Below are 57,671 nucleotides of genomic sequence, written 5' to 3'. Positions count from 1 at the left end.
GCCTGTACGGCGTGACGGGCGCCGCGAACATCCGCAACGCGCATGTGCTGGTCGTCGGCATCGGCGGCGTGGGCTCGTGGGCGGTCGAGGCGCTTGCGCGCAGCGGGGTGGGGCGGCTGACGCTGGTCGACCTCGACCACGTGTCGGAGTCGAACATCAATCGCCAGATCCATGCGCTCGATGCGACCGTGGGCCAGGCCAAGGTCGAGGCCATGCGCGAGCGCATTGCGCAGATCAACGCGCAGTGCAAGGTGCTCGCGGTCGACGAGTTCGTCGAACCCGGCAACTGGACGGCGGTGCTCGACGCGGCGCAAGCGGCCAACGGCCCGGTAACGGCCGTCATCGACGCCTGCGACCAGGTGAAGGCCAAGCTGACCATGGCCGCATGGGCACGCGCGTCGCGCGCCGCCTTCGTGACCGTGGGTGCGGCGGGCGGCAAGCGGCAGGCGCACAAGGTCGATATCGACGACCTGTCGCTCGTCACGCACGACCCGCTGCTGGCCCAGCTGCGGCAGCGCCTGCGCAAGGAACACGGCGCCCCGCGCGAAGGCCGCAAGATCGGCGTGACCTGTGTTTTCAGCAGGGAAAGCGTGGCGCCGCCCGATGCGTCGTGCGCGATCGAAGGCGACGGTTCGCTCAACTGCCACGGCTACGGATCGGTCGTCAGCGTGACCGCGACTTTCGGTCAATGTGCGGCAGGTTGGGTTCTCGACAAAATAGCGTCCAACGGCACGCTATAATCTTAGGCTTTGCTGGATTCAACGCCGGCAAGAAGCGAAAAATGGTTCCGGGACGTTAGCTCAGTTGGTAGAGCAGCGGACTTTTAATCCGTTGGTCACTGGTTCGAATCCAGTACGTCCTACCACCGAACCGCACGACATTTGAAAAGCCGGCCATCGATTCGATGGCCGGCTTTTTTGCTTCCTGCGCCGCGCATGAAAATGCCCGCATGGACACAGAAAAATTCCCGCACGCGCTGATGCAGACCATCGGCTTCTCGCAACTGCTGCACACCGATGCAGAAAGGGGCACCGCTCGTGTGCGCTTTGTCGCGCGGCCCGAGTTCGCCCACAGCGACGGGACCGCCGTGCAGGGCGGACTCATCACCGCATGGCTCGACTGCGCGATGGCCTTCGCGGTGCATGCCAAGGACGCCACGGCCAGCCTCGCCAGCCTGGAACTCAAGGTCTCGTTTCTCGACCGGGCGCCGGTGACGTCCTTCGAAGCCGAGGCGCGCATCCTGCGTTGGGGCGGAAGCGTGGTCTTCCTCGAGGCGGACCTGTTCGAGCCCGAGGGCCGATTGGTCGCGCGGGCTTCGTCCACGGGCAAGCTCATCAGGAAGCGTTGAGCGGCGTCAAAAGGCCGTCAAAGCGAAAGGTCGAAAATTTCGATCATTGACGGTGAAAAGTTTCGCCAACAAGGGGCGCCGCGGCCCCGATGATTCAGTCCATGCCAAGGAGATGTTCTTCGAGGCGCATTGTGAATTCAGTCGAATTCAAACACTGTCAAGGACGCAATCATGTTGGAAATTCGCAGCGCCACCGACCGCGGAATCGCAGACTTCGGCTGGCTCAAGTCCCGCCACACCTTCTCATTCGGCCACTACCGCGACCCGCAGCAGGAAGGCTTCTCCGACCTGCTGGTGATCAACGACGACCGGGTGACCCCCGGCCGCGGCTTCGGCACCCATCCGCACCGCGACATGGAGATCTTCTCGTACGTGCTCGACGGCGCGCTCGAGCACAAGGACTCGATGGGCACCGGCTCGGTCATCCGCCCCGGCGACGTGCAGATGATGAGCGCCGGCACCGGCGTGCGCCACAGCGAGTTCAACTCGTCGGCCACCGACCCGCTGCACTTCCTGCAGATCTGGATCATGCCGGGCAAGAAGGGCGTGGCACCGCGCTACCAGCAGGTGCACTTCACGCAGGAAGAAAAGCGCGGCCGCCTGCGCTTGATCATTTCGCCCGAAGGCACCGACGGCTCGCTCGCGGTGCACCAGGACGCCCGCGTCTACGCCGGCCTGTTCGACGGCGACGAGACCGCCTCGCTGGCCTTCGGCCCCCACCGCAACGCCTATGTGCATGTGGCGCGCGGCAGCGTCGAGGTCAACGGGCAGCGCATGTCCGAGGGCGACGGCGCACGGGTGCGCAATGCGCACCAGCTCGACCTGGCGCGAGGCGAGGGCGCCGAGGTGCTGGTGTTCGACCTGCGCCCCAATGAGCTGCCCGCGTTCTGAGCTTCATCGTTTCTTTTTCCCCCTTTCACTCCGCTCCACTTCATTTCATTTCACAGGAATCATCATGACCACTCTCACCCTGCGCGACGGCACCGAGCTCTACTACAAGGACTGGGGTTCGGGCCAGCCCATTCTGTTCAGCCACGGCTGGCCGCTGAACGCCGACATGTGGGACGCGCAGATGCTGTTCTTCGCGGAACGCGGCTACCGCGCCATCGCTTTCGACCGCCGCGGTTTCGGCCGCTCGAGCCAGCCCTGGACCGGCTACGACTACGACACCTTCGCGGACGACATCTCGGAGCTGATCGAGAAGCTCGACCTGAAGGACGTGATCCTGGTGGGCTTCTCGATGGGCGGCGGCGACGTCACGCGCTACATCGCACGCAAGGGCTCGTCGCGCATCGCCAAGCTTGCGCTCGTCAGCGCCGTGACGCCGCTGTTCGTGAAGACGCCCGACCACCCCGTGGGCCCCGACGCCTCGCTGTTCGCAGGCATTCGCGCCGGCCTGGCCGCCGACCGCCCGCAGTTCCTCGATGACTTCAGCACGCTGTTCTACGGCACGAACCGGCCGGGCGCCAAGGTGTCGCAGGGCGTGTTCAAGCAGACGCTGCAGATTGCGCTGCAGGCCTCCATCAAGGCCACCATCGACTGCGTGACCGCGTTCTCGGAAACCGACTTCCGCCCCGACATGGCGAAGATCGACGTGCCCACGCTCGTGATCCACGGCGACGACGACCAGGTGGTGCCGATCGAAGCCACCGGCAAGCTCGCGGCCGAGATGATCAAGAGCAGCCAGTTCAAGGTCTATGCCGGTGCGCCGCACGCCACCTGCAACACGCACGCCGACCAGGTCAACGCCGACCTGCTGGCGTTCATCAAGGGCTGAGTCGTGACCACTGCAGCGCCTTCTCCTGCGTCGGTCCAGGACAACCCCGCCAAGCACCGCTTCGAATACGCGTCGCAAGGCGAACGCGCGGTTGCCATCTACTCGCTGGACGGTGATGTCATCACCTTCATCCACACGCTGGTGCCCGAAGCGCTGCAAGGCCAGGGCATTGCCAGGCAGCTGGTGCTGGCGGGCCTGGCCTCGGCACGCGAGCGCGGGCTGCGCGTCATTCCGCAGTGCCCCGTGTTCGCCGCCTACATGCGTTCGCACCCGGATACGCATGACCTGCTGGCCGACGAAGGCCGTAAGCTGCTCGGTCTTTGAAGAAGAAAAGGCTCCGCACATGACCGCCGACGATCGCCAACCCGGCTTGCGCACCGCCACGCTCGACGAAATTGCCGGGCGGGCGCTGCCCGGTGGCGAGACTGTCACCGCCGTCATCCAGCAGACGGTCAAGCGCGAGTCCGTGGCCGCCTACGAGCAATGGCTGAAGAAGGTGGTGCCCATTGCCGCGCGCTTTCCGGGGCGCCGAGGCGTGAACGTCATCCACCCGGTGGCGGGCGGTCTGCAGTACACCATCACCATCCGCTTCGACTCGCTCGCGCACGCGCAGGACTGGTTCGCCTCGGGCGCGCGCCGCCAGCTGGTCGAAGAGGCGGCGTCGTTTCTCGAAGCCGACGAAAAGGTGGAAACGCGCACCGGGCTCGAGTTCTGGTTTCACCCGACGGCGGGGCAACCGCCGGCCAGGCGCTACAAGCAGTTCCTGCTGACCCTGTCGGTGATCTACCCGCTGACCATGCTGGTGCCGGCCGTGGTGCACTGGCTGGTGGCGTCGGTGCCCGTGTTGTCGAGCTATGGGGTCGAGCACCTGATCGCCTCGGCCGCCATCGTCGGGCTGATGGTGTATCTCGTCATGCCGAGGTACACGCGCCTGATGGCGCGCTGGCTCTACAAGTAACGCCTCGGTTGCGGCCCGTGTGAGGCAAGGGCGATGCAGGAACAGGCAACGACCGCGGAGGAACGGCACTGCACCTTTTGGTGCGTCGCTGCCTCGACGTCAACATCAAGGGCGTGCTCCATGGCTAGACGATCAGCATCTCGCTCGCCGTGTCGAAGAACACGATCTTCGACAGGTCGATCGAGAAATGCATCGCCGAGCCGACCAGCAGCGCCACGTCGGGCGGCAGGCGCGCCGTGAAGTCGTGGCCGCCCAGGTCGAGCAGCACCAGCGTGTCGGCACCCGTGGGCTCCACCACCTGCACGCGTGCGCGCACCACGCATTGCGAGGCGCTCGTGCCCGTGCCCGCGTTCGTGGTATCGGCAAGCCCCACGGCTTCCGCGCGCAGCCCGGCAATCACTTCACCGCCGACGCGCGCACGCAGGCCCTCGGGCACCAGCGCGGCGGGCAGCTCGATCTCCTCGGCTTCGTCGCTGCCGGTGGTGGCGATGCACAGGTTGCCCCGGTGCCCATCCGTCACCCGCATGCGCAGCAGGTTCATGCGCGGCGAGCCCATGAAGCTCGCCACGAACGTGTTCGCGGGCCGGTTGTAGACCTCGTGTGGCGTGCCCAGCTGCTGCAGCACGCCGCCCTTCATGACCGCGATGCGCGTGGCCAGCGTCATGGCCTCGATCTGGTCGTGCGTGACGTAGACGATGGTCGCATTCAGCCGCTGGTGCAGCTTCTTGATCTCGGTGCGCATGTCCAGCCGCAACTGCGCATCGAGGTTCGACAGCGGCTCGTCGAACAGGTAGAGCTGCGGCTCGCGCGCCAGCGCACGCCCGATGGCCACGCGCTGGCGCTGGCCGCCCGAGAGCTGGCGCGGCTTGCGGTCCATCAGGTGGCCGATCTGCAGCAGCTCGCCGACCTTCTTCACGCGGTCGGCGCGCGTGGCCTTGTCGACCTTGCGCATCTCCAGCGGAAACTCGATGTTCTTGGCCACCGTCATGTTGGGGTAGAGCGCATAAGACTGGAACACCATCGAGATGTTGCGCTCCGCCGGCGCCACCGCCGTGATGTCCTTGCCGTTGAGCCGCAGGTGCCCGTCGCTGGGCTCCTCCAGCCCCGCGATGATGTTCATGAGCGTGCTCTTGCCGCAGCCCGAAGGGCCGACGAGCACCAGGAACTCGCCGTCGTTCAACGCGATGGAAATGTCGTGCAGGATGTGTACGGGACCGAAACTCTTGCGGATGCCAACCAAGTCCAGAGATGCCATTGACCTAACCTTTGACCGAGCCGGCCATCAGGCCGCGCACGAAATACTTGCCGGAAACCAGGTACACGACCAGCGTGGGAAGCGCCGCGATGAACGCGCCCGCGAAATGCACGTTGTATTCCTTGACCCCCGTGGAGCTGTTGACGAGGTTGTTCAGTGCCACGGTGATCGGGAAAGAGCTGTAGTCGCTGAACGAGGCACCGAAGAGAAACTCGTTCCAGATGTTGGTGAACTGCCAGATCACCGTCACCACGATGATGGGCGTGCTGTTGGGCAGCAAGATGCGCCACAGCACGCCGAAGAAGCCCGCGCCGTCCATGCGCGCCGAGCGCACCAGCTCCTGCGGAAACGCCGCGTAGTAGTTGCGAAAGAACAGCGTGGTGAAGCCGATGCCGTACACCACGTTCACGAACACCAGCCCCGTCACCGTGCCCGCGATGCCCAGCATGCCCAGCGTCTTGGCCATGGGTATCAGCACGATCTGGAACGGAATGAACACCGAGAACAGCATGGCCGCGAACAGCAGGTGCGCGCCGCGGATCCTGAACTGCGTGAGGATGTAGCCGTTCACCGCGCCGATGAGCGTGGACAGCACCACGCCCGGCACCACCAGCAGGAACGAGTTGATGAAGTAGGGCTTCAGGCCCGTGGGCTGCACGCCGATCTGCGCGGTGCTCCAGGCCGAATGCCAGGGCGCGAGCGTCCACGCGACGGGCAGCGCCATCAGGTGGCCGTTGCGGATTTCTTCCAGCGGCTTCAGCGAGTTGACGACCATCACGTACACCGGCATCAGGAACACCAGCGCCAGCACGGCCAGCACCGCGTACAGCAGCAGGCGCGCGGCATGGGCGCCCGGCGTGCGATGTCGAAGCGCCTGTTCAGCCATGTTGGGCACCCCGCATCTCGCGCAGCAGGTAGGCACCACGACGATGCCGACGGCCACGAGCATCAGCACCGAGCTTGCGGCGCCCACGGCCATCTCGTTGCGGGTGAAGGTGTACTGGTACATGAAGACGGAAGGCAGCCAGGTCGAGCGCCCGGGCCCGCCGTTGGTCAGCGCGATCACCAGGTCGTACGACTTGATGGCCATGTGCGCCAGGATCACGAAGGCCGAGACGAACACCGGCCCCAGTTGCGGGATGACGATGCGCGTGTAGATCTGCCAGGTGCGCGCGCCGTCGACGCGCGCGGCGCTGATCTGCTCGCCGTCGACGCCGCGCAGGCCGGCCAGGAACATCGCCATCACGAAGCCCGAGGTCTGCCAGACGGCGGCGATGACCACGCAGTAGATGGCCATGTCGCCGTCCTTGATCCAGTCGAACGCGAAGCTGCTCCAGCCCAGGCTGCGCATCGTGTGCTCGATGCCCACGCCGGGGTCGAGCAGCCATTTCCAGGCCGTGCCGGTGACGATCAGCGAGAGCGCCATCGGGTAGAGGAAGATCGAGCGCAGCACGCCCTCGGCGCGGATCTTCTGGTCGATCAGGATCGCCAGCGTGAGCCCCAGCACCATCGCGATGGCGATGTACAGGCCCGCGAACACCGCCAGGTTGTGCAGCGACACCGACCAGTTCTCCAGCCCCAGCAGCCGCTCGTAGTTCGCCGTGCCCGCCCACTCTGCGTTGGGCAGCATGGTCGACGTCGTGAACGACAGGCCGACCGTGAACATGATGTAGCCGTAGACACAGACCAGCACGAGCAGTGCGCTGGGGCTCAGCAGGAGCTTGGGAAGCAGGTTGGCTTTCAAGGGGCGTGTCGTCCTCGGGCGCTGTCAGTTCCTGGCGGCGGACGCCAGCGCCGCAACCGCTTTCTTGTCGTCGATCTGGCCGTTGAAGTGGCGCGTGATCACGTCGTAGAACGCGTTCTTGATCGACGCCGGCACCGCGTGGCCATGCGCCATCGAGCCCACCAGCGTGTGGGCCTGGCTGGCCTCGGCCACGTCCTTGATGGCCTTCTTGCCGCAGGCGTCGAAGGCGGTGTCGGGCACGTCGGTGCGCGCGGGCGCCGAGCCCTTGACCACGTTGAAGGCCGACTGGAAGCCCGGCTCCAGGATGGCGTTGGCGAGCTTCTGCTGCGCGGCTTCCTTGTCGGCGTCCTTCAGCTTGAACATCACGAACTGGTCGGCGTTGAAGGTGACGATGCCCTGCGTGCCCGGAAAGCGGAAGCAGGCGAAGTCCTTGCCCGGCACCTGCCTGGCGTTGACGAACTCGCCCTTGGCCCAGTCGCCCATGACCTGGAAGCCGGCCTTGCCGCCGATCACCATGCCCGAGGCCACGTTCCAGTCGCGGCCCGAGAAGTCCTTGTCGACGAGCTTGCGCAATTGGCCCATGCGCTGGAACACTTTCTCGGTGGTCGGCGAGGCCAGGGTCTTGCCGTCGAGCTCGATGAAGGCCTTGCGGTAGTAGTCGACACCGCCGGTGGCCACGGCCACGTTCTCGAACAGCGTGGCGTCCTGCCACGGCTGGCCGCCGTGGGCGATGGCGATGAAGCCGGCCTTCTGCACCTTGTCGGCGGCGGCGATGAACTCGTCCCAGTTCTTCGGCTCCGCCGTGACGCCGGCCTTGGCCAGCACGACCTGGTTGGCCCAGACCCAGTTGGTGGAGTGGATGTTGACCGGTGCAGCGATCCACTTGCCGTTGTATTTGGAGAACTTCTGCAGCGCGGGCGGCACGACCTTGTCCCAGCCGCCTTTCTGCGCGAGCGTGTTCAGGTCGGCCACCAGGCCCTGCTTGCCCCAGTCGAGGATGTCGAAGCCCTGCATCTGCGACGCGGTGGGCGGGTTGCCCGAAGTCACGCGCGCCCGCAGCGCCGTCATGGCGGCTTCGCCGCTGCCGCCGGCCACGGGCATGTCGTTCCACTTGACGCCTTGCTTCTCCAGGTTGCCCTTGAGCACGTTGAGCGCGGCGGCCTCGCCACCGGCGGTCCACCAGTGCAGGACCTCGACGCTTTGCTGGGCCATGGCCGCGCCGGTGCCCAGCGCGAGGCAGACGGCGGTGATGGCACTGACGGCGAATTTCTGGGTGAGGTTTTTCATGTGCGTGTCTCCCGAGTCGAGTGTTGAAACCGGCGGCAGTTTAGGCAGCGCCCACCGGGTCGCACGCTGTGATTTCCCGGACGAAACACAGCGTTGCGAGCGCAACAAATGCGCCGCTGCCCAGAGGTGTTCCGTTATTCCCACCAGGCTTCCATCTGCACGCCGAAGATGGTCGCGCTGCGCCGGCCGTTGGCGCCGAAGCTGTCGACGTTGGCGTCGCCCGCGGCCTTGTTCCAGCTCGCGCGCGTGACGTACAGGCGGAACTCGGGGCGCGTCCAGAAGTCGGTGTTGGGCGAGAAGGCCACCGCGAAGGTGCCCTTGTTGAGCGTCTGCCTGGGCTGTGCGCTGATGCTGCGGCGCGTGCTGCCGACTTCGGCCAGCAGCTTGGTGTACTTGGCAATGCCGTACGACACGCGTCCGCCGAGGGAGAAGTCCTTGGTCTCGGGCCCGTTGTCGGGGCGCACGGTCTGGTAGCCCACCAGCGCCTGGCCGCCGAAGCGCCCGATCTGGAAGTCCACCGAATCCAGGATGCGCCGCTGCTTGGCGCCCGGCTGCGGCGTGAACGTGGTGCGCGTCACCAGCGGCGCGAAAAGGAAGCCGCCGGGGCCCGCCTGCAGGTCGGGCCCGAACAGCAGTCCCGTGCTGGTGGTGCTGTTGTCCAGGTTGTAGAACTTGCCGTTGACCGACGCGTGCCCGCTCGATGCCTGCAGGAACAGCGTGTTGTTCAGCCCCGGCACCAGGAAGTTCTTCTGGATGTGCATCAGCCCGAGCGCGCCGCCGTCGCGGCCCTTGGCGAAGTCGCCCGAGATCAGCGCGCCCGTCAGCGTGAGCTTGCCGTCGGGGTTGGTCGGAATGTCGCGCCACTGCACGTTCAGGCGCTTGGCGTTGTTGGGGTTGCCGCTGTGGTTGTCGATGGAGTCGGCCGTGTAGCCCGCCACGTTGAGCCGGCCCAGGCCGCCCAGCGGAATGTCGTCGATACCGGCGCCGTAGTTGTCGCCGTCTTCGACCACCCACTTGTCCAGGATGTGAACGTCCTGGATGCGGTGGTAGCGCTGGCCGGCCCACACGCTGGCGGCGTTGCCGAAGATGCCGCTGAGCGAGAAGTACGCCTGCGCCGTGCCGCTCTTGCCGTTGTAGACCGTGGGCATGTAGAACACGCCCCACTTCACGCCGTCGCCCAGGTCGAAGCGCTTGCCGATGCCGAACTCCAGGTAGTTGTCGCCCTCGTTGCCCAGGCGGTACTTCTGCAGGTCGCCGCCGAGCGAGTAGCCGCCCTTGGGCGCGCCCTTCGGTGCGCTGTAGAAGCCGCCGCGGCCGTAGCCCCAGAACTCCAGGCCCGTGGCTTCGTTGACCTTCTTCACGAAGTCCTTGGTCGGGTCGGACTTGACCTCGGCCTCGGGCGGTGCGTCGGACGACTGCGCATGGGCCAGGCTCTGGATGCCTGCGAGCAGCACGATGGCGGCGGTGTAGCGGTTCAGTTGGAATCTCACGGTTGTCTCCTCGGTGGTGAAGTGGGTTGTTGTGGAGGGGTCAAGGGCGTGCGCGGGCCCGTCCGAAGGCTTCGGACGTGCGTCGTCCCTCACCGGCCGCGGGCGGCGGTGATGCGTGCGAACGAAGGGGGAGGGGGTGCGCTACCGCTTCATCGAGCGATGCGCTGCAGACAGGAGAAGAAGCCGCTCGTGGCGGCGGCACGCGTGTGCTTGCAAGGGTTCGGCATGTCGTCTTCTCCTCTGTTCTCCACAGGTGCCTGTATGTGACGGCCCGCAGTGTAGGAGCGCGATTCGCGGTGCCAGCGTGTGATTTCCCGGACGAAACACGGCGTTGCCAGCGCAAAAAGCGTTGGCGCTTTCACGGCAATCCAGAGTGGGAAGAAGCGGTGCCGATGGCGTTGGCCATCGGTCTTCAAAAGGGTGTGTCAGCCCTGCGTGCTGGCCCGCACGATGAGCTTCACGGGCAGCGTGTTGAGCCGGGGCATCGACGAGCCTTGCATCACCAGCTCCACGCCGAGGCGGCCGAGCTCTTGCCGGTCGACGCGCAGTGTCGTCAGCGGCGGGTTGGCCTGCGCGGCGGCCAGCGTGTCGTCGAAGCCCACGATGGCGATGTCCTTCGGCACCGTGAGCCCCGCCTGGCGGCAGGTCTGCAGCGCGGCGAGCGCGGCCGCGTCGTTGTAGGCGAACACGGCATCGGGTGGCCGGCGCAGCCGCAGCAGCTGCTGCATGGCGGCCGATGCGCCCCGGTCGTGCAACTGCCCCGGCGGCGCCACCACCTCGAGCTCGGGATCCGCGAGGATGCCCGCCTCGAACAGCGCCCGCCGATAGCCTTGCGCGCGCTCCAGGATGCTCACGTGCGCCAGCGAGCCCGCGATGTATGCGATGCGCTGACGGCCGATGTCCAGCAGGTGGCGCGTGGCCAGGTAGCCGCCCACGGCGTTGTCGGGGTTCACCGAGGGCAGGTCGCGCAGCGAGCAGTCGATGAGCGCGATCGGCAGGTCGAGCCCGGCCACCATGTCGAGCACCTCGCTCTCGAAGTAGCCCGCCGCCAGCACCATGTCGGGCTCGTGCATGCGCAACTGCTCGCGGATCGGGTCGGTCGGCCCGCAGGTCAAAAGCGTGGGCACGATGGCGAACTTGCGGCACGCCTCCTCGACCCCGTGCAGCACGTCGGAGAAGAACGGGTTGGTCGAGAAGTGGCTGTGCTGCCTGTGCACCATGAAGGCCAGTTGCTTGGCCTTGGCGCCGCGCAGGCGCGCCGGGTTGTAGCCGATCTGGCGGGCTGTCTGGCGGATCATGCGGCGCGTGTCGTCGGACAGGCCGCGCTGGTTTTTCAGGGCACGCGATACGGTGCTGATGGAAACGCCGGAGGCTCGGCCACGTCGCGGATGGTTACGGGCATGGATCCCTTTGGGGTGTTGTTGTCGCTCGGAAAGTCATTGTTGCCGCGCGCACCGTGGATTGTCGAGACCGTGTTGGCGCGCGCCCGTGCACGGCGTGAACGAGGTCCGCCAAGCGTATGTTTGTTGCGCTTTCAACGCTCTGTTTCGTCGGGGAAATCACAAGCACCGAAGGGCGCGAGCCGTTCATACACTGCGGCCGACCGGCGTTCCGACCTGCGGGCGCGGGCTTGAAAACAGGGAGACAACGTGATGATGAAGAACGCTTGCAGAAGCCTGGCGGTGGGGGTGGTTGCCTCTGCTTTGTTGTGGGGGTGTGGCGGGGGCAGTGGAGGCGATGGCTTCTCTTTTCCGTCGCCCGCGGCCACGGTGGCCGATACGCCACCTGCCACTGAACGCACGCCGGTCCCCGGCACCCCACCCGAACTGGCATTGACCAAGTACGTCAACGCCTTCCTGGGCACCGCCTCCCAGCCGGGCAGCACGCACCCCGGCAACACGAGCCCTGCCGCGACGCTGCCCTTCGGCATGGTGTCCTTCGGGCCCGACACGGACATCGACCACGAGTACTTCTCCAGCGGCTCGGGCTATCACTACCCCAGTAACAAGATCAACTGGTTCAGCATGGCCCGCATCAGCGGACCGGGCTGCCGCAGCGGCGGCACCGTGCCGATGATGCCCAGCGTGAACGACGAGCAACTCGAAAGCGACAAGAACCTCGTGATGAGGGGCGCGGGCCCCACCTTCGATCACGCCAACGAAGCGGCCTCGCCGGGCTACTACAAGGTCAGGACCGACGACAACATCACGACCGAGATCACGGCCACCACGCGCTCCGGCTTCATGCGCCTGACCTATCCGGATGCCACCAAGGCCATCCTGGTGGTGGACGGCACGCAGACCAATTCCATGGATGGCATCGCCGCGACAATCTCGCAAGACCCGGCCGACGCGAACGGCTTCTTCGGCAAGACGCGCAACAAGTTCAATTGCGGTGGCGAGTACGACGCGTACTTCTATATCAAGGTGGGCACGCCCTATGCGAGCGCGCCGCGCATCATCGCCAACGGCGGCGTGCTGGTGCTCAATTTCGACTTGTCGAAGGCAGCTGGCGGCAAGGCGCTCGTCAAGATCGGCCTGTCTTACGTGGACGCCGAGAACGCGCGCAAGAACCTCGAGGCCGAGAACCCGGGCTTCGACTTCGACGGCACGCGCAAGAAGGCCGACGCCGAATGGAACACCCAGCTCAACCTGATCCAGGTCGAGGACACGGCGGCCACCACCGACGCGCTGAAGCAGTTCTATTCGGCCTTCTATCGCGTGATGTCGGGTCCATCGGTTTTCAGCGACGTCGACGGCAGCTACATGGGCATGGACAAGCTGCGCCACCAGACCGACAGCTACACCAACGCGGCCGGCAAGCTCGTGCAGCGCGAGCAGTACACGACCTTCTCGATCTGGGACACCTACCGGTCGCTCGGGTCGATGCACGCCTGGCTGTTCCGTGACCGCGCGGCCGACATGGCGCAGTCGCTGGTGAACGACGCAGCGCAATGCGGCGCCTTCCCGCACTGGTCCGACGCGAACGTGGACGACGTGCCCATGGAAGGCGACCACGCGCCGATGCTGCTGGCCAGCCTGCAGGCCTTCGGTGCGACGCGCTACGACACGGCGGCCGCGCTGGGCTTCATGCGCCGCGCGGCTTTCGGGCCGACATCCGACCGGCCCGAATGGCCGGCATGCAACGGCAACCCCGCCTTCGGCCGCAACCAGGCCGGGACTGCGCAGGGCAACCTGCCCGACTACCTGCGCCTGGGCTACGTGCCGGAAGGCGGCGACATCCAGGGCATTCACACCGGTTCGTTGACCATCGAGGGCGCGAACCGCGACTTCGCCATCGGCAGCTACATCACGGCCATCGGCAGCATCGCGACGGACGAAGACCGCAAGAACGCGAGCGTGCTGCTCAAGCGCGGCGAGAACTGGAGCAAGCTCTTCAACACGGGCACGAAGGTGCTCGGCGTGAAGGACGATGCCGGCAACTGGGCCTCGCCGTCGCAGGACGACGGCTACCACGAAGGCACGGCCGCGCAGTACCTTTGGGCCATTCCGCACGACCTCGCACGCATCTCCGATGCACTGGGCGGCAGCGCGGCGGCGGTGCAGCGGCTCGACAAGCTCTTCACCGTCACGTCCACCACGAACGCGGCGAGGAAGTCGCCCGCCGGCCTGGCCCTGAACGCGAGCCGGCTCAACAGCGGCGAGAACGGCGCGACCTTCTACATGGGCAACGAGCCGGCCTTTGCCGCGCCCTGGGCCTACAACTGGGCGGGCCGCCCGTCGCGCACGCAGTTCGTGCTGCCGCAGATCATGTCCGCCACCTTCTCGAGCAAGCCCGAAGGCCTGCCCGGCAACGACGACGTGGGCGCGACCTCGGGCTGGTACGTGTGGGCGTCGATGGGGCTGTATCCCATGATCCCGGGCGTGCCGGGCCTCACGCTCTCGACCCCGCAGTTCTCGAAGATCACCGTGCAACTGGCCGAAGGCAAGCGGCTGGTCATCAGCCGCGACAAGGCCGCGCCCTTCGTCAAGGCGCTCAAGGTCAACGGCGCGGACTGGGGCAGCACGTGGCTGCCGCTGGCCAGCGTGCAAGGCGGCGGCACGCTCGACTTCGACGTGACCGATGCGCCCACGACGTGGGGCGAAGGCAGCGCGCCGCCGTCCGGCGCGGGCGCCGATTTCTCGAAGACACCCTGAGCGCGTCGCGCGCCGGTGATTCACAACAAATCGAAAAATGGGATGGCTCTATGAACACGAGATGGAAAGGGGCGCTTGCGGGCGCCGCATACCTGGCATGTGCCGCGCTGGTGGTCGGTTGCGGCGGCGGTGGCTCCAGCGGACCGTACATCGGCTTCGCGGGCGGAGGTGAGGGCGCAGGCGGGAGCGGGAGCGGCACGGCAGACCCGGCCGCCGTTCCTGACGGCGCGGTGGTTCCACCGGGACTCGTCAAGCCCTTGCTCACGCACTACGTGAACCCCTTCGTCGGCACGGCGGACGCGACGAAGCCGGCCTCCGACCCCGTGCCGGCCGGCGCGCGGGGCGGCACATTTCCCGGGGCGACCACACCCTTCGGCATGGTGCAGTGGACACCGATGACGCCGAGCAACGGCGGCACCGACCGCCCGGTGGGCTACATCTACAAGGAGAACACCATCACGGGCTTTCCGCTCACGCAGATGAGCGGCTCCGGCTGCGACGGCAACGAGGGCGAGCTGCCGATCATGCCGACCTTCGACCCCGCGTCGGTCGGCCCCGGCGCCGAGGAAAACTTCGATCACGACAACGAACAGGCCGCTCCGGGCTACTACAAGGTGACGCTGAACGACGGCATCACGACCGAACTGACGGCCACCACGCGCACCGGCTTCGGCCGCTTCACCTTTCCTGCAGAGTCCGCGCTGGCCGATGGTGGCAAGACCTCGTACCTGGTGTTCGACCCCACCCGCACCAACACCCTGGCGTCCACCACGGGCAGCGTGCAGGCTGAAGGAAAAGACGGCATCTCGGGTTCCACCGTGGGTGGCAATTTCTGCGGGGCGCGCCAGTACACGCTGTATTTCTACGCGAAGTTCGATCGCGCGATCACGGTCGCCATGGACGACGGCAAGGCCAACGTGAGCTTCGCCACGAGCGGCAAGCCGGCGGTGCTGATGAAGATCGGCCTGTCTTACGTCAGCACCGAAAACGCGCGCAAGAACCTCGAAAAGGAAAACGGCGGCTGGGACTTCGACGCCGTGCGCTCCGCCGCATCGGACGCATGGAACAACCGGCTGGGCGCCATCCAGGTGAGCGGCGGCACCGAGACCGAGAAGCGCAAGTTCTACACGGCGCTGTATCACTCGCTGCTGTCCCCGAACATCAACAGCGACGTGACGGGCGACTACCTCGGCTTCGACCAGACGGTGCACCAGGTGGCGGCCGATCGCACCCACTACGCCAACTTCTCCAACTGGGACATCTACCGCAGCCTGATGCCGCTCACGGCCATGCTGTTCCCGCGCGAAGCCGGCGACATGATGCAGTCGCTGGTCGACGACGCCGACCAATGCGGCGCCATTCCCCGCTGGTCGCCGATCAACGCCGACGCGGGCATCATGCCGGGCGACTCCGGCGTGCCGACGGTTGCCGGCGCGTACGCCTTCGGCGCCACGAACTTCGACGCGAAGAAGGCGCTCGGCTACATGACGCTGGTCGGCAGCAAGGCGGATCTGCAGTGCACCGGCCAGGGCCTGCGCGACAGTGCCGACCGCATGAACGACTACCTGACGCGCGGCTATGCGGCCATGGACAACGGTTGGTGGGCCGGCTCGCTGACCTTCGAGTTCGCGACGGCCGACTTCGCGACTTCGCGGCTGGCCAAGGCCCTGGGGGACACCACCAACGAGCGCCTGTTCCTGAGCCGTTCCGCCAACTGGAAGAACCAGTTCAATGCCACCCGCAAGCAGCTCCTGCCGCGCTACCGCAGCGGCGATTGGATGAACTACCCGACGCCCAATGCCGACATGGTCGAGGGCAACGCCGAGCAATACACCTGGATGTCGGCCTACGACGTGCGCGGCCTGATCGACCTGGTGGGCGGCAACGCCGCGGTCGTCTCGCGGCTCGACACCTTCTTCGAAGACCTGACGCCGGCATGAACAAGCCGAACTTCTACGTGGGCAACGAGCCGAGCTTTGCCACGCCGTGGCTCTACAACTGGACGGGCACGCCGTGGCGCACCCAGAAGGTCGTGCGCGACGTGATCAACACCGTGTTCTCCGACGACCCGGGCGGCCTGCCGGGCAATGACGACCTGGGCGCGGTGTCGTCGTGGTACGTGTGGGCGGCCATGGGGCTCTACCCCGAGATCCAGTCGGTCGGGGGCCTCACCATCGGCAGCCCGGTCTTCGACCAGGTCGTGATCCGCTGGGCCGATGGCCAGAAGACGCTCACGCTCAATGCCACCGGCGCCGGCACCAACGCCCCCTACGTCCATGCCGTGCAACTGGACGGTCAGGCGGTCGACATGCCGTGGCTGTGGCTCGCGGACCTGAAGAAGGACTCGACGCTGGGCTTCACGCTCGGGGCCGCTGAATCGCAATGGGGCAAGGACTCGGCCGCGCGCATGCCGTCCTTCGGCCTCGACGGGTTCGACAGCCTGGGCGCGGCCATGAACAACCGAGGCATCGGCACGGACGGCGAGCCCGCCGACAGGGAGCTCGAGGGCTACACCTTCGACATGGAGGGGTGGAGCTATTCGGCCAAGGCGTTGGCCGCCGCGGGCGCCGCATCGGGTGCGACCGTGTCCTTCAACGGTGTCGATTTCACGTGGCCGGACGGCAAGGCAGGACTCGACAACATGGTGGCGCAAGGGCAGGTCGTCACATTCCCCGTACCGCGGGCGGCGGGCACGCTGGCACTGCTGGGCAGCGCAACCGCCGCATCCGAGGCGCCGACCGGCAAGCTGAGCGTGAACTACACCGACGGCACGCGGCAGTCGTTCGATCTGCGCTTCGACGACTGGACCTTGGGCGGTGGTGGGGGCACACCGGGCAGCTACAACAAGATCGCGCTGACGACGGACCACCGCGTGAGCAAGAGCGGCTCGGTCGACACGACCAAGGCCTACGTCTACTACTGGGACGCCGCGCTGGACAAGCAGCGCACGGTGAAGAGCGTGACGCTGCCTTACCAGACGGACAACGGTGCGCTCATGCATGTGTTCGCGATGACGCTGAAGTAGGGCCGCCGAACCAAGAGCGCTCAAAGCAAGAAGCCCCCGGCACGCATGCCGGGGGCTTCTTTTTTCCACGCCCCACGAAGAGGCAGATTCGAACGCCAGGCCCTCAAGCCTCCGGCGCCACGCTCCCCGGCAACGCCGGTGCGGTCTTCTCGCTGGAGCCTTCCTTCTCGTCTTCTTCTTCCTTCTTGTGCCGCGCCGCAATGGCCAGGTACATCGCCGGCACCACGAACAGCGTGAACAGCGTGCCGATCGACAGCCCGCTGAAAATCACGAGGCCCATGGCCTTGCGCCCGGCGGCGCCGGCGCCCGAGGCAATCACCAGCGGCAGCACGCCGAACACCATGGCCGCCGTGGTCATCAGGATCGGGCGCAGACGCGTGCCGGCGGCTTCGACGATGGCGTCCAGCTTGCTCAGGCCCTGCTTCTGCAGCCGGTTGGCCACTTCGACGATCAGGATGCCGTGCTTGCTGATGAGGCCCATCAGCGTCACCAGGCCCACCTGCGTGTAGATGTTCATCGAGGCGAAGCCCCAGAAGATGAAGATCATGGCGCCGAAGAGGGCCAGCGGCACCGACACCAGAATCACCACCGGGTCGCGGAAGCTCTCGAACTGCGCGGCCAGCGCCAGGAACACGATGATCAGCGCGAACAGGAAAGTAATGGCGAAGTTGCCCGACTCCTGCACGAACTGGCGCGACTGGCCCGAGTAGTCGACCGAGTAGCCGCTGGGCGCCAGCTGCTGCACCACGCCGCGCAGGTACTCCAGCGTCTCGCCCTGGGTGCCGCTGGGCACGCCCTGGATGGTCACGGAGTTGAGCTGCTGGAAGTGGTTGACCGTCTCGGGCTGCACGGAGTACTTCAGGCTTGCCACGGTGCTCGCGGGCACCACGCCGTTGGGGGTCTTGATGTAGAAGTTGAGCACGTCCGACGGGTTGAGCCGGTCGACCTGCTGCACCTGCGGAATCACCTTGTACGAGCGGCCCGAGATCGAGAAGTAGTTGACGTACCCGCCGCCCAGCGCGGCGCCCAGTGCGTTGCCCACGTCCTGCTGGGTGATGCCCAGCGTGGCGATCTTGTCGCGGTCGACGGTCACGGTCGCCTGCGGCAGGTCGAACTTCAGGTCGGCGTCGATGTAGTAGAACTTTCCGTCGCGCGCGCCTTGTCCATGATCTGCTGCGCGAGCGTATTGAGGTTCTCGAAGGGCTCGGTCGTCTTGATGACGAACTGCACCGGCAGGCCCGACGCGCCCGGCAGCGCCGGGAACTGGAAGGCCACCACCTTGGCGCCGGCAATGCCGTTCCAGCGGTTCTGCAGGTCGGCCTGGATGTCGTGCGCGCTGCGCGTGCGCTGGTCCCAGGGCTTGAGCAGCACGCCGGCAATGCCCGCGTTGGTGCTGGGCACGCCGGTCAGCTGGAACAGCTGCGCGTATTCGGGCGTGTCGTGCGCGACCTTGAAGATCTGGTCGGCGTAGGTCTGCATCTGGTTGATGGTGGCCGTGGGCGCGCCCACCACCTGCGACAGCACGATGCCCTGGTCCTCCTCGGGCGCGAGCTCCGACTTCGACATCTTGAACATCACGAACAGCAGCGCCACCAGGATGGCGCCCATCACCAGCATCACCGGCCAGGTCTTGAGCACGCTGCGCAAGATGCGCTGGTAGCGGTTGTGCACGCGCTCGAAGACGTGTTCGATGGCGGTCGCGAACTTGCCGGTGTCCTGCTCGGGCTTGAAGAAGCGCGAGCACATCATGGGCGAGAGCGTGAGCGCCACCACGCCCGACACCACCACCGAGCCCGCGAGCGTGAACGCGAATTCGGTGAACAGCGAACCGGTCAGCCCGCCCTGGAAGCCGATGGGCACGTACACCGCCACCAGCACCACCGTCATGGCCAGAATGGGCCCGCCCAGCTCGCGCGCCGCCAGCAGCGACGCCTGCATGGGCGACTTGCCCTCGCGCATGTGCCGGTCGACGTTCTCCACCACGATGATGGCGTCGTCCACCACCAGCCCGATCGCCAGCACCAACGCCAGCAGCGTGAGCAGGTTGATGGAGTAGCCCAGCACCAGCATGATGAAGAAGGTGCCGATCAGCGACAGCGGCATGGCGATCACCGGCACCAGCACCGCGCGGAAGCTGCCCAGGAACAGGTAGATCACCACCGTCACGATCACCAGCGCCTCGACCAGCGTCTTGATCACTTCGCTGATGGAGGTGTTGATGAAGTCGGTCGAGTCGTAGACGATCTTGCCGGTGAGGCCGCTCGGCAACTGCCCCTGGATGTCGGGGAAGGTGGTGCGCACCTGCTTGGCGACGTCGAGGATGTTGGCCTCGGGCGCGACCTTGATGCCGATGAACACCGAGCGCACGCCGTTGAAGGCCACGTTGAAGTCGTAGTTCTCCGAGCCCAGCGTCACGTTGGCCACGTCCTGCAGCCGCACGATGGCGCCGTTGCTGCTCTTGATGGACAGCTGCTTGAACTCGTCCACGCTGTGCAGCGAGGTGCCGGCCGTGAGCGGCACGCTCACCATCTGGCCCTTGCTGGTGCCCACGGCGGCCAGGTAGTTGTTGGCGCTGAGCGCGGCGCTCACGTCGGTGGCGGTCACGCCGAAGGCGGCCATCTTCTGCGCGTCGAGCCAGGCCCGCAGCGCGAAGGTGCGCGCACCCAGGATCTCGGCGGTCTGCACGCCGGGAATGGCGTTGAGCTTGGGCTGCACCACGCGCACCAGGAAGTCGGTGACGTTGTTGTTGGGCAGCGTGTCGCTGTAGAAGCCGATGTACATGGCGTCGGTGGTCTGGCCCGTGGCCACCGTGAGCACCGGTTGCTGCGCCTGCGGCGGCAGCTGGTTGCGCACCGAGTTCACCTGCGTGTTGATTTCGGTCAGCGCGCGGTTCGAGTCGTAGTTCAGCCGCAGCGTGGCGGTGATGGTCGACACGCCCAGGCTGCTGGACGACGACAGGTAGTCGATGCCCTGCGCCTGCGACACGGCGGCCTCCAGCGGCTGCGTGATGAAGCCCGCGACCGTGGCCGCGTCCGCGCCGTAGTAGGCGGTGCTGATGGTGACCACGCCGTTCTCGGTCTTGGGGTACTGGTTGACGGGCAGGCCCGCCAGCGCGCGCAGCCCCAGCACCACGATCAGCAGGCTCACCACCATCGCCAGCACGGGCCGGCGGATGAAGATGTCGGTGAAGTTCATGCGGCGCGCCTCACTTTTCCTGCGGCGTCGGCGCCGGGTCGTTGCTCGGCTGCACGCGGTTGTCGACCGTCACGGGCGTGCCGTTCTTCAGCTTGTTCTGGCCGCTGCTCACCACCACCTGGCCGGCTTCCAGGCCCTTGACGATGGAGATCTGGTCGCCGCGCGTCGGGCCGGTCTCGATGAAGACCTGCTGGGCCACGAGCTGCGGCTTGCCCGAGGCATCGGTGGCGGGCGCGGTGCCGGAGCGCCCGGCGTGGCGGGAGCGCCCGCCTTGGGCGGCTCGGCCGGCTTCACCACGTACACGGTCGAGCCGTAGGGGTTGTAGGTGACGGCGGTGGACGGCAGCGTCAGGCGTTCCTGCGTGCCGCCGATGTCGATCTTCACGTTGGCGAACATGCCGGGCAGCAGCACCTGCTTGGGGTTGGCGATGGTGGCTTCGATCTGCACGTTGCGCGTGGCCGCGTCGACCTTCGGGCTGATCGCGTTGATCTTGCCGCTGAAGCTCTGACCCGGGAAGGTGTCGACCGACAGGTTCACCACCTGGCCGACCGCCAGCCCCGCGAGCTGCTGCTGCGGCAGCGTGAAGTCGACGTAGATCGGGTCCAGCGTCTGCAGCGTGACCAGCTTGTCGCCGGCGTTCACGTACTGGCCGGGGTTGAGCGCGGTGATGCCCAGGCGGCCCGCGAAGCGCGCGGATCGACTTCTTGGCGACCACGGCGGCCTGCTGCTCGACCTGCGCGCGCTTGGCCTTGAGGTCGTTGGTGTCGGCATCGATCTGCGCCTGGCTCACGGCCTGGATCGCCAGCTGCGCCTGGTCGCGCTTGAGCACGGTGGCGGCTTGCGCGGCGGCGGCTTCGGCCGAGTGCAGCAGGGCGATGTCGGAGTCGGCGTTGAGCTCGACCAGCAGCGCGCCGGCCTTCACGTCCTGGCCGGACTTGAAATGCACGTTGCGCACCAGGCCCGCCACTTCGGTGCTCAGGTCGGCGCCGCGCACCGGGTTGAGCGTGCCGACGGCGGTGAACTGCGACTGCCACTGCTGCTTCTGCACCTCGGCGGTCGACACGGTCTGCGGACCCGGCTTGGGCACGGCCGCAATCAGCGCGCGGATCTGCAGGAACTTGCCGAGCGCCAGCGCGGCGACCAGCAGCAGCACGCAGCCGATCATGATGATCATTCTCCGGGTCATGGGTAGGCTTCTCTTCGAGTTATGGATGAAGGGTGGGGGGCGGTGGCAGGGAAGGGTGGTGCTGCCGCCGCGGGGTCGATGGGGTCAGTTTTGCGCGGGCGCGGCCGTGGTGGCGGCTGCTGCTGCAGCAGCAGGCACGGCGGGCGCGATGGTCGCGTTCGCCAGCTCGCCGCGGTTCCACCAGCCGCCGCCCAGCGCCTGGAACAGCGCGGCGGTGTCGGCGTAGCGCGCGGCCTGTGCCTGCACCAGCGCGGTGTGCGTCTGCAGCCAGGCCTGCTGCGCGGTGAGCAGCGTGACGTAGCTCACGGCGCCAGCGCGGAACTGCGCGGTCGACAGGTCGAGCGACTGCCGGGCCAACGATTCGGCCGTGGCCTGGTTCTGCAGCGCGACAGCGTCGAGTTCCAGCGCGCGCAGCGCGTCGGCCACGTTCTGGAAGGCGCCGAGCACGGTGTTGCGGTACTGCGCCGCGGCCGAGTCGTAGGCCGCCACGCGGCGCGCTGCTGGGCCCGCAGCGCGCCGCCGTTGAAGATCGGCTGCGTGATGCCGGCGCCGATGCTCCACAGCGTGGTCGGGCCGGTGAACAGGTCGCGTGCGCGCAGCGCGTTGTTGCCGTAGCTGGCGCTCAACTGGATCTGCGGATACAGGTTGGCCGTGGCCACGCCGACCGCCGCGCTGGCCTGGTGCAGTTGGGCCTCGCTGGCGCGCACGTCGGGGCGCTGACGCGCGAGCTCGGAGGGCAGCGACAGCGGCAGCGCCTGCGGCAGCGAAAGGCTGGCCAGGTCGAACTCGGGCAGACCCGCTTCGGACGGCAGCCGGCCCGCGAACACCGCGAGCTGGTGGCGCGTTTGCGCCAGCGCCTTCTCGATGGGCGGCAGCGTGGCCTGGGTCTGCGCGACCTGGGTGCGCTGCTGCAGCACGATCGACTTGGCGATCGCGCCGGTGTCGAACTGCTTTTCGATCACGTTCAGCTGCTCGGTCTGGGCCTGCAGCACTTCGCGCGCGGCCTGCAGCTGCGCGCGCAGCGAGGCTTCGCGGATGGCCGTGGTCACGAGGTTGGACGTGAGCGTGAGGTACACCGCCTCGACCTGGTAGCGCTGGGTTTCGACGGCCGCCTGCGCACCCTCGATCTGGCGGCGCGTGCCGCCGAACACGTCGAGGTTGTAGCTGACGTTGACGGAGGCGTTGTACAGCGTGAGCAGCTGGCCGCCCGGCACCTGGCTGGTGATTTCGGAGGCGCGCTGGCGTTGCGCGCCGAGCTGGGCCGACACCTGCGGCCACAGGCTGCCGGTGCGGGCCTCGTAGGTGGCCTCGGCCTGGCGCAGCGCGGCCTGCGCGGAGGCCAGCGTGGGGCTCTGGGCCAGCGAGGCGCGGATCAGCTGGTCGAGCGGCTCGGAGCGGAACACGTCCCACCACTGCGCCGGAATGTCCCGGCCCGCTAGCAGCTCCTGGGCCTGGCCGCCCGGCCCGCCGGCCTGCGCGGTGCGCGAGGGCATCGGCGCGGGCGTGTAGTCGGGCGACTGGGCGGCGGCGGGCAGGTCCGGCGTCTTGAAGTCCGGGCCGACCGCGCAGGCGCTCAGCAGCAGCAGGCAGGCGCCGAGCACGGCACTTTGAACAGGCCACCCCGGATGCCGGCGCGCGTGAACCGCGCGCGGCGAAATGGGGTGATCCTCCAACGCATTGTTTTCGTGATTTGGCATGGGGCAGCGGTTGTACACCCGGAATCGCCGGGAGACCTGACTCTTTCGTGAATGTCGTCGCAATCGCCCCACGCGGCGAGGCCGGAGCGACGAAATTGGTATTACTCGGCGCGAAATGCACGGGCACGGCGTGAAGTGCTGCCCGGCCTTTTCTTTTCACCGGGGTCGAATCTGTTGCGCGCGGGCGCCCGTATTGATCGCAGCCGCCGCGATTTCGCGGGGGTCCATTCAACAACCAGGAGCGTTTCCATGCAAAGCAAACTTCACCGCCTCGCCGCCGCCACTCTTGCCGTGGCCCTGTCCGCCGGTGCCGTTTCGGCCCTCGCGGCGTCCGTCATGGTGGGCGGCGCGCCGATGCTGCCGACCAAGGACATCATCGACAACGCGGTCAACTCCAAGGACCACACCACGCTGGTGGCAGCCGTCAAGGCCGCGGGCCTGGTCGACACGCTCAAGGGCCCGGGCCCGTTCACCGTGTTCGCCCCCACCAACGCCGCCTTTGCCGCGCTGCCGGCCGGCACGGTCGACACCCTGCTCAAGCCCGAGAACAAGGACACCCTGACCGGCGTGCTGACCTACCACGTGGTGTCGGGCAAGCTCGACGCGGCCGAGCTCAAGAAGGAAATCAAGGCCGGCAAGGGCTCCGCCGAACTGAAGACGGTGGCCGGCGGCGTGCTCGTGGCCAAGGAAAAGGGCGGCAAGATCATGATCACCGACGAAAAGGGCGGTACCGCCACGGTGACGATTCCCAACGTCTACCAGTCGAACGGCGTGATCCACGTGGTCAACAAGGTGCTGCTGCCGAAATAAGGCTCGCCCCCAGGCTGCGCGCACTTCGTGTCGCTTCGCCAACCCCCTGCCGGGGGCAACACCTGAAGCCCGGCAGAGCCGGTTCCTCGGTGTTTCTGGAATGGGGTGGGATGCAGGAAAAAAACAGCCCGCACGAAGGCGGGCTGGAAGGTGACCTGCTGGAGGAGGGAGGATCAGAGGAATGCAGGCCACAGGGAGAGACCTGAATATCTCTTGTGAACCTGCATACAACCTGACCTCGCTGGAAGCTAATTCCAATTTAAGTTTTCGGTCTGACGGGACTTTCAGTCCTCGTCTTCCCACTTGCCGACGACGGTGCCCAGCACGGTGAAGGCCGTGCGAATGGCTCGTGCTTCGGGTTCAGCGGCAGCAGCCAGCGGCGGCCGTCTTCTTCCTTGTAGACCTTGCACGTGACCTCGCCGCCGTCGTCGAGCCTGGCGACGATGCGTTCGCCGTCGGCCGGCGTCTTCAGCGTGGTGTCCACGAACACGATCGAGTCGGCGGGGTAGCTCTTCAGGTGGCCGCTGGGCGCGGTCATGCTGTCGCCGCGCATGCGCAGCGCGAAGGTCTCCAGGCTGTGGTGGGCAATGCAGGGAATCCAGCGCTCGGCCCGGGGTTGCTCCGACACCTCACGGCTGTCCCAGTGGGCGGCGTCGGCCCAGGGAATGAGCGGCACGGTCTGCGGCGTGCGCGGGTTGAACGACGGGCCCGCCGGCGGCGTGCGCGTCACGCGGTAGGGGCCGGGCGGCTCGTCGGCCCGGTCGCGCGAAAGGCGCACCTGGTCTTCGTCCCAGGGCGCGGGGCCGTCGCCGGTGTCCAGCCAGTTCGGGTCGGCGCGGTAGGCGCGCGCCAGGGCGAGCACGCTCATCGAGCGGCTGGTGTCGCCGCGCTCGATCTTCGAGATGCTCGATTGCTTGACGCCCGACACGGCTTCCGCCTGCTTCTGCGTCATCTTGGCGAATTTGCGCGCTGCGAGGGCGCGACTGGCAATGCTCTCCATGCGTGGGGATTTAAGCGCAAACGAATATTCTGCATGGACTCTAGAATATTAAAAAAAGGGAGGGTATTGCCATGAAACCACGCGAGTTGGTACAGGCGCTCAGGGCCATGGGGCTCACGCAGAAGCAGATCGAGGCGAAGACCGGAATTCCGCAACCCACGGTCAGCAAGATCGGGCTGGGGCGGGTGGGCGACGTGATGTCGCGCCACTACGTGGCGCTGCTGACGGCCTACGAGCAGCAGGTGAAGGAGGAGGCCATGCACCCGGCCCCGGCCTTCACGCGCCGACCCCGGGCCAATGACTGAGCGGTGCGCAGGCCTGTGCTGTCGGGCCTGTGGCTCGACCGCGCGCTGTGCGCGCTGCTGGCGCTGTTGTCGCTCGCGGCGCTGATCCACGGGCTGCTGGCGGGGCAGCCGGGCGTTGCGGGCGCGGGCGTGTTCGGGCTGGCTGGCGCGCTGTGGGTGGCGTGGGTGCTGCCCGGCGCCGAGGCGCTCAGGCGCTCGCGAGCGGTGCGGGAGGCGCTAGAGCGAGCGTCGAACTCACGCGCACGCAGTCCTTGATGTGCTGCTCGCCCAGCGCGCGCAGCGCGGCGTAGCCGAGCGCGGCGGACACGATTTGCCCGGCAATGGGCACGTACTTGGTCGCCTGCTTGGCGGTCAGGCGCACGCCCGCGTGCTTGGCCAGCCGGATCAGCAGGTCGCGCGTGACGAGCCGCCCCACCAGCAGGGCGCCCACGGTGGTGGCCGCCTTCTGGATGCGCTCGCGCTGGTGCGGCGCGAGCTTTTCGACCTGGGTGACCGAAAGGCCGAACTCGGCGCTGATCTGCGGCACCAGCCGCGAGAGCAGCGCGGCGTCGGCCATCCAGTCGACACCGGGCAGGGGCACGGCGCTGGCCGCGGCCGCCATCAGGGCCTTGCGCCCGATCAGGCGGCGGCTGCGGTGAACAGCGGCGATGAGCTTTTCATCGCCCCGGGCGAGTTCGATGGCCGACGGCATGCAATGCCCCTTTCCAGGTTCAGGCCGCGAGGGCTTCGAGCTGGTCCGACAGGGCCAGCCAGCGCTCTTCGAGGCGGCCGATTTCTTCGTTGAGCGCCTTCAACCGCTTGCCGGCGTCGGCAATCTCGGCCGGGGGCAGCGGCTTGGCCAGGCGCGCCTCGAGCGCGGCGCGCTCGGTGCCGGCGGCGGCCATGCGTTCGTCGATCTGGGCGATCTCGCGCTTGAGCGGCTTGGCCTGCTCGCTGCGTTGCTGGCGCGCCGGGGCGGCTGCAACGGCCGGCGCAGGCGCGGCGGCCGCGGCTTCCGCCTCGCGCACCGCGATCTTGGCTTCTTCGCGCAGGCGCTTGGCTTCGTCGAGCAGGTAGCGCTGGTAGTCGTCCAGGTCGCCGTCGAAGTCGGTCACGACACCACGGCCCACCAGCCAGAACTCGTCGCACACCGAGCGCAGCAGCGCACGGTCGTGGCTCACCAGCATCAGCGTGCCTTCGAACTCGTTGAGCGCCACGGCCAGGGCTTCGCGGGTGGCCAGGTCCAGGTGGTTGGTGGGCTCGTCCAGCAGCAGCAGGTTGGGGCGCTGCCAGACCATCATCGCGAGCACGAGGCGGGCTTTTTCGCCGCCGCTCATGGTGCCCACGGGCTGCTTGACCATGTCGCCGCTGAAGTTGAAGCTGCCCAGGAAGCCGCGCAGGGCCTGCTCGCCGGTGCTTTCCTTCACGCTGCTGCCGAGCTCGCGCGCCATGCGCACCATGTGCTCCAGCGGGTTGTCCTGCGGGCGCAGCACGTCGAGTTCCTGCTGCGCGAAGTAGCCGATGTTCAGGCCCTTGCCCTCGGTCACTTCGCCGGCCAGTGCGCCCATTTCGCGCGCGATGGTCTTCACCAGCGTCGACTTGCCCTGGCCGTTGGCGCCCAGGATGCCGATGCGCTGGCCCGCCAGCACCGAGCGGCTGACGCCGCGCAGGATGGTCTTGGGCTCGGCGTCTTCGATCTCGTAGCCGAAGCTGGCGTTGGCGATCGAGAGCATCGGGTTCGGGATGTTGCCCGGCTCCTTGAACTCGAAGGTGAAGTCGGCCTCGGCCAGCAGCGGCGCCACCCGTTCCATGCGCTCCAGCGCCTTGACCCGGCTTTGCGCCTGCTTGGCCTTGCTGGCCTTGGCCTTGAAGCGGTCGATGAACTTCTGCAGGTGGGCGATCTTGTCCTGCTGCTTGCTGAACGCGATCTGCTGCTGCTCCATCTGCAGCGCGCGCATGTCCTCGAACTTGCTGTAGTTGCCGCCGTAGCGCGTGAGCTGGGCGTTGGCGATGTGCAGGGTGACGTCGGTCACGGCATCGAGAAACTCGCGATCGTGGCTGATGACGATCATGGTGCCGGCGTACTTCTGCAGCCAGGCTTCGAGCCAGACCAGCGCGTCCAGGTCCAGGTGGTTGGTGGGTTCGTCGAGCAGCAGCAGGTCGCTCGGGCACATCAGCGCGCGCGCCAACTGCAGGCGCATGCGCCAGCCACCCGAGAAGCTGTTGACGGCGCCGTCGAGCTCGTGCGACTTGAAGCCCAGGCCCAGGATCAGCGCCTGCGCGCGCGGCACGGCGTCGTGCTCGCCGGCATCGGCCAGGTCGGTGTAGGCGTGGGCCAGTTCCATGCCGATGTCAGCGTCGTCGGGGTTCTCGGCGTAGGCCGCCTCGATGGCCGCCAGCGAGCGCGCAGCTCGGCCAGGCGGGTGTCGCCGCCCACCACGAAGTCGGTGGCCGAGTCTTCGGTTTCAGGCATGTCCTGCGCGACCTGCGCCATGCGCCATTGCTTGGGCACATGGAAGTCGCCGCCGTCTTCGTGCAGCGAACCGTTGAACAGCGCGAACAGCGTCGACTTGCCCGCGCCGTTGCGCCCGACGAGGCCGACCTTTTCACCGGGGTTGATGGTGACGGTGGCGCCGTCGAGCAGCTTTTTGGCGCTGCGGCGAAGAATGACGTTTTTGAGAGTAATCATGAAATAGGGACCGTAGGGGCGATTATCCCGCCCGGCCCTTTCGGCTTGGCGAAAAGGGGCAAAGGCGCGGGGACATCGCCCGGTGACTGGGGATCGCGGCCGAGGGCCGCGAGAAGGCAACGCGAGGGGGCTTGGGCGAGCGTCGCTAACGCACGCCGGCACCGGCCCTCATGGCGGCGTGAGCGACGCCAGGGCCGCACGGGTCACGAGCAGCACCTGGTCTTCGCCGGCCGAGGTTTCGAGCCAGACCACCTCGAGCTGCGGAAAGGCCGCCTCGAAATAGTCGCGTTCGTTGCCGATTTCCAGCACCAGCACCGCCTGCTCGCTCATGCGCGAGGGCGCATCGGCGAACAGCTGGCGCACGAAGTCCATGCCGTCGGCGCCGCCGGCCAGCGCCAGCTCGGGCTCGGCGCGGTACTCGGCGGGCAGGGCGGCCATGCTCGCGCTGTTCACGTAGGGCGGGTTGCACAGCACAAGGTCGTAGGGGCCGGGCACGTTCTTCAGGCCGTCGGATTCGATCAGTGTGACGCGCGCGTCCAGCTGGTGGCGGGTGACGTTGATGGCCGCCACTTCGAGCGCCGGCACCGACAGGTCGGCCGCGTCCACGCTCACGTCCGGGTAGGTCAGCGCCGCGAGCACCGCCAGGCTGCCGTTGCCGGTGCACAGGTCGAGCACGCGCCGGGTGTGCTCGCCCAGCCAGTAGTCGATGCTGCCGTCGGCGATCAGCTCGGCGATGAAGCTGCGCGGCACGATGGCGCGCTCGTCGATGTAGAAGGGCACGCCCTGCAGCCAGGCTTCCTTCGTGAGGTAGGCGGCGGGCTTGCGGCCGGCAATGCGCTCGTCGACCAGAGCGGCCACCTTGGCGGCGTCGGCGGGCGACACGGGGGTGTCGGCCACGGCGTCGATGTCGTCCAGCGGCAGCTTCAGGCGCCACAGCACCAGCCACGCGGCTTCGTCGAAGGCGTTGACGGTGCCATGGCCGAAGGCCACGCCGGCTTCGTCAAGCCGCTTGGCGCCCGACTCGATGAGCTCGATGACGGTGCTCATGCCGACAGGGCAGCGTCGAGCTGCTTCAGGGTGCGCACGTAGATGTTCTTCAGCGTCTCGATCTCGGCCACGTCGATGTGCTCGTCGATCTTGTGGATGCTGGCGTTCACCGGGCCCAGCTCGACCACCTGCTTGCAGATCTTGGCGATGAAGCGCGCGTCGCTGGTGCCGCCGCTGGTCGACAGCTCGGTCTCGATGCCGGTCTCGTCGCGGATGGCGCCCTGCACGGCCGTGACGAGCTCGCCCGGCGTGGTCAGGAAGGGCAGGCCGCCGATGGTCCAGGCCAGCGTGTACTCGACGTTGTGGGCGTCGAGCACGGCGTGCACGCGCTGCTGCAGCGATTCGGGCGTCGATTCGGTCGAGAAGCGGAAGTTGAAGTCGATCACCGCGCTGCCCGGAATCACGTTGCTCGCGCCCGTGCCCGAGTGGAAATTGCTGATCTGCCAGCTGGTCGGCTGGAAGTAGGGGTTGCTCGCGGCGTCCCAGCCGCCGGCGGCGTTCAGGGCCACCAGCTCGGCCAGCGCGGGCGCCACCGCGTGCACCGGGTTTTTGGCCAGGTGCGGGTAGGCGATGTGGCCCTGCACGCCCTTGACCGTGAGCTTGCCGCTCATGGTGCCGCGGCGGCCGTTCTTGATCATGTCGCCGCAGCGCTCCACCGCCGTAGGCTCGCCGACGATGCAGTAGTCGATGACCTCGCCGCGCGCGGCCAGCGTGTTGCACACGACCACGGTGCCGTCGACGCCGGGGCCTTCTTCATCGCTGGTGAGCAGCAGCGCGAGCGTGAGCCGGGGCTCGGGCACGGCCTGCAGAAAGTCTTCGATGGAGGTCACGAACGCGGCCACCGAGGTCTTCATGTCGCAGGCGCCGCGGCCGTAGAGCTTGCCGTCGCGGTGGGTGGGCGTGAACGGGTGGCTGGTCCATTGCTCGACGGGGCCGGTGGGCACCACGTCGGTGTGACCGGCGAAGACCAGCGTCTTGGTGGGCTTGGTGTTCGCGGGCCGGCGCACCGCCCACAGGTTGGTCACGCGAAAGTCGGCCGGGCCGCTCTCGATGGTTTCCAGCGTGAAGCCCAGTTGCGCCAGCCGCTCGCCCAGGATCTGTTGGCAGCCCGCGTCGTCCGGGGTGACGGAGGGGCGCGAGATGAGTTGTTCGGCGAGCTGGAGCGTACGGGACATCGGGGGAAAGGCCGGGGAGGCTGGTTCAGAACTTCACGTCTAGCGTGATGTCGGTAAAGGTGGGTTGTTCGTCGATCTGGTCCGTCAGGGAGCGATCGTCGACATGCTGCTTGGGCGCGGCGCGGTTCTGCAGGCGCCACATCAGGTTGGTGGGCGAGTCGGCCTGGGCCAGGCCTTCTTCGCGGCTCACGCGCTCCTCGGTCACGAGGCGGGCAATGTCTTCCTCGAAGGTCTGCGAGCCGTCGGCCATCGACTTTTCCATGGCCTCCTTGACGCCCGAGAAGTCGCCCTTCTCGATCAGCTCGGCCACCAGCGCGGTGTTGAGCAAGACCTCCAGCGCAGGCACGCGGGCGCGGCCGGCGTGCGCAGCAGGCGCTGCGACACGATGGCGCGCAGCGCGCCGCCCAGGTCGCCCAGCAGGGTGGAGCGCACCTCGACCGGGTAGAAGCTCAGGATGCGGTTCAGCGCGCGGTAGCTGTTGTTGGCGTGCAGCGTGGCCACGCACAGGTGGCCCGACTGCGCGTAGGAAATGGCGGCCGTCATGGTCTCGCGGTCGCGGATTTCGCCGATCTGGATCACGTCGGGCGCCTGGCGCAGCGCGTTCTTCAGCGCCACCTGCAGCGACGCGGTGTCGCTGCCCACGTCGCGCTGGTTCACCAGCGACTTCTTGTTGGTGAACGTGAACTCGATCGGCTCTTCGACCGTGATGATGTGGCCGCTGGCGTTCTCGTTGCGGTAGTCCAGCATCGAGGCCAGCGTGGTGGTCTTGCCCGCGCCGGTGGCGCCCACCATCAGGATCAGCCCGCGCTTTTCCATGATGAGCGTCTTCAGGATGTCGGGCAGGTTCAGGTCGGCAAAGCTCGGGATGGTGGGGCTGATGTAGCGCACCACCACCGCGTAGGTGCCGCGCTGGCGCATGGCGCTGATGCGGTAGTTGCCGGCGCCCTCGAGGGCCAGCGCCATGTTGAGCTCGCCCGTGGTCTCCAGCTCCTGCACGCGGGCGGCGGGCACCACCTCGCTCAGCAGGGTCAGCGGCGCGGCGGCCGGCAGCACCTGCGCGTTGATGGGCACGCAGTTGCCGTTGATGCGGATCAGCACCGGGGAGTGGGCCGAGAGGTAGATGTCGGAGGCTTGCGCTCGGCCATCAAACGAAGAATTCGCTCCATCATGTTCATCGGTCTCTCTCCTCGGGTGCTGTTGTTCTCTCAGGGGAAAAGGATCGGCTCTCTGGCGAGAGGGGCGATCAGTCGCGCAGCAGGTCGTTCAGCGAGGTGGTCGAGCGCGTCTTGGCGTCGACCTTCTTCACGATGATGGCGGCGTACATGCTGTAGCGGCCGTTGTCCTTGGGCAGGCTGCCGGCCACCACGACCGAACCCGCGGGCACGCGGCCGAAATGCGTTTCGCCGGTGGCGCGGTCGTAGATGGGGGTGCTCTGGCCGATGAACACGCCCATCGACAGCACCGAGTTTTCTTCGACCACCACGCCTTCGACCACTTCCGAGCGGGCGCCGATGAAGCAGTTGTCTTCGATGATGGTGGGGCCGGCCTGCAGCGGCTCGAGCACGCCGCCGATGCCGACGCCGCCCGACAGGTGCACGTTGGCGCCGATCTGCGCGCACGAACCCACGGTGGCCCAGGTGTCGACCATGGTGCCTTCGCCCACGTAGGCGCCGATGTTCACGTACGAGGGCATCAGGATCGCGCCCTTGGCGATGAAGCTGCCGCGGCGGGCCACGGCCGGCGGCACGATGCGCACGCCCGATTCCTTCAGCTCGGCGGCCGACAGGTGCGAGAACTTGGTCGGCACCTTGTCGTAGAAGCCCAGCGAGCCGGCTTGCATCTGCTCGTTGTCCTTCAGGCGGAACGACAGCAGCACGGCCTTCTTGATCCACTGGTGCACGGTCCACTGGCCCACGCCTTCGCGGGTGGCGACGCGCAGCTTGCCGTTGTTGAGTTCGGTGATGACGTGCTCGACGGCATCGCGCACTTCAGGCGACGAGGCGGAAGGCGAGATGTTGGCGCGGTCGTCCCACGCGGCGTCGATGATTTGTTGCAGTTGCTGGGTCATGGAGAAGGTCTCGTGTGAAAAATGGGAGCAGGGGCGCGGGTCAGCGGCGGCCTTGCGCGTTGTCGTTGCAGAAGCGGACGATGCGTTCGGCGGCCTCGACGCACTCGGTGGTTTCGGCCACCAGCGCCATGCGGATGCGGCCCCGGCCGGGGTTGGCGCTGTGGCCCGTGTCACGCGCCAGATAGCTCCCCGGCAGAACCGTGACATTGTATTGAGCGTAGAGCGCGCGGGCGAAGGCTTCGTCGTCGCCAGCCCACACTTCGGGCACGCCGGCCCAGAGGTAGAAACTGGCGTCGGGCAGGCGCACGTCGAGCACGGGCTCCAGCAGCGGCGTGACGGCCGCGAACTTGGCGCGGTACTTGGCGCGGTTCTCGACCACGTGGGTCTCGTCGCCCCAGGCCGCGATGCTGGCCGCGCCCACGGTGCCGCTCATGGCGCTGCCGTGGTAGGTGCGGTAGAGCAGAAACTTCTTGATGATGGCCGCGTCGCCGGCCACGAAGCCGCTGCGCAGGCCGGGCACGTTGCTGCGCTTGGAAAGCGAGGTCAGCGCGATCAGGTTCCTGAAGTCGGGGCGGCCGAGCTTCACCGAGGCTTCCAGGCCGCTCAGGGGGGGCTCGTCGCGGAAGTAGATCTCGCTGTAGCACTCGTCGGCCGCGATCACGAAGCCATGGCGGTCCGACAGGGCAAAGAGCTTTTGCCACTCGTCCAGCGACATCACGGCGCCGGTCGGGTTGCCCGGCGAGCAGACGAACACCAGCTGCGTGCGGGCCCAGATGGCTTCCGGCACGCTGTCCCAGTCGACCGCGAAATTGCGCGCGGGCACGCTCGGCACGTAGTACGGCTCGGCGCCCGAGAGCAGGGCCGCGCCCTCGTAGATTTGATAGAACGGGTTGGGCGAAATCACCACCGGCTGCGGCGACACGGTGGCGTCGATCACGGTCTGCGCCAGCGAGAACAGCGCTTCGCGCGAGCCGTTGACCGGCAGCACCTGCGTGGCGGGGTCGAGCGCCAGGCTGTAGCGCGTTTGCAGCCAGTCGGTGAAGGCGGTGCGCAGCTTCAGGTCGCCGGCGGTGGCCGGGTAGGCGGCCAGCGCGCCGAGGCTGGCGCTCAGGGCTTCCTTGATGAACGCCGGCGTCGCGTGCTTGGGTTCGCCGATGCCCAGGCTGATGGCGGGAAATTCAGGGTTGGGCGTGACGCCCGCGAACAGTTGCTTCAGCCGCTCGAAGGGATAGGGCTGCAACCTGGAGAGCAAGGGATTCATGCCCGGGATTATCGGCGACGGGGTGGCGGCCTCATGACGCCAGGGACTCGATGGTGCGGTCGACCAGCGCGCGCAGCCGGGCCAGGCGCCGCAGGTCCTGGTGGTAGCCCAGCCACACGTCGCGTCCGGGCGGCGGCTCGCCCAGCTCGACACGCTCGATGCCCGGCGTCTGGCCGCCCAGCGCCACGGGCAGCACGGCCAGGCCGATGCCGGCGGCGCACAGCCGCGCCTGGGCCTCGCGGTTGTTGCTGCCGAAGGCGGTGCGGGCCTTGGGCAGCATGCGGCGCAGCCACACGGCGTCGGGGAAGTCGCGGTAGGCGACGTCGAGCGTGACCAGCGCGCAGCCTTCGCCGTCGCCCGCCACCGGGTGCGGCTGGCCGGCGGCCGCGTACAGCGCGTAGTCCATGTGCATCAGCTTGCGCTGGAGGATGTAGGGCTCGTCGAAGGGCTGGATGCGAAACACCAGGTCGGCCTCGCGCCGTGCGAGGTTCAAGAGGCGCGCATCGGTCAGCAGCTCGATGCTCACGCCCGGGTGCTGCCTGAGAAAACCCGCCAGCATCGGCGACAGCACGTACACGCCGAACCAGTCGGACGACGACACGCGCAGCGCGCCTTCGAGCCGCTGCTCGCGGCCCTCGAGTTCGCGCTGGAAGGCCAGCGCCTGTTCTTCCATGCGCTCGGCATGGCCGAGCACCGATTCGCCCTCGGCCGTGAGCACAAAGCCGTCGCTGGTGCGCTGGAACAGCGTGAGCGACAGGCTGGCCTCGAGCGCCTTGAGCCGCCGGCCCATGGTCGGCTGCGACTGGCCGGTCTGCCGGGCGGCGGCCATGAGTGTGCCGGTGCGGGCGATGGCGAGAAAGACCTTGATGTCGCTCCATTCCATGGAGGCGGCGGGCGATTCATTCATTTTTGAATGATACGACTGCAGTTCTGTCAATTTACTTGCAGTTGTGTAGATCGAACAATCGCTCCATCGATCACACAACTTCAAGGAATTTCGCAATGACCAGCTCCTCATCCCTCATGCGCGCCGCCGTCGTCGACGCCATCGGCCAGCCCTTGCGGGTCACCGAACTCGCCCGGCCCGTGCCGGCCCAGGGCGAGGTGCTGGTGCGCATCCACGCCAGCGGCGTCAACCCGCTCGACACCAAGGTCCGCGCCGGACAGGCGGCGCACGCGCGGCAGCCGCTGCCTTCGGTGCTCGGCATGGACCTGGCGGGCGTGGTCGAGGCGGTCGGCCCCGGCGTGGCGAGGTTCAAGCGCGGCGACGAGGTCTACGGCCTGGCCGGCGGCATCGGCGGGTTGCAGGGCACGCTGGCGGAATACGCGGCGGTCGATGCCGACCTGCTCGCGCTGAAGCCGCACAACCTGAGCATGCGCGAGGCCGCGGGCTTGCCGCTGGTGTTCATCACGGCCTACGAAGGGCTGGTGGACCGGGCGAAGACGCAGCGCGGGCAATCGGTGCTGGTGCATGGCGGCGCGGGCGGCGTCGGGCACATGGCGGTGCAGCTGGCGCGTGCGCTGGGCGCCGAGGTGTTCGCGACCGGCGCGCCGGCGCATGCGCAAACTATCCGCCGTTTCGGCGCGACGCCGATCGACTACACGGCGACATCGGTCGACGACTACGTTGCGCGGCACACGGGGGGCGAAGGCTTCGACGTGGTCTACGACACGGTCGGCGGCGCGGTGCTCGACGCTCGTTCGCCGCTGCGCGCCACTACGGCGGCCATGTGGTCAGCTGCCTCGGCTGGGGCACGCACAAGCTGGCGCCGCTGTCGTTTCGCGCCGCCACCTATTCGGGCGTGTTCACGCTGCTGCCGATGCTCACGGGCCGTGGCCGCGCGCACCACGGCGAGATCCTGGAGGCCGCGACACGGCTGGTGGAAGCGGGCCAGCTCGTGCCGCTGATGGATGCGCGCCGCTTCACGCTCGACGAGGCCACGTCGGCCCACGAAATCGTCGAGTCGGGCCGGGCCCAGGGCCGGATCGTGGTCGACCTGCTCGCCGCCTGAACGCGGCGGCTTGATGACTCAGGTGGCGCTGCGTCGGTAGAAGGCCAGCGAACCCGCCAGCGCCAGCAGCATGCCGCCGCAGGCGCGGTCGATCCAGCGCGTGGCCGACACGGTCAGCAGCCGGATCGCGCGGGCACCGACGAAGGCGTAGGCCAGCATCACCGACATGTCGAGCGCCGCGAAGATCAGCGCAATGACGAGGTACTGCGGCGCCTGCGCAGCCGTCGGGTCGATGAACTGCGGCAGCAGCGCCGAGCAGAAGATGTAGCCCTTGGGGTTGGTCACCGCCACCAGGAAGGACTTGAAGAAGATGCGCCGGCGCTCGCCCGCGTCGACGGAAGGCGCGGCATCGGCGGCCGGCAGGTGGAAGCCGCCCTTGGAGCGCAGCATGCGCAGCCCCAGCCACGCAAGGTACGCGGCGCCGACCCACTTGAGCATCGAGAACCAGAACTCCGACGCCGCCAGCAGCGCGCCCAGGCCGAGCGCCACGGCGCCCACCAGCACGAAGTCCGACAGCACCGCGCCGAGCATGCCCGGCAGCGCGCGGCGCACGCCGTGGCGCGAGCCGTTGCTCAGCGCCAGCAGCACCGTGGGCCCGGGCGTGGCGATGGCCGCGAAGGCCACGATGGCGAAGAGCAGGGCGGTGGCGAGTGTCATGGCTGCGGTCTCCTTCGTGGCGTTGTGCTTTCAGCGGCCGGTCAGATCTTCTTGACCAGCACCTGGCTCTTGCGGTCCCAGTTGTACTTGCGCTTGCGGGCTTCGGGCAGCCAGTCGGGGTTGACCTGCTGGAAGCCCCGCTTGAGGAACCAGTGCATGGTGCGCGTGGTAAGCACGAAGATGCTGTCCAGGCCCATGGCCTTGGCGCGGTGCTCGATGCGCTTGAGGATGCGTTCGCCGTCGCCTTGCGACTGCGTGTGCGGCGACACCGTGAGCGCGGCCATCTCGGCGGTGCGTTCCTCGGGGTAGGGGTACAGCGCCGCGCAGCCGAAGATCACGCCGTCGTGCTCGATTACCGTGTAGTGGCCCACGTCGCGCTCGATCTCGTTGCGGTCGCGCTTGACCAGCGTGCCGTCGCGCTCGAAGGGTTCGATCAGCTGCAGGATGCCGCCGATGTCGTCCACCGTGGCTTCGCGCAGGCTCTCGAGTTTTTCGTCGATCACCATGGTGCCGACGCCGTCGTGCACGTACACCTCGAGCAGCAGCGAGCCGTCGAGCGCGAACGGCAGGATGTGGTTGCGCTCCACGCCGGCCTTGCAGGCCTTCACGCAGTGCTGCAGGTAGAAGGCCGTGTCGGTCGGCTTCTGCGGCGGCGGCAGCGAGGCGAGCAGCTTTTCGGCGGCGTCCAGCGGCAGCTCGGTGTCGATCGGGTTGTCTTCGCTTTCGGGCAGCTCGCTGTCCATGCGGATGCCCGGAATTTCCGTCAGGAAGATCAGCTTGTCGGCCTGCAGCGAGATGGCGACGCTGGTGGCCACCTCTTCCATCGTCAGGTTGAAGGCCTCGCCGGTCGGCGAGAAGCCGAAGGGCGACATGAGCACCATCGCGCCGAAGTCCAAGGTGCGGCGAATGCCCGCCGCGTCCACCTTGCGCACCAGGCCCGAGTGCTTGAAGTCCACCCCGTCGACCACGCCCACGGGGCGCGCGGTGATGAAGTTGCCCGAGATCATGCGCACCGTCGAGCCGGCCATCGGCGTGTTCGGCAGGCCCTGGCTGAAGGCGGCCTCGATCTCGTAGCGCAACTGGCCGGCGGCCTCTTGCGCGGAGTCCAGCGCCACCTCGTCGGTGATGCGGATGCCGTGCGAGTACTTCGCCTCATGGCCCTTGGCCGCGAGCTGCTCGTTGACCTGCGGACGGAAGCCGTGCACCAGCACGATCTTGACGCCCATGCTCTGGATCAGCGCCAGGTCTTGCGCGATGTTCTGCAGCTTGCCCGCCGCGATCGCCTCACCCGCCAGCCCGACCACGAAAGTCTTACCGCGATGCGTGTGAATGTAGGGCGCGACCGAGCGGAACCAGGGCACGAAGGTGAAATTGAAGACGGTGGACATGGGGCGTGATTGTGCATTCATGAGACGTCGTTTGCCTGACTCGGAAAATGTCAGGCGATGGCGCGCAGCACGCGGGCCGCGCTGGCGGGAATGGCCGCCCCGGCGCCCTTGGCGGGCGCCGGAAGCTGCAGGTCGGCATGGCGGGCGCGAAAGCCCGCCAGCAGCGCCGAATAGGCGTCGGTCGATGCGCCCGCGCCGGTCGTTGCCGGGTCCGGCAGGTCGAGCATGGCGGCCAGTTCGGCCGGCGCGATCGAGCCGTCGCGCATCAGCGCGTCGACCACCGCCATCAGCGCCGGCGTGTGCGTGCCGAGCAGCGCGAGCGCGCGGGCCAGCTCCTGCGCCAGCAGGGCCTCGATCTCGGGGTCGGTCGCGGCCACGTCGGTGTTGACGTGCTCGTTCGCCTCGGTCGAGACGTCGGTGCGGCTCAGGCGCGTGCCGAAGGCGAAGTGGCGCACGTACTGCGCCGCCTGGGCCGTGGCCTGCATGACGTCCTGCGTGGCGCCCGAGGTGCAGGCCTGCTCGCCGAACACCAGCTGCTCGGCGGCGCGGCCCGCCAGGCTCACGCAGATGCGGTCGCGCAGGTTCTCCTTGGACCAGGCCTTGCGCTGCTCGTAGCTGTTGTAGCCGCCCTCGAACGAGGCCACGTTGATCTTGATCTCCTGCGGCGCGCGGCCGAACAGCAGCCCGTAGACCACGCCGTGGCCCGCCTCGTGCACGGCGAGCAGGGCGCGGAAGTCCTCGCTCGAGCGCTGCTTGAGGCGGTTCAGTTCCAGCGAAACCGGAAATTGGCGGCGCGCCTTGCGGTACCTGGCCTGGATGCAGGAGGCACCCGCGTCCAGCGTGAGCCACACCGGCTCGCTGCCGTTGGCGCCTTGCTCCAGCGCCCACAGTGCGGCGTTGACCAGCGTGGCGCTCAGGATCGCGTGGATCGACGAGAACAGCGGGCGCGTGCCCTGCGCCGGGAACACGGCGTTGGCGTAGATCTGCTCGTACACGCTCGCGTCGAGCACGAAGCGCACGCCGGAGCTTTCCTGGATCTCGGCCACGTAGCGGTCGCAGATCGACAGGATCAGGCGCACGTAGGTCGCGCGGTTGAACGAGGGGTAGATCACGTGGTTGTTGCCCAGGCGCGCGATCTGCTCGGGGCGGAAGCGCTCGGCCAGCGCCTTCTTCACGTCGATGACCGAGAGCTTCTTCGTCAGCGCATGGAAGATGTCGGCGTCGGTGTCGCAGTCTTCCACGCGGCGCGCGGTCTCGGCGTACATCTCGTCCAGGTTGCCCGAAACGAACACCAGCAGCTTGCTGTAGTCGGTTTCCCAGCTCTGCTGCGAGTCGCGGAAGTCGCGCAGGCGCGCATGCACCTGCGAGGGCTTCCACGCCATGATCTGCAGCAGGGTGTCGGGCAGCTTCAGGCAGCGCTTGACCTCGCGGGCCTCCCAGGGCGTCAGGTGCAGCTTGCGCTTCTTGTGGCCGTCTTTCTTCTTGTCGGCGGGGCCGTCGCGGTCTTGTTCGTACTCGGCTTGCGCGAGCGACGACTCGATTTCGCGCAGCATCGACAGCGCGGGCGGCAGGCGGCCGTCGGACAGCAGCGCCCACACGTCCTGGTAGCGCTCGACCTTGGCGTCGTGCCCGTTGCCGTCGACCGTGCGAAAGCGCTGGAACTCGTCCAGCACCAGGATGCCCGGCGTGCCTTCGGCAATGCCCGAGGCGGCCAGCATGGCCGAGATCGAGCCGCGGCTGTGGTAGCCCGAGCCGTGGCTGAAGCCGTCCATCTGCACTTCGATGAAGCGGTCGTAGAAGCCCAGGTGCTGGGCCAGGCGGCGCACCAGCTGCGTCTTGCCGGTGCCGGTGAGGCCCCAGAGGCAGACGATGACGGGGCGGCTGATGAGCTGCGGCAGCACATACCAGGCGCGCAGCGAATCGATCACGCGATCGATGATGTCGTCGATGCCGAAGAGCTCGGTCTTCAGGGCTTCGGCAACGGTCTGCAGCTGGCGCGTGCGCTCGGACAGCTGGACATGCAGGTTGGAGTGGATGTGGATGTCTTTGGACATGGTGTTTTTCTTCTTGATCGAACAGGTACGGAAAAGCGGCCGCTCCTTCACGCGAAGGAGTCGGCGGTGGGGCGCTGTGGGGGCGGTTGCGGCGCTTCTGTGTCTGAAGCGCGCGGGGCGCGGCTTCAGGCCGGGCGAGGCAACTTGACCCGTCCATGCGCGGTGGGCGCACGGCTTGCGCAGCGACGGCGCAAGGAGGTGGGGGCAAGGCAGGACATGGACGCGATCGTAGCGGCGGCCTGCGGTAGAGTAAAGACTATTTACGCCGCGCATCGCCATCCCGTGGCGCACTGTGGGCGCACTGCAACAAACGCCGCGCGCACCGATAATCGACGGTTTGCCCGCCGCGCCAGCCCGACGACTGCCTTCCCTTGACGACCACGACCCCCTCCGCACCGCTTCGAATCGAATTCCCCGAGTCGCTCCCTGTTTCCGGCAGGCGCGACGAGATCATGGCCGCCATCTCGGCGCACCAGGTCGTGATCGTGTGCGGCGAAACGGGTTCGGGCAAGACCACGCAGTTGCCCAAGATCGCGCTCGCGCTGGGGCGCGGCAAGCTCAATGCCGAGCCGGGCAAGGGCCGTCTCATCGGCCACACGCAGCCGCGCCGCATTGCCGCCAGCTCGGTGGCCAAGCGCATCGCCGAAGAGCTGAAGACGCCGCTGGGCGACGTGGTCGGCTTCAAGGTGCGCTTCCAGGACCGGCTGAGCCGCGACGCCTCGGTCAAGCTGATGACCGACGGCATTCTGCTGGCCGAGACGCAGACCGACCCGCTGCTGAAGGCCTACGACACGCTCATCATCGACGAGGCGCACGAGCGCTCGCTGAACATCGACTTCCTGCTGGGCTACCTGCGCGAGATCTTGCCGCGCCGGCCCGACCTGAAGGTGATCGTCACCTCGGCCACCATCGACGCCGACCGCTTCGCGCAGCACTTCGCCTCGGCCAAGGGCCGGCGCCGACCATCATGGTGTCGGGCCGCACCTTCCCGGTGGAGCAGCGCTACCGGCCCTTCGAAGAGTCGCGCGAGCACGACCTGAACGACGCCATCGCCGACGCGGTCGACGAGCTCTGGCGCGACCCGCACCACGCGGGCGACATCCTGATCTTCTTGCCCGGCGAGCGCGAGATCCGCGAGGCCGCCGACCACCTGCGCCGCCACGTCAGCCACCAGCCGCTGTTTCGCAGCGCCGAGGTGCTGCCGCTGTTCGCGCGGCTGTCGGGCCCCGAGCAGGACCGCATCTTCGAGAGCCACAACGGGCGGCGCATCGTGCTGGCCACCAACGTGGCCGAGACCTCGCTCACCGTGCCGGGCATCCGCTACGTGATCGACACCGGCACGGCGCGCGTCAAGCGCTACAGCTTCCGCAGCAAGGTCGAGCAACTGCTGGTCGAGCCGATCAGCCAGGCCGCGGCCAACCAGCGCGCGGGCCGTTGCGGCCGTGTGGCGAACGGCATCTGCATCCGGCTGTACGACGAAAAAGACTTCGAAGGCCGTCCGCGCTTCACCGACCCCGAGATCCTGCGCTCGTCGCTGGCGGGCGTGATCTTGCGGATGAAGTCGCTGCGCCTGGGCGACGTAGCGCAGTTTCCGTTCCTGGAAGCGCCGTCGCCGCGCGCGATTGCAGACGGCTACCAGCTGCTGAACGAGCTCGGCGCGGTCGACGACGCCAACGAGCTCACGCACACCGGCGCCGAACTCTCGCGGCTGCCGCTCGACCCGCGCGTGGGCCGGATGATCCTGGAAGCCCGCGCGCGCGGCGCGCTCGAAGAAGTGCTGATCATCGCGTCCGCGCTCAGCGTGCAGGACGTGCGCGACCGCCCGATGGAAGCGCAGCAGCAGGCCGACCAGGCCCATTCGAAATTCGACGACGAGAAGAGCGAGTTCAGCGGCTACCTGCGGCTGTGGAAGTGGATCGCCGACGCGCGCGGCGGCCACGGCGACACCCACAAGCTCAGCAACCGGCAGTACGAGCAGTTGCTGCGCCAGAACTTCATCAACATCCGCCGCGTGCGCGAGTGGCGCGACATCCATTCGCAGCTGCTCACGGTCGTGACCGAGCACAAGTGGCGCATCAACGCCGAGCCCGCGGGCTACGAGCCGCTGCACCTGTCGATGCTTGCGGGCCTGCTGGGCAACGTGGGCTGGAAGCTCGAAGACGACGAGGCCTATCTCGGCGCGCGCGGCATCAAGTTCTACAAGCACCCGGGCGCGCACCTGAAGAAGAAGCCGGGCCGCTGGATCGTGGCCGCCGAACTGGTCGAGACCACGCGGCTCTTCGGGCGCGGCGTGGCCAACATCGAGCCGCAGTGGCTGGAGCAGGTGGCGGGGCATCTGCTGAAGAAGCAGTTGCTCGACCCGCACTGGGAGAAGAAAGGCGCGCAGGTTTCGGCGCTGGAGCGCGCGACGCTGTACGGCCTGGTGGTGTACAGCGGGCGGCGCGTCGACTTCACCAAGGTCGACCCGGTGGCGGCGCGCGAAATCTTCATCCGCGAAGCGCTGGTCGGCGGGCAATGGGAGAGCAAGTTCCCGTTTCTCACGGCCAACCGCAAGCTGGTGCGCGAGGTCGAGGGGCTGGAGCACAAGTCGCGCCGGCAGGACGTGCTGGTCGACGACGAGCTGATCTTCGCCTTCTACGACGCGCAACTGCCCGCCGACGTGGCCAGCGGCATCACCTTCGAGAACTGGTACCGCCACACGTCGAAGGATCAGCCGCGCCTGCTGTTCCTGACGCGCGACGAGCTGATGCGCCATCAGGCTGCCGGCATCACCACGCAGTCGTTCCCGCCGACGCTGCGGCTGGGCGGCGTCGACTGCGCCGCGACCTACCTGCACGAACCCGGCGACGCGAAAGACGGGCTCACCGTCAGCGTGCCGCTGTTCGTGCTCAACCAGGTGAGCGAAGAGCGTTGCGAATGGCTCGTGACCGGCATGCTCAAGGACAAGATCCAGGCGCTGCTCAAGAGCCTGCCGCAGCGCCCGCGCTCGCGGCTGGTGCCGCTGCCGGAGTCGGCCTCCAAGCTGGCCGAGGCGCTGTCGGTGCCCGAGCTGTTCGGCGCGGGTTCGCTGACCGACGTGCTGCTCAAGCGCGTGCGCGACATGACCAGCATCGACGTCAAGCGCGCCGACTTCAAGCTCGACATGCTGCCGCCGCACCTGTTCATGAACCTGCGCGTGATCGACGAGCACGGCCGGCAGCTGGGCATGGGGCGCAACCTGGGGGCGCTGAAGGCCGAACTTGGTGCGCAAGCGCGCGGCGCGTTCCAGGCGCTGGCGGGGCTGAACGTGAAGGCGTCGCCCGAGAAGAAGGCGGCGGCCACGCAAGACGGCGCGAAGACGCCCGCAAAAGCGGCGGCGAACACGCCTGCGCCCGCCGCATTGCCCGCCGGCCAGCGCTACACGGCCTGGAGCTTCGGCGAGTTGCCCGAGCTGATGGAAGTGCGGCGCGGCTCGCAATCGCTGATCGGCTTTCCGGCGCTGCGCGACGAGGGCGACGCCGTGACCATCGAGGTGTTCGACGAGCCCGCCGTGGCCGCCGCCAAGCACCGCGCCGGCCTGCGCCGCCTGTTCGCGCTGCAGCTGAAAGACGCGCTCAAGTACCTCGAGAAGAACATCCCCGACCTGCAGAAGATGTCGGTGGCCTACATGCCGCTCGGCACGTCGGAAGAGCTGCGCACGCAGATCATCGACGTGGCGATCGACCGCGCGTTCCTGCAGGAGCCCTTGCCCACCGACGAGTTCGCGTTCAAGAAGCGGCTGGAAGAGGGGCGCGGTCGGCTCACGTTGATCGCCAATGAAGTGGCCCGGCTCGCGTCGATCATCCTCGTGGAGTACGCGGCCGCCGCGCGCAAGATCAAGGACACCAAGATCCAGCCCGATGCCGTGCAGGACGCCGCGCAGCAGCTGCAGCGCCTGGTCGGCAAGCGCTTCATCGCCGATGCGCCGTGGACGCAGCTGCAGCACTTTGCGCGCTACCTCAAGGCCATCGTGCTGCGGCTCGACAAGCTTCGCGCCGACCCCGCGCGCGACGCCGCCAAGCTGACCGAACTCAAGCCGCAGGACCAGCGCTACTGGCGCCTGGTGGCCGAACGCAAGGGCGTGGTGGACGAGCGCATGCTCGAATTCCGCTGGCTGCTGGAGGAGTTGCGCGTGAGCTTCTTCGCGCAGGAGCTGCGCACGCCGCAGCCGGTGAGCGTGAAGCGGCTGGACAAGGCCTGGGCGCAGTTGCAGGCCTGACCCGGGCGTGCGACAGACAAAACAAAGCCCGCAGTCGCGGGCTTTGTTTTTCAGGGGCTGGCTGCGTCTATATGCGTCCCATGAGCACCAGGATCACGACGATCAGCACGATCAGGCCCACACCGCCGCTGGGACCGTAGCCCCAGGAGCGGCTGTAGCCCCAGCTCGGCAGCGCGCCGATCAGTATCAGGATCAGAATGATCAGCAGAATGAACGAGAGCGACATGTTTTCTCCAGGGCGTTGTTGTGATGAGCTTTCATGCTCACCCCGCCCGGTCGCGCGCATCGCCGGATAGCCGCCCCTTCGGCGGTCAGCCAAAGTCCTACCGCGGGCGTCGGCGCTTTGCCGGCCGGCCCGCAGGCAGGCGCGCTGGGCCTGTCAGAGGCGCGCGAGCCGCTCCAGCGCGGCGAGCAGCGTCTCGTCTTTCTTGGCGAAGCAGAAGCGCACCACGCGCTGGTCGAAACCGTTGCCGTAGAAGGCCGACAGCGGGATCGCCGCCACGCCGATCTCGCGCGTGAGCCAGAGGCAGAAGTCGGCTTCCGACAGGTCGCTCACCGCCGAGATGTCGACGCACTGGAAGTAGCTGCCCTCGCTGCGCAGCAGCTTGAAGCGCGTCTTCTCGGCCAGGCCGGCGGCGAACAGGTCGCGCTTGCGCTGGTAGAAGGCCGGCAGTTCGAGGTACGGCTTGGGCTCGGCCATGTAGCGCGCGAGCGCGTGCTGCATCGGCGTGTTCACGGTGAACACGTTGAATTGGTGCACCTTGCGGAACTCGGCCATCAGCGGCGCCGGCGCGGCCACGAAGCCGACCTTCCAGCCGGTGACGTGGTAGGTCTTGCCGAAGCTGCTGACGATGAAGCTGCGCGCCGCCAGGCCGGGGAAGCGCGCCACGCTTTCATGGCGCGCGGCGTCGAACACCATGTGCTCGTAGACCTCGTCGCTGATCACGAACACGTCGGTGGGGGCGAGCAGCTCCTCGAGCTTGCGCATCTCGGCCTCGGTCCAGACGGTGGCGCTCGGGTTGTGCGGCGTGTTGATGATGATGGCGCGCGTGCGCGGCGTGAGTGCGGCGGCGATCTTGTCGAAGTCGGGACGGAAGGTGCCCGGGGTGAGCGGCACGCGCACCACGCTGCCGCCGGCCAGTTCGATGTTGGGCACGTAGCTGTCGTAGCAGGGCTCCAGCACGATCACTTCGTCACCCGCGCGCACCACGGCGAGGATGGCCGTGATGATGGCTTGCGTGGCGCCGGCGGTCACGGTGATTTCCGTGGCCGCGCTGTAGTCGTGGCCGTACAGCGCCGAGATCTTGGCGGCGATGGCATCGCGCAGCGCCGCAATGCCCGGCATCGGCGGGTACTGGTTGTGGCCCGCGGCCATGGCCGCCGTCACGTCTTCGAGCAGCTTCGGATCGCAGTTGAAATCCGGAAAACCCTGGCCCAGGTTGACCGCGTTCTTCTCGGCGGCCAGCGTCGACATGACGGTGAAGATGGTGGTGCCGACGGAGGGCAGCTTGGTGCGACGTCGGGCGTGCGTGGGGACGTGCTCATGATGTTCGTGGTTTCAGTTGTTCCTGCGCCAGCCCATCGTCTGTCGTCGGTCCCTTCCAGGAACACCGCGGAACCGGCTTTGCCGGGCCGCTGGTGTTGCCCCCGGAGGGGGTTGGCGAAGCGACACGAAGTGCGCGAAGACTGGGGGAGGTTCTATTACAGCTCGTAGTCTTGTTGATGGCCGCTCAAGGCCTTGGCGATCAGGTTGCGGTCGAGGCGGTCGCTCAGCAGCTCGGCGAACTTGAAGACGAAGTTGCGCAGATAGGCGCTGCGCTTGAAGGCGACGCGGGCGATATTCTGGCCGAACACATGGCCCATGGGGCGCACCACGAGGTCGGCGTTCGACTCGTCGCGCACGGCCATTTCGGCCACGATGCCCACGCCAAGGCCCAGGCGCACGTAGGTCTTGATCACGTCGGAGTCGATGGCTTCGAGCGCGATGCGCGGCGTGAGCTTCTTCTGCGCGAAGGCGTGGTCGATGCGCGTGCGGCCGGTGAAAGACGGGTGGTACGTGATGATCGGCTCGAGCGCCAGGTCTTCGAGCGAAATGCGCTCCTTGGCCGCCAGCGGATGGTCCTTGGGCAGCACCAGCACGTGCTGCCATTCGTAGCAGGGCAGGGTCACGAGCTCGGCATAACCGTCGAGCGATTCGGTGGCAATGCCGATTTCGGCGATTTCGTCGATCACCATGCGCGCCACCTGGTCGGGCGAGCCTGGTGCAGGCTCACGTTGACCTTGGGGTAGGCCTCGCGCAGGTTGGCCACGGGCACGGGCAGCACGTAGCGCGCCTGCGTGTGGGTGGTGGCAATCGAGAGGGTGCCGCTGTCCTGGGCGCTGAACTGTTCGCCGATGCGCTTCAGGTTGCCCACCTCGCGCATGATCAGCTCGATGCTGGCGATGACGTGCTGGCCCGGCTCTGTGACGCGCTTGAGGCGCTTGCCGTGGCGCGCGAAGATTTCAACGCCCAGTTCTTCCTCGAGCTCGATGATGGCCTTGGAGACACCGGGCTGCGAGGTATGCAGCGCCTTGGCCGCCTCGGTGAGGTTCAGGTTGCGCCGCACGGCTTCCTGAACAAACTTGAACTGATGCAGATTCATATCAAATTCCGTCTTATTGCGGAATTCATTATGCCTTCGGAATCTATCGAAATGGCCGGAACTTCAGGTTTTGATGGCAATTTTGGCCAGCAGGTCGACCAGTTCGGGCTCTTCGCCCACGATGCGGGCGAGCGAGATGTCGGTGGCGGGCCAGCGCTGGCGCAGCGCTTCGAGCTGCTGCGGCAGGTCTTCGCGGGCGTGCTTGCCCATGCCCAGGAACAGCGGCACCACGCGGATGGCGGTGGCGCCTGCGGTGATCAGCGCTGCTGTCGCGGTCGGCAGGTCGGGCGTGGCCAGCTCCATGTAGGCGCAGGTCACGAGCGCGTCGGGCGCGCGCCCGATCACGCGCGTGGCCACGGCCTCGATGGGCTCGCGCCAGCGCGCGTCGCGCGAGCCGTGCGCCAGCAGGATGATGCCCTGCGCCTGCTTCTTGCCGAGGGGCGTGGTCATCGTCGCAAGACCAGCCAGCTGAAGGCCGTCAACGACATCACCGAATAGATCAGTCCCGGCGCCGCCGCCGTGAGCCACGGCGACCAGTTGCTCAGGTTGCCGAGGTAGCCGAACACGTTGTTCAGCAGGAAGAAGCTGATGCCGATCATCACGCCGCCGAACACGTAGGTCGTGATGCCCGCCTGGCGGAAGTGCAGGTAGGCGAAGGGCAGGGCGAGCACCACCATCACCAGGCACGACAGCGGGTAGAACACCTTGCGCCAGAACTCGATTTCGTAGCGCTGCGCGGTCTGGCCGTTGGCGTCCAGGTGGCGGATGTAGTCGAACAGGTCGATCGTGCTCATGCGGTCGGGCCGCAGCAGCGCGACCGAGACCATCTCGCTGGTCAGCGAGGTCGGCCAGTTCATTTGCGGGAGCTGGGTGCTGACGATGTGGGCCTGTTCGGCCGAGCTGCGCGTGTCGTACTTCTGCTCGTTCACGTCGGTGAGGATCCAGTGGCCGTCGCTGCCGATGGTCGCCGAGTCCGCGGTGACCTGCATGCTGATGTAGCCCTTGTCGTCGAACTCGAAGATGCGCGGGTTCTTCAGTGCGCCCTTGCGGTCGATGGCCAGCACGTTGACGGCGTAGGAGACGTCGCCGCGCTTTTCCTTGAGCCATGCGCCGGTGTTGCCCGCCAGCGAGTAGGTGCCCTGGTAGCGCGCCTTGAGCAGCTGGCCCGTGCGCTCCGAATTCGGCGCCACGTAGTCGCCGATGGCGAAGGTCAGCACCACGAAGCCGATGCCCAGCAGCAGCAGGGTGCGCAGCGCGCGCCAGGGCCCCAGGCCGCTGGTGCGCAGGATGGTGTATTCGGAGCTTTGCGCCAGCCGCGCCATCACGAAGATGGCGCCGATCAGCACCGTGATCGGCAGCAGCTCGTACAGGTGGCTCGGGATCAGCAGCGCGACATAGATCAGCGCCTGCAGCGGCCCGTAGTTGAGGCTGTCGGGCTTGCCGATGGACTGCAGCTCGTCGACGAAGTCGAAGAAGAAAAAGAGGCTCAGGAAGCCGAGCGTCACGAACGCGACGGACTTCAGCACCTCCGCGTAGATCAGGCGTCTTATCGTTTTCACGTGGTGGGTTCGATCTTTGGCGTTGGCATCGGCGTCACGGCGCGGCTGCGCTTGGCGCCGCGCCCCCAGTTGTTCTGGCGCGCGCTGAGCCACGCCAGGTTGATGAGCAGCACGCCCCCGTGCAGCGCCACCATGAAGCCGCCCATGCCGAAGCGGCCCGAGCTGATCCAGCTCTGGCCCAGGTTCAGCATGTTGTAGTAGACGACGAAGGCGAACAGGGCCAGCAGCAGGTTGCCGCTGCGCCCGACGCGGGGGTTGGCGCTGGACACGTTCAGCGCCAGCAGCACGAAGTTGACGGCGGTCAGCAGCATGCCGATGCGCCAGGCCAGCTCGCCCCGGCTCACGTCGCTCGGGTCGCCCAGCAGCGACAGCGTGGTGCGGGCGCGGGACGGCGTGGCGTCGTCCACGAGGCCGGAGCCGCCGCCGGCGCGGGTGCCGTAGGTCTTGAATTCGCTGATCTTCAGGCCGGTGTTGGCCATCGGCTGCTCCAGCCGCTGGCCGTTGTTCAGCAGCAGGTAGCGCGAATCGCCGATGTTCTCGATGCTGCCGCTGCGCGCCGAGGTGGTGATCTGCATGTTGCGCTCGATCGACCAGATGAAGACGTTGGTGGCCTTGGAGTTGTCCGGCGTCTCCTTGTCGATGAAGAACACCCGCACGCGGCCGGCCGATTCGCGGAACTCACCGGGCGCCACGCGCTCGATGTCGCTGCGCTGCTCGTACTGCTTGCGCATGCCGATGGTCTGCGAGTTGGCCCAGGGCCAACCCACCAGCGCCATGACGGCGATCAGGATCAGCACCGGCCAGGCGAAGCGGAACAGGGGCTTCACGAAGTCCATGAGACCGCGGCCACTGGAAAACCAGATGACCATTTCGCTGTCGCGGTACATGCGCGAGAGCGTGCCGACGATGGCGATGAACAGGCTCAGGCTCAGGATGGTCGGCATGTAGCCGAGCACCGTGTAGGCCATCACCAGGAACACCTCCTGCGGGTTCACACTGCCCTTGGACGCGAGCCCGAGGGTACGGATGAGCATCATGGTCATCACGATGGTGACCAGAACCACGAGGGTCGCTCCGAAGCTGCGGGACAGCTCCTTGCGTAGGGAAGAATGGAATAACATCGTTCGAGGAAAAAAAGGATTATGGACTTTCAACTCAAGACCCTCACCGTCGCCCAGGCCGCAGCCGAGAAATCCGATGTCCTGATCGTGCTCGTCGGCAGCGCCCCGCTCACCACCAAGACCCGCTTTCCGTGCTGGCGGCCAGTGCCCGCAAGGCCGGCGACCTGCCCGACAAGGCTGGAAAACTGCTCTCGCTGTACCGCCCGGACGACGTCGTGGCGTCCCGCGTGGTGCTCGCGGCCATCGGCGACGGCAAGCCCGCGTCGGTGCGCAGCGGCGTGACCGCGGCGGTCGGCGCGGCCAAGGCTCAGGGGCCGAAGCGGGTGGTCGTGGTGTTCGCGCAGCCCGCCGACGGCGCCGCGGTGGCTTGCGCCGTCACGGCGGCGGCTGACGCCAGCTATGTCTACACGACCACCAAGTCGAAGGTGGAGCCGCGCAGTATCCGCCACCTGACCGTCGGCGTGCCCGATGCGGCCGGCGTGACGGCTGCGTTCAACGATGCCCGCGGCACCGTCCAGGGCATCGAGCTGGCCAAGGAGTGGGGCAACCGCCCCGCCAACCACGCCACGCCCACGCTGCTGGGCGAGGCCGCCAAGCGCTGGCCAAGCTGCCGAAGATCAAGTGCGAAGTGCTGGGCCCGAAGGAAGTCGAGAAGCTCGGCATGGGCTCGTTCATGGCCGTGGCGCAGGGCTCGGCCGAGCCGCTGCGCTTCATCGTGCTGCGCTACCAGGGCGGGCCCAAGGACCAGGCGCCCGTGGTGCTGGTCGGCAAGGGCATCACCTTCGACACCGGCGGCGTTTCGCTCAAGCCGGCGGCCGAAATGGACGAGATGAAGTTTGATATGTGCGGCGCGGCCAGCGTGCTCGGCACCTTCCGCGCGCTGGGCGACATCCAGCCGAACATCAACGTCGTCGGCCTGATCCCCTCGTGCGAGAACATGAACGACGGCCGCTCGGTCAAGCCCGGCGACGTGGTCACGAGCATGAGCGGGCAGACCATCGAGGTGCTCAACACCGACGCCGAAGGCCGCCTGATCCTGTGCGATGCGCTCACCTATGCCAAGCGCTTCGACCCCGCCGCCGTGATCGACATCGCCACGCTGACGGGCGCCTGCGTGGTGGCGCTCGGCGGCGTGCGCAGCGGGCTGTTCTCCAGCGACGAAACACTGGCCGCTGCGTTGCAGGCCGCCGGCGAAACGTCGCAAGATCGCTGCTGGCGCCTGCCGCTCGATGACGACTATGCGGAAGGCCTCAAGAGCAACTTCGCCGACGTGGCCAACATCGCGGGCCGTGCCGGCGGTGCCATCACCGCGGCCAAGTTCCTGCAGCGCTTCACCGGCGACTTCGCCTGGGCCCACCTCGACATCGCGGGCACGGCCTGGAAGAGCGGGGCGGCCAAGGGCTCGACGGGTCGCCCGGTGGGGCTGCTCGTTTCGTACCTCTTGAGCCGCGCGGGCGGCGAAAAGGTGGGCGCGGCCGACAAGGCCCCAACGCCCAAGGCATCCCCCAAGACGCCCGCATCCCCGGCTCGAAAGGCCCGGTCCGCCAAGTGACGGAAATCGGTTTTCACTACAACGCGCCCGACAAGCTGAACTACGCCTGCCGGCTGGTTCGCAAGGCCGTCAACACGCGCGGCCTGCGCGTGGTGGTGGTGGGCGATGCGCGTGCGCTCGACGTGGTGGACGCCGCGCTCTGGCAACTGTCGCCGGTCGACTTCGTCGCGCATTGCCGTGGCGACGCACCGGCCCATGTGGTCGCTCGCTCGCCCGTCATTCTTTCTTCGGACGGGGCCGACGCGGCCTCGCTGCCGCACCGCGAGATGCTGGTGAACCTCGGGCTCGAAGTGCCCGCGGGCTTCGAGCGCTACGAGCGCCTCATCGACATCGTGAGCGACGAGGGCAACGACCGCCAGGTCGGCCGCTCGCGCTGGCGCCACTACGCCGACCGCGGCTACACCATCCAGCCGCACGACTTCGCAAAGAGTTCCTGACATGGCCAGCACGCTGCGCACGCCGCCCCGGTTCGTTCCCACCCTGACCACGGTGCTCGAGATTCCGGCGGAGCCGCGGGCCTGGCGCACCCGGAACCCGAGGCCGCGCCGGCCGCCGCGCCCGACCCGGCGAGCACCATGGCACTGCCGCCCGCGGCGCAGTTGTCGCAGGCCGAAATCGTCAGCCTCGAAGAGCAGCTTCTGCACCGTGTTCTGCAGCGCGTCGACCTGTCTCTGGAAGAGCGTTTGAGCGACACCGTGTCAGCTGCCGTTCAGCATCAACTCGACGCAATGGTGCCGCGTTTGCGCAATGAAATCGAAGCCGTTCTGCGTGCGTTGGTGATCGAGGCAATGGCCGCCGAACTCAGCGAAAACACAGGGTCTACGCCAGCTTCCGGCGCATAAATTCCCGGCTAAACTGCGCCGCAGGTCGGAAGGGCGTGAGGGTGCCGCTGGTCTGCGGCGCGAAACTTGCGAGGTCTAGCAGCCCGGATCACACGACCGGTTTTTTATTCTTTTATCCAAGTTCTGGAGGTTCTCATGCAATTGAAATGGACTGCGGTCGCGCTGGCTGCAATCACGCTCGTGGCTTGCGGCAAGAAAGAAGAAGCTGCTGCTCCCGCTCCAGCACCGACCGCCGCGGCTCCGGCTGCAGCTGCACCCGCACCTGCCGGAGAAACGCTGGTCGTCAAGATCGGTCACGTGGCACCTACCAGCGGTCCCATTGCCCACCTCGGCAAGGACAACGAAATGGGCGCGAAGATGGCCATCGAGGACCTGAACGCCAAGGGCCTGAAGATCGGTGACAAGACCGCCAAGTTCGAGCTGGTCGCCGAAGACGACGCCGGCGATCCGAAGCAAGGCACCGCAGTGGCCCAGAAGCTCGTGGACGAAAAGGTCAACGGCGTGGTCGGCCACCTGAACTCGGGCACCACCATCCCCGCCTCGAAGCTGTACAGCGACGCCGGCATTCCGCAGATCTCGCCTTCGGCCACGAACCCGAAGTACACGCGCCAAGGCTTCAAGACCACGTTCCGCGTGGTGGCCGACGACACGCAACTCGGCGGCACGCTGGGCAAGTACGCCGTCGAAACGCTCAAGGGCAAGAACATTGCCGTGATCGACGACCGCACGGCCTACGGCCAGGGCGTTGCCGAAGAATTCGAGAAGTCGGCCAAGGCCGCTGGCGCCACCATCGTGGGCCACGAATTCACCACCGACAAGTCGACCGACTTCAACGCCATCCTGACCAAGCTGAAGGCCTCCAAGCCCGACGTTCTGTTCTTCGGCGGCATGGACGCCGTCGGCGGCCCGATGCTCAAGCAAGTCAAGCAACTCGGCCTGAACGTCAAGTTCATGGGCGGCGACGGCCTGTGCACCGGCGAACTGCCGAAGCTGGCTGGCGATGCCATCGGCGAAGACATGGTGGTGTGCGCCGAAGCCGGCGGCGTGGACGGCGACTTCAAGCAGCCGCTGGAAGACTTCAAGGCCAAGTTCAAGACCAAGAACGGCGTCGAAGTGCAGATCTATGCACCGTACGTGTACGACGCGGTCAACGTGCTGGCCGAAGCCATGGTCAAGGCCGGTTCCTCGGACCCCGCCAAGTACCTGCCTGAAGTCGGCAAGGTGCAATACAAGGGTGTGACCGGCCCGATCGCCTTCGACGAAAAGGGCGACATCAAGAACGGCGCGCTGACGCTGTACACCTACAAGGGCGGCGCACGCACGCAGATCGCGTGGTGCGCTGATTCGCTTCGGCAACTGCGCGCACTTTGCGCCAAAGAGAAAGGGCCTTCGGGCCCTTTTTTCATGCGCGCTTCAGCGGTGGTTCAGAGCGGCGCAAGGCCCGAGGGGCGGTCGGTGTTGCAGTACTCGATGAAGGCGTCGAGGTCGCGCGACTTGTCGAACACGGCGTCGGCGCCCAGGGCTCCGCAGCGTGCGCGGATGTCGGCGGTGACGTAGTTGCTCAGCACCACGACGCGCTGCCCCGGCTTGCGCGTCTTGCAGCCGGCCAGCACGCCGAGGCCGGAGCCTTCCTTGAGGAACAGGTCGACGATCAGGAGCTGCCAGTCGTCGGGGTGCGCCGCGATCCACGCGAGCGCATCCGATTCGGTTTCGGCGAAGCCGACCACATGGCCGTTGACCAGGTCCTCGAGTGCAGGGACCAGGTTGTCCCTGATGGTCTTGTTGTCCTCGACGAGGAACGTGATGAGGCCATGCCGTGGTTTCGCTTTGAGAACCAATAGCGTAGCGTGCCGGACGCGCCGCAGCGTAGGAGAAGGGATACGGACGGCGGGAGCGGAGCGCGACGATGCGGAGGGTCAGTCGGCGTTTTCCGCGCGGATCCTGGCCTTGAGCTTCTCGGCCAGCGCCTGGCTCTCGTCGCGTTCGGCCGTCACCTCGAGCCGCTTCTCGATCTCTTCACTCAGGGCCGCGTTGACCTCGGCCAGCTTCTTCGCGGACTTGGCCAGCTTTTCCTCGAGCTGGCTCGTGTGTTCGATGGCTTGCGCCACTTCACCGACCTGTACTTCGTCGGGCAGCTCCTGTTCGAGCACCGTGTTCACCACGGCCAGGTTGTCGGAGGCCCGCTGCACATCGGCGGCCACCTGTTCGCTTTTTTCCAGCGTGCGGTCCAGCGATGTCGTGCCACGCGGCGGGGTTTGCGGTTGTCCAGCCATCGAGGCTCCTTTTGCGGGCTTGAAAGTAAACCTTTGGATCGTACTGCTAGACGAATGCCTCCGCGACCCTGAGCGCTGTTGTTGCAAAGCAACGTGTCTCGTGACACTCCGGGCGGCAGGAAGCCCCGACGATCTCTTCGTCTTAGCGACGGACCCCACCGCCGCCGCTCATTGCACGGTTCGGCGGTACGCTGTGTCGTTGCGGAATTCGCTGGGCGTCACGCCCTTGATCCGTCGAAAGTGGCGGTTGAAGTTCGACACGTTGTTGAACCCGACCAGGTAGCAGATGCTGGAGACGGCGTGCCGGCCTTCGCGCAGCAGCCGGCAGGCCTCGGTGATGCGCACGCGCGTCACGAATTCGGTGAACGTATGACCGGTGGCAAGCTTGAAGAACCGCGAGAAGGCCGAGCGGGTCATGCCGGCATGCGTGCTCACGCTTTCCAGGGACAGGCCGAGCGCGCAGTGTTCATGGATGTGCGCGAGCGCTTTCTCGATCCGTTGCTGGTGCTGGGCGGCGTCGCGCGTTGTTCTGCGCTCGACTTGCTCGCGGCTCTCGATCGACGAGAGCGACCGGCACGAAGGCCATTTCGCCAGTTCGTTCAGAAGCGCGGCGAACTCCGTGAAGCGTGCCAGGCCCGACAGGGCCCGGACGCGATGAATGCGGCGCCGGACGTCCTCGCCGACGTCGAGAAATTCGATGCCGCGCCCCGCACGGTTCAGGAACTGCATCGCGTCGTGGAGCTCGGGAAACAGATCCGTTGCCTTGCGCAGGCTTTCGTCCTTGAACTGGATGGTGAGGCTGCGCACCTCGACGCCCTGCGCGGGCAGGTCGAAGGACACGAAGTTGTGCGGCACCTGCGGTCCGATGAGGACCAGAGAACCCGGCCCGAAATTCGAGATGTCGTCGCCGATGTAGGCCTTGCCGCGGGTCGCCACGATGAGATGAAGCTCGTAGTCGTCGTGGTAGTGCCAGCGCTCTTGCGGCGAGGGGGCGCCGTGCGTCGTGCAGCGCACCAGGCTGCGCGGCGCGAGCTCCGATCCCGGCTCGGGAGCGCGCAGCGTGTCGTGTTCGTACATGGCCCCGCGCGCAGTTGCGATCGCGATCGGGGGTCTTGTCTGTTGTTGCTGGAGCATCGTCGTCGTTCAGCCGCGCTTGCGCATGGCAAAGCAGGTTCCCGCCACCAGAATGAAGCCGCCGATGATCACCTTCTGCCAGGTGCTCGGCACGCCCGCAAGAATGAGCACGCTGTTGATCAGCGTGACCAGCACCACGCCCAGCAGCGTGCCGCCCACGGTGCCGCTGCCGCCGGTGATGCGCGCGCCACCCAGGATCACGGCCGCGATCACGTCCAGCTCGTTGCCCACCAGGTCGAACGGGTTCGCCAGCCGGGTGCTCGACACATGCACGATGCCCGCCAGCCCCGACAGCAAGCCCGCATAGGCGAACACGAAGACGTGCACGGTGCGCAGGTTGTAGCCCAGCCGTTCCGCGATCGTGAGGCTGCCGCCAATGGCATACACCGCGCGGCCGATGAGCGTGCGGTTCAGCAGCCACCAGGTCAGCACCGCCGCGCCGGCCAGCACCAGCACGGTGGCGGGCAGCACCACGTGCAGGCCCTGCGGCGTGTCGAAGCGCCAGAGCGCGAGCTTGCCGAAGGCGTCCATCGGCGCGGGCACGTTCATGAAGAACACCGTGCCCACGAAGGTCAGCAGGATGCCGCGGTACAGGTACTGCGTTCCGATGGTCACGATGAGCGAGGGCGCCTTCAGCCAATGCACGAGCAGTCCGTTGAGCACGCCCAGCACCGCGCCGCTGGCCGCGCCGGCCACCAGCAGCACGGCGATGTGGGCGTCCGGGAAGTAGTTCAGAACCAGCTTGGTGATGCTGTACATCGTGAGCGCGGCAATGGCCGCGAACGACACGTCGATGCCGCCGGCGGCCAGCACGATCAGCACGCCCAGCGCGAACAGGCCGAGCACGGTGCAGGCGCGCACGATGTCGAACAGCACCGGCAACTGGAAGAAGCTCGGGTTGATGGCGCCGACCGCCAGGCACACCAGCACGATCAGTGCCAGCGTGAAGGCCGAAGGGCGCTGCGCGAGCCACTCGCGCAGGGAAGCGCGGGGCAGGGTGGGCGCCGCGGCCGGGCGCGCTTGAAGGGTGGAGACGTTCATGAGAGGGCCTGGGCCTCGGTGGGCGTGGGTGTGTCGGAGATCAAGGCGCGGTAGAGCTCGCTCTCGGCCAGGCCTTGCGCGTCGAAGTCGTGGGCGATGCGGCCCTTGCGCATCAGCAGGATGCGGTCGCAGTTCTGCAGCAGCTCCTGCAGGTCGTCGCTCACCAGGATGACGCTGAGGCCCTGTTCGGCCAGCCGCTGCACGATGCGGTAGATGGTGTCCTTCGAGCCCACGTCCACGCCCACGGTGGGGCCGTGCAGGATGAGCACGCGCGGGCCGATGGCGAGCCAGCGGCCGATCAGCACGCGCTGCTGGTTGCCGCCCGAGAGCGACTGCACGGGGCGGTCGACGTCGGGCGTGGCGATCTGCAGGTCGCTCACGGTGCGCTCGGCCAGTGCCTGGCATTGCCCGGCGTCGAGCGCGCCGAAGCGCCCGCGCAGGCGGTCGAGCACGGCCGTGACGATGTTGTCGCGGATCGGCTTGTCCAGGAACAGGCCTTCGCTCAGGCGGTCTTCGGGCACGTAGCCGATGCCCTGGCGAATGCCGTCCGTCGGCGTCTTCAACGTGATCTGCCGGCCGTCGAGCGCGACGCGCCCGTGGTCCGCGGCCTGCACGCCGGCCAGGGCCAGCGCCAGTTCGTTGCGACCCGAGTCGAGCAGCCCGGTGATGCCCAGGATCTCGCCCTTGTGCAGTGTGAAGTCCACATCGCTGAACTGCGCGCCGCGGCCCAGCCCTTCGACGTGCAGCAGCGCCTGCGTGCCGCGTTCCCTGAGGCGATAGCGCGCGCCGTCGAGCTGCTTGCCGGTCATCCAGTGCCCGATCTGGACCTTGGTGAAGTCCTTGATCGGACCCTGCGCCACCTTGCTGCCGTCACGGAACACGATGGCCTGGCCGCCCATGGCGATGCACTCGTCGAGCTTGTGGCTCACGAACAGCACGGCCACGCCCTGCGCGCGCAGCGCCTCGACCACGTGCACGAGGTTGTCGACCTCCTTCTGCGTGAGCGAGGTGGTGGGCTCGTCCATGATGACCATGCGCGCGCGCGTGGCCACGGCGCGCGCAATGGCAATGAGTTGTCGCGTGGCGATGGGGAGTTCGTCCACGCGCCGCGCGAGAAAGGCCGCGTCAGCCGGCAGCTTCACCGTTTCCAGCGCCCGCACGGCCGTGGCGGCCACCGCCTGGCGGTCGAAATGCCGCGCCAGCTTGCCGCCGGTTTGCACCAGCTGCTCGCTGAGCGCGACGTTCTCGGCCACGCTCATGTTCGGCAGCAGCGACAGGTCCTGGTAGACCGTCTCGATGCCGAGCGTGAGCGCCTTCAGCGGCGACAGCGACGCGTGCGGGCGGCCATCGATCACGATGCGCCCCTGGCTCGGGGGCTGCGCGCCCGAGATGATCTTGATGAGCGTGCTCTTGCCGCAGCCGTTCTCGCCGAGCAGGTGATAGATCTCGCCGGCTTCGATCGTGAGGTCGATGCCGCGCAGCGCGTGCACGCCCGCGAAGCGCTTGTGCACATCCTGCAGCTCGAGAAAGACGCGGCCTGCGGCCGGCGTTCCGGCGGGGGCCTGCGTGAGGGGCGCTGTGAGGGTCATGGCATTCCCGGGCTCAGAACGCGTACTGCTTGTAGTTCTTCTTGTCGACCTCGATCCAGGCCTGGCCCGTGACGACGACGCCCGCGCCCGGCCCCTTCCTGACCGAGACCTTGTTGT

At 67.3% G+C, this 57,671-nt stretch carries 39 protein-coding genes, 1 tRNA gene and 12 pseudogenes (2 of these 52 cut by a window edge); 19 read left to right on the top strand and 33 right to left on the bottom strand.

Annotated elements, in window-relative coordinates; genetic code table 11:
- The 7 genes from BMG07_RS00535 to BMG07_RS00505 form a co-directional block, all read left to right on the top strand.
- Positions 1-740, top strand: the 3' portion of a protein-coding gene (locus tag BMG07_RS00535; RefSeq protein ID WP_374221211.1) for a ThiF family adenylyltransferase. Its footprint begins 91 nt before the window's first position; 740 of the gene's 831 nt are visible here — the last part of the coding sequence; the start codon falls outside the window, past its left edge; the stop codon is at positions 738-740.
- Between the two features lie 49 nt (positions 741-789).
- Positions 790-865 (top strand) — tRNA-Lys (locus BMG07_RS00530).
- A gap of 84 nt (positions 866-949) precedes the next feature.
- The gene (locus BMG07_RS00525; RefSeq protein ID WP_198082713.1) at positions 950-1,348 is read left to right on the top strand and encodes a PaaI family thioesterase; all 399 of its coding nucleotides are present in this window, start codon (positions 950-952) and stop codon (positions 1,346-1,348) included.
- Positions 1,349-1,519: 171 nt separating this feature from the next.
- Positions 1,520-2,239 carry a pirin family protein gene (locus BMG07_RS00520; protein WP_198082712.1) on the top strand — a complete coding sequence of 240 codons (720 nt, stop codon included), beginning with the start codon at positions 1,520-1,522 and terminating at the stop codon, positions 2,237-2,239.
- Between the two features lie 64 nt (positions 2,240-2,303).
- A complete protein-coding gene (locus BMG07_RS00515) occupies positions 2,304-3,125 on the top strand; it encodes an alpha/beta fold hydrolase (RefSeq protein WP_198082711.1) in 822 nt (273 codons plus the stop codon).
- A gap of 3 nt (positions 3,126-3,128) precedes the next feature.
- Positions 3,129-3,449 carry a GNAT family N-acetyltransferase gene (locus BMG07_RS00510; protein WP_198082710.1) on the top strand — a complete coding sequence of 107 codons (321 nt, stop codon included), beginning with the start codon at positions 3,129-3,131 and terminating at the stop codon, positions 3,447-3,449.
- A 19-nt stretch (positions 3,450-3,468) separates the two neighbouring features.
- Positions 3,469-4,083 (top strand): antibiotic biosynthesis monooxygenase, encoded by a 615-nt coding sequence (locus tag BMG07_RS00505; protein ID WP_198082709.1) that lies wholly within the window; start codon positions 3,469-3,471, stop codon positions 4,081-4,083.
- A gap of 124 nt (positions 4,084-4,207) precedes the next feature.
- Here the strand turns inward: BMG07_RS00505 and BMG07_RS00500 are convergent, their stop codons facing one another.
- From BMG07_RS00500 to BMG07_RS00475, 6 genes and pseudogenes are all read right to left on the bottom strand, one after another.
- Positions 4,208-5,338 carry an ABC transporter ATP-binding protein gene (locus tag BMG07_RS00500; RefSeq protein WP_198082708.1) on the bottom strand — a complete coding sequence of 377 codons (1,131 nt, stop codon included), beginning with the start codon at positions 5,336-5,338 and terminating at the stop codon, positions 4,208-4,210.
- 4 nt (positions 5,339-5,342) lie between these two features.
- Complete coding sequence (locus BMG07_RS00495) at positions 5,343-6,224, bottom strand: carbohydrate ABC transporter permease (protein ID WP_198082743.1); 882 nt, start codon at positions 6,222-6,224, stop codon at positions 5,343-5,345.
- Positions 6,225-6,323: 99 nt separating this feature from the next.
- Positions 6,324-6,848 (bottom strand): annotated as a pseudogene (locus BMG07_RS41195) (carbohydrate ABC transporter permease); the annotation flags it as partial.
- A 258-nt stretch (positions 6,849-7,106) separates the two neighbouring features.
- Positions 7,107-8,369, bottom strand: a complete 1,263-nt coding sequence (locus tag BMG07_RS00485) for an ABC transporter substrate-binding protein (protein WP_198082707.1) — start codon at positions 8,367-8,369, stop codon at positions 7,107-7,109.
- A gap of 134 nt (positions 8,370-8,503) precedes the next feature.
- Positions 8,504-9,859, bottom strand: a complete 1,356-nt coding sequence (locus tag BMG07_RS00480) for a carbohydrate porin (RefSeq protein WP_198082706.1) — start codon at positions 9,857-9,859, stop codon at positions 8,504-8,506.
- Positions 9,860-10,284: 425 nt separating this feature from the next.
- A pseudogene (locus tag BMG07_RS00475) lies at positions 10,285-11,261 on the bottom strand (LacI family DNA-binding transcriptional regulator).
- A 430-nt stretch (positions 11,262-11,691) separates the two neighbouring features.
- Here BMG07_RS00475 and BMG07_RS00470 point away from each other — a divergent pair.
- Both BMG07_RS00470 and BMG07_RS44570 read left to right on the top strand, forming a co-directional pair.
- Positions 11,692-14,016 (top strand): GH92 family glycosyl hydrolase, encoded by a 2,325-nt coding sequence (locus tag BMG07_RS00470; protein ID WP_198082705.1) that lies wholly within the window; start codon positions 11,692-11,694, stop codon positions 14,014-14,016.
- A gap of 50 nt (positions 14,017-14,066) precedes the next feature.
- A pseudogene (locus BMG07_RS44570) lies at positions 14,067-17,041 on the top strand (GH92 family glycosyl hydrolase).
- 103 nt (positions 17,042-17,144) lie between these two features.
- Here BMG07_RS44570 and BMG07_RS00460 read toward each other — a convergent pair.
- The 3 pseudogenes from BMG07_RS00460 to BMG07_RS00450 form a co-directional block, all read right to left on the bottom strand.
- Positions 17,145-20,236 (bottom strand): annotated as a pseudogene (locus tag BMG07_RS00460) (efflux RND transporter permease subunit).
- Positions 20,237-20,246: 10 nt separating this feature from the next.
- Positions 20,247-21,410: pseudogene (locus BMG07_RS00455) on the bottom strand (efflux RND transporter periplasmic adaptor subunit).
- Between the two features lie 96 nt (positions 21,411-21,506).
- Positions 21,507-23,119: pseudogene (locus tag BMG07_RS00450) on the bottom strand (efflux transporter outer membrane subunit).
- 249 nt (positions 23,120-23,368) lie between these two features.
- On the opposite strand from BMG07_RS00450, the gene BMG07_RS00445 reads away from it, so the two are divergent.
- On the top strand, positions 23,369-23,929 hold the full coding sequence (locus BMG07_RS00445; RefSeq protein WP_198082704.1) for a fasciclin domain-containing protein: 561 nt from the start codon (positions 23,369-23,371) through the stop codon (positions 23,927-23,929).
- 259 nt (positions 23,930-24,188) lie between these two features.
- On the opposite strand, the gene BMG07_RS00440 is transcribed toward BMG07_RS00445, so the two are convergent.
- Entirely contained in the window at positions 24,189-24,881 is a 693-nt protein-coding gene (locus BMG07_RS00440; RefSeq protein WP_269758482.1) for a S24 family peptidase, read from the bottom strand.
- A gap of 119 nt (positions 24,882-25,000) precedes the next feature.
- On the opposite strand from BMG07_RS00440, the gene BMG07_RS00435 reads away from it, so the two are divergent.
- Both BMG07_RS00435 and BMG07_RS00430 read left to right on the top strand, forming a co-directional pair.
- Entirely contained in the window at positions 25,001-25,234 is a 234-nt protein-coding gene (locus tag BMG07_RS00435) for an XRE family transcriptional regulator (RefSeq protein WP_198082703.1), read from the top strand.
- Positions 25,235-25,237: 3 nt separating this feature from the next.
- On the top strand, positions 25,238-25,489 hold the full coding sequence (locus BMG07_RS00430; protein ID WP_198082702.1) for a hypothetical protein: 252 nt from the start codon (positions 25,238-25,240) through the stop codon (positions 25,487-25,489).
- On the opposite strand, the gene BMG07_RS00425 is transcribed toward BMG07_RS00430, so the two are convergent.
- The 8 genes and pseudogenes from BMG07_RS00425 to BMG07_RS00390 form a co-directional block, all read right to left on the bottom strand.
- Positions 25,422-25,925 carry a hypothetical protein gene (locus tag BMG07_RS00425; protein ID WP_198082701.1) on the bottom strand — a complete coding sequence of 168 codons (504 nt, stop codon included), beginning with the start codon at positions 25,923-25,925 and terminating at the stop codon, positions 25,422-25,424. The two genes, BMG07_RS00430 and BMG07_RS00425, sit on opposite strands and share 68 nt — an antisense overlap.
- Positions 25,926-25,944: 19 nt before the next feature.
- Positions 25,945-27,902, bottom strand: a pseudogene (locus tag BMG07_RS00420) (ABC-F family ATP-binding cassette domain-containing protein).
- A 168-nt stretch (positions 27,903-28,070) separates the two neighbouring features.
- On the bottom strand, positions 28,071-28,949 hold the full coding sequence (gene prmB / locus BMG07_RS00415) for a 50S ribosomal protein L3 N(5)-glutamine methyltransferase (RefSeq protein WP_198082700.1): 879 nt from the start codon (positions 28,947-28,949) through the stop codon (positions 28,071-28,073).
- Positions 28,946-30,124: a succinyl-diaminopimelate desuccinylase gene (gene dapE, locus BMG07_RS00410; RefSeq protein WP_198082699.1), complete on the bottom strand. Its 1,179-nt coding sequence runs from the start codon at positions 30,122-30,124 to the stop codon at positions 28,946-28,948. Before dapE ends, prmB begins: the two co-directional genes overlap by 4 nt.
- A gap of 25 nt (positions 30,125-30,149) precedes the next feature.
- Positions 30,150-31,299, bottom strand: a pseudogene (locus BMG07_RS00405) (PilT/PilU family type 4a pilus ATPase).
- Between the two features lie 68 nt (positions 31,300-31,367).
- Positions 31,368-32,192, bottom strand: a complete 825-nt coding sequence (dapD, locus tag BMG07_RS00400; RefSeq protein ID WP_198082698.1) for a 2,3,4,5-tetrahydropyridine-2,6-dicarboxylate N-succinyltransferase — start codon at positions 32,190-32,192, stop codon at positions 31,368-31,370.
- A gap of 40 nt (positions 32,193-32,232) precedes the next feature.
- Positions 32,233-33,453, bottom strand: coding sequence for a succinyldiaminopimelate transaminase (gene dapC, locus BMG07_RS00395; RefSeq protein WP_198082697.1), 1,221 nt, complete (start codon positions 33,451-33,453; stop codon positions 32,233-32,235).
- A gap of 31 nt (positions 33,454-33,484) precedes the next feature.
- On the bottom strand, positions 33,485-34,360 hold the full coding sequence (locus tag BMG07_RS00390) for a LysR family transcriptional regulator (RefSeq protein ID WP_198082696.1): 876 nt from the start codon (positions 34,358-34,360) through the stop codon (positions 33,485-33,487).
- A gap of 95 nt (positions 34,361-34,455) precedes the next feature.
- On the opposite strand from BMG07_RS00390, the pseudogene BMG07_RS00385 reads away from it, so the two are divergent.
- Positions 34,456-35,465 (top strand): annotated as a pseudogene (locus BMG07_RS00385) (zinc-dependent alcohol dehydrogenase family protein).
- 18 nt (positions 35,466-35,483) lie between these two features.
- On the opposite strand, the gene BMG07_RS00380 reads toward BMG07_RS00385, so the two are convergent.
- From BMG07_RS00380 to BMG07_RS00370, 3 genes are read right to left on the bottom strand one after another with little or no spacing between them, the layout of a single operon-like run.
- On the bottom strand, positions 35,484-36,122 hold the full coding sequence (locus tag BMG07_RS00380; protein ID WP_198082695.1) for a LysE family translocator: 639 nt from the start codon (positions 36,120-36,122) through the stop codon (positions 35,484-35,486).
- 41 nt (positions 36,123-36,163) lie between these two features.
- Complete coding sequence (argA, locus tag BMG07_RS00375) at positions 36,164-37,510, bottom strand: amino-acid N-acetyltransferase (protein WP_198082694.1); 1,347 nt, start codon at positions 37,508-37,510, stop codon at positions 36,164-36,166.
- 50 nt (positions 37,511-37,560) lie between these two features.
- Positions 37,561-39,564, bottom strand: a complete 2,004-nt coding sequence (locus BMG07_RS00370) for an AAA family ATPase (protein WP_198082693.1) — start codon at positions 39,562-39,564, stop codon at positions 37,561-37,563.
- A 371-nt stretch (positions 39,565-39,935) separates the two neighbouring features.
- On the opposite strand from BMG07_RS00370, the gene BMG07_RS44565 reads away from it, so the two are divergent.
- Together BMG07_RS44565 and hrpA are read left to right on the top strand one after the other, a co-directional pair.
- Positions 39,936-40,604 (top strand): DEAD/DEAH box helicase, encoded by a 669-nt coding sequence (locus BMG07_RS44565; RefSeq protein WP_374221209.1) that lies wholly within the window; start codon positions 39,936-39,938, stop codon positions 40,602-40,604.
- Positions 40,532-43,801, top strand: a complete 3,270-nt coding sequence (hrpA, locus tag BMG07_RS00365; RefSeq protein WP_374221208.1) for an ATP-dependent RNA helicase HrpA — start codon at positions 40,532-40,534, stop codon at positions 43,799-43,801. Before BMG07_RS44565 ends, hrpA begins: the two co-directional genes overlap by 73 nt.
- Positions 43,802-43,868: 67 nt before the next feature.
- Here the strand turns inward: hrpA and BMG07_RS00360 are convergent, their stop codons facing one another.
- The 6 genes and pseudogenes from BMG07_RS00360 to lptF form a co-directional block, all read right to left on the bottom strand.
- Entirely contained in the window at positions 43,869-44,027 is a 159-nt protein-coding gene (locus tag BMG07_RS00360; protein ID WP_198082692.1) for a DUF3309 family protein, read from the bottom strand.
- Positions 44,028-44,180: 153 nt separating this feature from the next.
- Positions 44,181-45,275: a pyridoxal phosphate-dependent aminotransferase gene (locus BMG07_RS00355; protein ID WP_269758481.1), complete on the bottom strand. Its 1,095-nt coding sequence runs from the start codon at positions 45,273-45,275 to the stop codon at positions 44,181-44,183.
- A 227-nt stretch (positions 45,276-45,502) separates the two neighbouring features.
- Positions 45,503-46,443: pseudogene (locus BMG07_RS00350) on the bottom strand (CysB family HTH-type transcriptional regulator).
- Between the two features lie 63 nt (positions 46,444-46,506).
- Positions 46,507-46,893 carry a sirohydrochlorin chelatase gene (locus BMG07_RS00345; RefSeq protein WP_198082691.1) on the bottom strand — a complete coding sequence of 129 codons (387 nt, stop codon included), beginning with the start codon at positions 46,891-46,893 and terminating at the stop codon, positions 46,507-46,509.
- Positions 46,890-48,002, bottom strand: coding sequence for an LPS export ABC transporter permease LptG (gene lptG, locus BMG07_RS00340; protein ID WP_198082690.1), 1,113 nt, complete (start codon positions 48,000-48,002; stop codon positions 46,890-46,892). The genes BMG07_RS00345 and lptG overlap by 4 nt, the downstream gene beginning before the upstream one ends.
- Positions 47,999-49,123, bottom strand: coding sequence for an LPS export ABC transporter permease LptF (gene lptF, locus BMG07_RS00335; RefSeq protein WP_198082689.1), 1,125 nt, complete (start codon positions 49,121-49,123; stop codon positions 47,999-48,001). Before lptF ends, lptG begins: the two co-directional genes overlap by 4 nt.
- 21 nt (positions 49,124-49,144) lie before the next feature.
- Between lptF and BMG07_RS00330 the strand changes: the two are divergent.
- From BMG07_RS00330 to BMG07_RS00315, 4 genes and pseudogenes are all read left to right on the top strand, one after another.
- Positions 49,145-50,675, top strand: a pseudogene (locus BMG07_RS00330) (leucyl aminopeptidase).
- Positions 50,672-51,112, top strand: a complete 441-nt coding sequence (locus BMG07_RS00325) for a DNA polymerase III subunit chi (RefSeq protein WP_198082688.1) — start codon at positions 50,672-50,674, stop codon at positions 51,110-51,112. Before BMG07_RS00330 ends, BMG07_RS00325 begins: the two are co-directional and overlap by 4 nt.
- Before the next feature lie 138 nt (positions 51,113-51,250).
- The gene (locus BMG07_RS00320) at positions 51,251-51,517 is read left to right on the top strand and encodes a hypothetical protein (RefSeq protein ID WP_269758480.1); all 267 of its coding nucleotides are present in this window, start codon (positions 51,251-51,253) and stop codon (positions 51,515-51,517) included.
- A gap of 135 nt (positions 51,518-51,652) precedes the next feature.
- A pseudogene (locus tag BMG07_RS00315) lies at positions 51,653-52,849 on the top strand (branched-chain amino acid ABC transporter substrate-binding protein); the annotation flags it as partial.
- Between the two features lie 92 nt (positions 52,850-52,941).
- Here the strand turns inward: BMG07_RS00315 and BMG07_RS00310 are convergent.
- From BMG07_RS00310 to BMG07_RS00285, 6 genes are all read right to left on the bottom strand, one after another.
- Positions 52,942-53,355, bottom strand: coding sequence for a response regulator (locus BMG07_RS00310; RefSeq protein ID WP_198082687.1), 414 nt, complete (start codon positions 53,353-53,355; stop codon positions 52,942-52,944).
- A gap of 78 nt (positions 53,356-53,433) precedes the next feature.
- A complete protein-coding gene (locus tag BMG07_RS00305; RefSeq protein ID WP_198082686.1) occupies positions 53,434-53,790 on the bottom strand; it encodes a hypothetical protein in 357 nt (118 codons plus the stop codon).
- Between the two features lie 168 nt (positions 53,791-53,958).
- Positions 53,959-54,867 carry an AraC family transcriptional regulator gene (locus BMG07_RS00300; RefSeq protein ID WP_198082685.1) on the bottom strand — a complete coding sequence of 303 codons (909 nt, stop codon included), beginning with the start codon at positions 54,865-54,867 and terminating at the stop codon, positions 53,959-53,961.
- Between the two features lie 66 nt (positions 54,868-54,933).
- A complete protein-coding gene (locus BMG07_RS00295) occupies positions 54,934-55,965 on the bottom strand; it encodes an ABC transporter permease (protein WP_198082684.1) in 1,032 nt (343 codons plus the stop codon).
- Entirely contained in the window at positions 55,962-57,554 is a 1,593-nt protein-coding gene (locus tag BMG07_RS00290) for a sugar ABC transporter ATP-binding protein (protein WP_198082683.1), read from the bottom strand. Before BMG07_RS00290 ends, BMG07_RS00295 begins: the two co-directional genes overlap by 4 nt.
- A 13-nt stretch (positions 57,555-57,567) precedes the next feature.
- On the bottom strand, positions 57,568-57,671 hold the 3' portion of the coding sequence (locus tag BMG07_RS00285; RefSeq protein ID WP_198082682.1) for a substrate-binding domain-containing protein. Its footprint extends 901 nt past the window's final position; only the last 104 of its 1,005 coding nucleotides appear in the window; its start codon lies off the right edge, out of view; it ends in the stop codon at positions 57,568-57,570.

This window comes from Variovorax sp. E3 (assembly GCF_016082275.1).
GTDB lineage: Bacteria > Pseudomonadota > Gammaproteobacteria > Burkholderiales > Burkholderiaceae_C > Variovorax.
This window is presented reverse-complemented; position numbering and strand designations above follow the sequence as displayed.

Bases quoted from the DNA above. Each gene is read 5' to 3' on its own strand.
- BMG07_RS00525 (WP_198082713.1), top strand. From the start codon at position 950: ATGGACACAGAAAAATTCCCGCACGCGCTGATGCAGACCATCGGCTTC.
- BMG07_RS00520 (WP_198082712.1), top strand. From the start codon at position 1,520: ATGTTGGAAATTCGCAGCGCCACCGACCGCGGAATCGCAGACTTCGGC.
- BMG07_RS00515 (WP_198082711.1), top strand. From the start codon at position 2,304: ATGACCACTCTCACCCTGCGCGACGGCACCGAGCTCTACTACAAGGAC.
- BMG07_RS00505 (WP_198082709.1), top strand. From the start codon at position 3,469: ATGACCGCCGACGATCGCCAACCCGGCTTGCGCACCGCCACGCTCGAC.
- BMG07_RS00500 (WP_198082708.1), bottom strand. From the start codon at position 5,338: ATGGCATCTCTGGACTTGGTTGGCATCCGCAAGAGTTTCGGTCCCGTA.
- BMG07_RS00495 (WP_198082743.1), bottom strand. From the start codon at position 6,224: ATGGCTGAACAGGCGCTTCGACATCGCACGCCGGGCGCCCATGCCGCG.
- BMG07_RS00485 (WP_198082707.1), bottom strand. From the start codon at position 8,369: ATGAAAAACCTCACCCAGAAATTCGCCGTCAGTGCCATCACCGCCGTC.
- BMG07_RS00445 (WP_198082704.1), top strand. From the start codon at position 23,369: ATGCAAAGCAAACTTCACCGCCTCGCCGCCGCCACTCTTGCCGTGGCC.
- BMG07_RS00440 (WP_269758482.1), bottom strand. From the start codon at position 24,881: ATGACGCAGAAGCAGGCGGAAGCCGTGTCGGGCGTCAAGCAATCGAGC.
- BMG07_RS00435 (WP_198082703.1), top strand. From the start codon at position 25,001: ATGAAACCACGCGAGTTGGTACAGGCGCTCAGGGCCATGGGGCTCACG.
- BMG07_RS00425 (WP_198082701.1), bottom strand. From the start codon at position 25,925: ATGCCGTCGGCCATCGAACTCGCCCGGGGCGATGAAAAGCTCATCGCC.
- prmB (WP_198082700.1), bottom strand. From the start codon at position 28,949: ATGAGCACCGTCATCGAGCTCATCGAGTCGGGCGCCAAGCGGCTTGAC.
- dapE (WP_198082699.1), bottom strand. From the start codon at position 30,124: ATGTCCCGTACGCTCCAGCTCGCCGAACAACTCATCTCGCGCCCCTCC.
- dapD (WP_198082698.1), bottom strand. From the start codon at position 32,192: ATGACCCAGCAACTGCAACAAATCATCGACGCCGCGTGGGACGACCGC.
- dapC (WP_198082697.1), bottom strand. From the start codon at position 33,453: ATGAATCCCTTGCTCTCCAGGTTGCAGCCCTATCCCTTCGAGCGGCTG.
- BMG07_RS00390 (WP_198082696.1), bottom strand. From the start codon at position 34,360: ATGAATGAATCGCCCGCCGCCTCCATGGAATGGAGCGACATCAAGGTC.
- BMG07_RS00380 (WP_198082695.1), bottom strand. From the start codon at position 36,122: ATGACACTCGCCACCGCCCTGCTCTTCGCCATCGTGGCCTTCGCGGCC.
- argA (WP_198082694.1), bottom strand. From the start codon at position 37,510: ATGTCCACCGTCTTCAATTTCACCTTCGTGCCCTGGTTCCGCTCGGTC.
- BMG07_RS00370 (WP_198082693.1), bottom strand. From the start codon at position 39,564: ATGTCCAAAGACATCCACATCCACTCCAACCTGCATGTCCAGCTGTCC.
- hrpA (WP_374221208.1), top strand. From the start codon at position 40,532: ATGGTGTCGGGCCGCACCTTCCCGGTGGAGCAGCGCTACCGGCCCTTC.
- BMG07_RS00360 (WP_198082692.1), bottom strand. From the start codon at position 44,027: ATGTCGCTCTCGTTCATTCTGCTGATCATTCTGATCCTGATACTGATC.
- BMG07_RS00355 (WP_269758481.1), bottom strand. From the start codon at position 45,275: ATGTCGACGCTGGCCGCCGAGAAGAACGCGGTCAACCTGGGCCAGGGT.
- BMG07_RS00345 (WP_198082691.1), bottom strand. From the start codon at position 46,893: ATGACCACGCCCCTCGGCAAGAAGCAGGCGCAGGGCATCATCCTGCTG.
- lptF (WP_198082689.1), bottom strand. From the start codon at position 49,123: ATGTTATTCCATTCTTCCCTACGCAAGGAGCTGTCCCGCAGCTTCGGA.
- BMG07_RS00320 (WP_269758480.1), top strand. From the start codon at position 51,251: ATGGCACTGCCGCCCGCGGCGCAGTTGTCGCAGGCCGAAATCGTCAGC.
- BMG07_RS00305 (WP_198082686.1), bottom strand. From the start codon at position 53,790: ATGGCTGGACAACCGCAAACCCCGCCGCGTGGCACGACATCGCTGGAC.
- BMG07_RS00300 (WP_198082685.1), bottom strand. From the start codon at position 54,867: ATGTACGAACACGACACGCTGCGCGCTCCCGAGCCGGGATCGGAGCTC.
- BMG07_RS00295 (WP_198082684.1), bottom strand. From the start codon at position 55,965: ATGAACGTCTCCACCCTTCAAGCGCGCCCGGCCGCGGCGCCCACCCTG.
- BMG07_RS00290 (WP_198082683.1), bottom strand. From the start codon at position 57,554: ATGACCCTCACAGCGCCCCTCACGCAGGCCCCCGCCGGAACGCCGGCC.